Origin of the sequence: Curtobacterium sp. NPDC087082 (assembly GCF_044745045.1) — a bacterium.
Taxonomy (GTDB): Bacteria; Actinomycetota; Actinomycetes; order Actinomycetales; family Microbacteriaceae; genus Curtobacterium.
On record NZ_JBIUZN010000001.1, the window covers coordinates 958,740 to 1,003,065 of the forward strand.

Annotated in this window: 29 protein-coding genes, 1 tRNA gene and 1 other RNA gene (1 of these 31 running past the window's edge); 22 read left to right on the forward strand and 9 right to left on the reverse strand. The window is 72.5% G+C overall.

What is annotated here, in order from left to right; genetic code table 11:
* The 4 genes from ACIPEP_RS04645 to ACIPEP_RS04660 form a co-directional block, all read right to left on the reverse strand.
* Positions 1 to 456 carry the 5' portion of an ABC transporter permease gene (locus ACIPEP_RS04645; RefSeq protein ID WP_070418383.1) on the reverse strand. Its footprint begins 1,083 nt before the window's first position, so only the first 456 of its 1,539 coding nucleotides appear in the window; it begins with the start codon at positions 454 to 456; its stop codon lies beyond the left edge, outside the window.
* A gap of 87 nt (positions 457 to 543) precedes the next feature.
* Positions 544 to 1,272 carry a glycosyltransferase gene (locus ACIPEP_RS04650; RefSeq protein ID WP_402716620.1) on the reverse strand — a complete coding sequence of 243 codons (729 nt, stop codon included), beginning with the start codon at positions 1,270 to 1,272 and terminating at the stop codon, positions 544 to 546.
* Positions 1,269 to 2,627 carry a PIG-L family deacetylase gene (locus ACIPEP_RS04655; protein WP_402716621.1) on the reverse strand — a complete coding sequence of 453 codons (1,359 nt, stop codon included), beginning with the start codon at positions 2,625 to 2,627 and terminating at the stop codon, positions 1,269 to 1,271. The genes ACIPEP_RS04650 and ACIPEP_RS04655 overlap by 4 nt, the downstream gene beginning before the upstream one ends.
* Positions 2,624 to 3,700: an acyl-CoA dehydrogenase gene (locus ACIPEP_RS04660; RefSeq protein WP_402716622.1), complete on the reverse strand. Its 1,077-nt coding sequence runs from the start codon at positions 3,698 to 3,700 to the stop codon at positions 2,624 to 2,626. Before ACIPEP_RS04660 ends, ACIPEP_RS04655 begins: the two co-directional genes overlap by 4 nt.
* Before the next feature lie 105 nt (positions 3,701 to 3,805).
* Here ACIPEP_RS04660 and ACIPEP_RS04665 point away from each other — a divergent pair, with 105 nt between their 5' ends.
* The 5 genes from ACIPEP_RS04665 (at position 3,806) to ACIPEP_RS04685 (ending at position 8,648) form a co-directional block, all read left to right on the forward strand.
* The gene (locus tag ACIPEP_RS04665) at positions 3,806 to 4,546 is read left to right on the forward strand and encodes a response regulator transcription factor (RefSeq protein WP_031274250.1); all 741 of its coding nucleotides are present in this window, start codon (positions 3,806 to 3,808) and stop codon (positions 4,544 to 4,546) included.
* Between the two features lie 10 nt (positions 4,547 to 4,556).
* Positions 4,557 to 6,233 (forward strand): sensor histidine kinase, encoded by a 1,677-nt coding sequence (locus ACIPEP_RS04670; RefSeq protein ID WP_402716623.1) that lies wholly within the window; start codon positions 4,557 to 4,559, stop codon positions 6,231 to 6,233.
* A gap of 269 nt (positions 6,234 to 6,502) precedes the next feature.
* The gene (gene rplJ / locus ACIPEP_RS04675; RefSeq protein ID WP_070418388.1) at positions 6,503 to 7,018 is read left to right on the forward strand and encodes a 50S ribosomal protein L10; all 516 of its coding nucleotides are present in this window, start codon (positions 6,503 to 6,505) and stop codon (positions 7,016 to 7,018) included.
* A gap of 51 nt (positions 7,019 to 7,069) precedes the next feature.
* Entirely contained in the window at positions 7,070 to 7,453 is a 384-nt protein-coding gene (gene rplL, locus ACIPEP_RS04680) for a 50S ribosomal protein L7/L12 (RefSeq protein WP_022907351.1), read from the forward strand.
* Between the two features lie 277 nt (positions 7,454 to 7,730).
* On the forward strand, positions 7,731 to 8,648 hold the full coding sequence (locus tag ACIPEP_RS04685) for a hypothetical protein (RefSeq protein WP_402716624.1): 918 nt from the start codon (positions 7,731 to 7,733) through the stop codon (positions 8,646 to 8,648).
* Positions 8,649 to 8,823: 175 nt separating this feature from the next.
* On the opposite strand, the gene ACIPEP_RS04690 is transcribed toward ACIPEP_RS04685, so the two are convergent.
* Complete coding sequence (locus ACIPEP_RS04690) at positions 8,824 to 10,293, reverse strand: amino acid permease (RefSeq protein ID WP_402716625.1); 1,470 nt, start codon at positions 10,291 to 10,293, stop codon at positions 8,824 to 8,826.
* Positions 10,294 to 10,385: 92 nt separating this feature from the next.
* Between ACIPEP_RS04690 and ACIPEP_RS04695 the strand changes: the two genes are divergently transcribed.
* The 7 genes from ACIPEP_RS04695 (at position 10,386) to ACIPEP_RS04725 (ending at position 20,752) form a co-directional block, all read left to right on the forward strand.
* A complete protein-coding gene (locus ACIPEP_RS04695; protein WP_336698548.1) occupies positions 10,386 to 12,281 on the forward strand; it encodes an ABC transporter ATP-binding protein in 1,896 nt (631 codons plus the stop codon).
* A 229-nt stretch (positions 12,282 to 12,510) separates the two neighbouring features.
* Complete coding sequence (locus ACIPEP_RS04700) at positions 12,511 to 14,736, forward strand: adenylate/guanylate cyclase domain-containing protein (RefSeq protein WP_402716626.1); 2,226 nt, start codon at positions 12,511 to 12,513, stop codon at positions 14,734 to 14,736.
* Positions 14,733 to 16,166 carry a mechanosensitive ion channel domain-containing protein gene (locus ACIPEP_RS04705; RefSeq protein WP_402716627.1) on the forward strand — a complete coding sequence of 478 codons (1,434 nt, stop codon included), beginning with the start codon at positions 14,733 to 14,735 and terminating at the stop codon, positions 16,164 to 16,166. The genes ACIPEP_RS04700 and ACIPEP_RS04705 overlap by 4 nt, the downstream gene beginning before the upstream one ends.
* Positions 16,167 to 16,176: 10 nt before the next feature.
* Entirely contained in the window at positions 16,177 to 17,541 is a 1,365-nt protein-coding gene (locus ACIPEP_RS04710; RefSeq protein ID WP_070418392.1) for a cystathionine beta-synthase, read from the forward strand.
* 47 nt (positions 17,542 to 17,588) lie between these two features.
* On the forward strand, positions 17,589 to 18,734 hold the full coding sequence (locus ACIPEP_RS04715) for a cystathionine gamma-synthase (RefSeq protein WP_402716628.1): 1,146 nt from the start codon (positions 17,589 to 17,591) through the stop codon (positions 18,732 to 18,734).
* 73 nt (positions 18,735 to 18,807) lie between these two features.
* A complete protein-coding gene (locus ACIPEP_RS04720) occupies positions 18,808 to 20,196 on the forward strand; it encodes an MFS transporter (protein WP_402716629.1) in 1,389 nt (462 codons plus the stop codon).
* A gap of 10 nt (positions 20,197 to 20,206) precedes the next feature.
* Positions 20,207 to 20,752, forward strand: a complete 546-nt coding sequence (locus ACIPEP_RS04725; RefSeq protein WP_402716630.1) for a substrate-binding domain-containing protein — start codon at positions 20,207 to 20,209, stop codon at positions 20,750 to 20,752.
* Positions 20,753 to 20,771: 19 nt separating this feature from the next.
* Here the strand turns inward: ACIPEP_RS04725 and ACIPEP_RS04730 are convergent, their stop codons facing one another.
* The gene (locus tag ACIPEP_RS04730; RefSeq protein WP_070418395.1) at positions 20,772 to 21,353 is read right to left on the reverse strand and encodes a TetR/AcrR family transcriptional regulator; all 582 of its coding nucleotides are present in this window, start codon (positions 21,351 to 21,353) and stop codon (positions 20,772 to 20,774) included.
* Positions 21,354 to 21,624: 271 nt separating this feature from the next.
* Here ACIPEP_RS04730 and ACIPEP_RS04735 point away from each other — a divergent pair, with 271 nt between their 5' ends.
* A complete protein-coding gene (locus ACIPEP_RS04735) occupies positions 21,625 to 22,881 on the forward strand; it encodes a multidrug effflux MFS transporter (RefSeq protein ID WP_071295965.1) in 1,257 nt (418 codons plus the stop codon).
* 62 nt (positions 22,882 to 22,943) lie between these two features.
* Positions 22,944 to 24,914 carry a helicase HerA-like domain-containing protein gene (locus ACIPEP_RS04740; RefSeq protein ID WP_402716631.1) on the forward strand — a complete coding sequence of 657 codons (1,971 nt, stop codon included), beginning with the start codon at positions 22,944 to 22,946 and terminating at the stop codon, positions 24,912 to 24,914.
* A 3-nt stretch (positions 24,915 to 24,917) separates the two neighbouring features.
* Here the strand turns inward: ACIPEP_RS04740 and ACIPEP_RS04745 are convergent, their stop codons facing one another.
* Together ACIPEP_RS04745 and ACIPEP_RS04750 are read right to left on the reverse strand one after the other, a co-directional pair.
* Entirely contained in the window at positions 24,918 to 25,559 is a 642-nt protein-coding gene (locus ACIPEP_RS04745; protein WP_070418396.1) for a hypothetical protein, read from the reverse strand.
* Between the two features lie 313 nt (positions 25,560 to 25,872).
* Positions 25,873 to 25,960, reverse strand: a tRNA-Ser gene (locus ACIPEP_RS04750).
* 120 nt (positions 25,961 to 26,080) lie between these two features.
* On the opposite strand from ACIPEP_RS04750, the gene pta reads away from it, so the two are divergent.
* On the forward strand, positions 26,081 to 28,189 hold the full coding sequence (gene pta, locus ACIPEP_RS04755) for a phosphate acetyltransferase (RefSeq protein ID WP_402716632.1): 2,109 nt from the start codon (positions 26,081 to 26,083) through the stop codon (positions 28,187 to 28,189).
* A gap of 52 nt (positions 28,190 to 28,241) precedes the next feature.
* Positions 28,242 to 29,438, forward strand: coding sequence for an acetate/propionate family kinase (locus ACIPEP_RS04760; protein WP_070418398.1), 1,197 nt, complete (start codon positions 28,242 to 28,244; stop codon positions 29,436 to 29,438).
* A gap of 94 nt (positions 29,439 to 29,532) precedes the next feature.
* Here the strand turns inward: ACIPEP_RS04760 and ACIPEP_RS04765 are convergent, their stop codons facing one another.
* Positions 29,533 to 30,207, reverse strand: a complete 675-nt coding sequence (locus ACIPEP_RS04765; RefSeq protein ID WP_071302619.1) for an SDR family oxidoreductase — start codon at positions 30,205 to 30,207, stop codon at positions 29,533 to 29,535.
* A 37-nt stretch (positions 30,208 to 30,244) separates the two neighbouring features.
* Here ACIPEP_RS04765 and ffs point away from each other — a divergent pair.
* The 6 genes from ffs (at position 30,245) to ACIPEP_RS04795 (ending at position 44,218) form a co-directional block, all read left to right on the forward strand.
* Positions 30,245 to 30,341: signal recognition particle sRNA small type (ffs, locus tag ACIPEP_RS04770), an RNA gene on the forward strand.
* 163 nt (positions 30,342 to 30,504) lie between these two features.
* Positions 30,505 to 38,070, forward strand: a complete 7,566-nt coding sequence (locus ACIPEP_RS04775) for a choice-of-anchor G family protein (RefSeq protein WP_402716633.1) — start codon at positions 30,505 to 30,507, stop codon at positions 38,068 to 38,070.
* A gap of 142 nt (positions 38,071 to 38,212) precedes the next feature.
* Positions 38,213 to 41,152 carry a DNA polymerase III subunit gamma and tau gene (locus ACIPEP_RS04780; RefSeq protein ID WP_402716634.1) on the forward strand — a complete coding sequence of 980 codons (2,940 nt, stop codon included), beginning with the start codon at positions 38,213 to 38,215 and terminating at the stop codon, positions 41,150 to 41,152.
* Positions 41,152 to 41,751 carry a recombination mediator RecR gene (gene recR / locus ACIPEP_RS04785; protein WP_070418402.1) on the forward strand — a complete coding sequence of 200 codons (600 nt, stop codon included), beginning with the start codon at positions 41,152 to 41,154 and terminating at the stop codon, positions 41,749 to 41,751. Before ACIPEP_RS04780 ends, recR begins: the two co-directional genes overlap by 1 nt.
* Before the next feature lie 131 nt (positions 41,752 to 41,882).
* A complete protein-coding gene (locus ACIPEP_RS04790) occupies positions 41,883 to 43,148 on the forward strand; it encodes an aspartate kinase (RefSeq protein WP_070418403.1) in 1,266 nt (421 codons plus the stop codon).
* A gap of 17 nt (positions 43,149 to 43,165) precedes the next feature.
* Complete coding sequence (locus ACIPEP_RS04795; RefSeq protein WP_402716635.1) at positions 43,166 to 44,218, forward strand: aspartate-semialdehyde dehydrogenase; 1,053 nt, start codon at positions 43,166 to 43,168, stop codon at positions 44,216 to 44,218.
* The last annotated feature ends 108 nt before the right edge of the window (positions 44,219 to 44,326 follow it).

The following is a 44,326-nucleotide window of genomic DNA, read 5'->3' on the forward strand; positions in this document are numbered from 1 at the left end:
GTCGCTCGAGCTGCTGCTGCTGTCGGACTGCTGCTGCACCTGGCCCGAGAACGTGCTGTTCTCGAGGGTCAGGACACCGGTCGCGGCCTTCACTCCGCTCGTGCTCGTGACGGTCTGTACGTCCGACGCGCTGAGCGTGCTGGACCCGCGGGAGACGGCGAGCCGGGACTGCGACAGGTCGGTCGAACCACTGCCGCTGCCGGAGCTGCCCTGGCTGCCGAAGTCGAAGCTCGGACGTCCGGTGGCGGAGCCGGTCGGGGTCTCGGTCTTCGTCACGGTGATGTCGGTACCGACGCCGTAGACGGACTGCAGCACGCTCGCCTGCGCGGCCTTCACGCCGCCCGCGATCGAGGACACGATGACCACGAGGGCGATGGCGAGCGCCATGCCGATCGCGATGATGACGGTCTGCTTCTTGCGGTTCGTGAGTTCGCGCCTGAGGTAGGTCAGGAACATGGTTCTCCTCGGTGTTGGGGTCGAGGAGACCGTAGGGAGGCAGTCGATGAGCGGCGCTGCGGGATCCCAAGAACTTCCGATGAAGCCTCAGCTGGCGTCGCCGTACGTCCGGCGGAGGTGCTCGGCGTAGCCGCCCGGTGTCCGACCGTCGAACCGGCCGCTCGTCACCACGGGGAGGTCCGTCGTCGCGCGCACGTCGAACCCGAGGGCTCGTGCACGCTCGACGAGCCGGACGTCCTCGTGCTCGGGCACCGGGTCGAAGCCGCCGATCGCCAGGCACACGTCCCCCCGCAGCCCGAGGTTCGCACCGTGCACGTGGCCGAGCGTCGACCCCGGCGGGTGCGCGTGCGTCCACCGGGCGAGGACCACGGGGTCGAGGTCGTCCGGGTCCGGGACCACGGCCCCCACCAGGACGTGCGCGCCGTCGGCGTGGGCCTCGACCTGCTGCACGAGCCAGCCCGGGTCGACGCGGGAGTCGGCGTCCGTGTGGGCCGTCCACCGCGCGGACGGCTCCGGTCCCGTCGCGAGGGCACGGGTGGTCCCGACGGCCCGTGCTCGTCCGACGCCGAGGTGCGCGGTCTCGACGACCTCGAGGGGGACCTCGGTCCAGAGCGGGTCCGCGGCCGCCGCCGACCGGAGGACGAACGCCGTCCGGTCCGTGCACCCGTCCAGGACGACCACGACCGACACCTCGACGGTGGGGTGCGCTCGCCGCAGGACCCGGACCGCGACGGCGAGGGCCTCGACGCAGCCGCCGATGCCGTCCTCCTCGTCGTGCGCCGGCACGACGACGTCGACGCGTGCGGGGAGCGTCACGGGGTCAGCCCTTCCGTCGTCGCGACGGAGACCACCGACGGACCGGGGAAGACGCTCAGGACGAAGTCCTCCTCGACGTGCCGGACGAGCGCGGGCCGCGGCCACCGCTCGGCGATCCGGGCGTCCACGGCGTCACCCGAGGTCACGGCGTCGTCGTCGGGGTGCCGCCAGTGACAGGCGACGAGGACACCGTCGTCGTCGAGGGAACCGAGCACCCGGTCGATCGTGGCGTCGAGGTCCGCCGGCGACAGGTAGTACCCGACCTCGGACACCACGACGAGGTCCCATCGACCGCCCGGCCACTCCGACGGCAGCTCGGCCTGGACGAACCGGGCGGCCGGCGCACGCAGCCGGGCACGTTCCAGCGGTGCTGCGGCGATGTCGGTCCCGAGCACGGCGTCGGCGCGCTCGGTCAACGCGGCCGTCAGCACCCCCGTCGCGCAGCCGAGCTCGAGCGCGGACCGGTACCGCTCGCGGGGGAGCGCCGCCAGGGTCACGGCACGCTTCCGCCGTTCGTACCAGGAGCCCTCGAAGTCCCAGCCCTCCGGCTTCCGCTCGTAGTGGGCGTCGAAGGACTCCCGGGAGCGGGACGACTGCACCGCGGACACGGCGAAGAACCACTCGGTCGGCCGCAGGTGGTGCGCGGCGTGCCGGGCGTCGACGATCGCCTCGTCGCCCGGGGCCGGCGAGAGCGGCCGCGTCTGCGAGGGGTAGGCGTCGAGTGCGGCGCGCTTCCGGTCCAGGACCGCCGACGACAGCGCCAGCGACCGGGCCCGGTCCCAGGGCGCCGCGGGGTCGGACGGGTCGTCCCAGTGCCACGCCCAGATCGGGTACTCGAGCAGCTCCGCTCCCGGAGTGCCCGCGACGACGTCCGCGGCGACCTCGCCCGCGATGCGGTGGTCCCGGTGCCCGTCCCCACGCCACGGCGCGACGACGAGCACGGGACCGTCGACCGGCCCGACCCGCTCGGTGAGCGCCGCCCGGAGCACGTCCGGGTGCTCACGGAGCCCACCGTCCGGGACGTCCAGGACCGTCGCGCTCGCCGCGGGGGCGAGTGCCGCCAGCGCCGCCCGGAACTCGGCGTCCCGGATCGCCCGGAGCCGCTCGGGGGAGGTGCTCGGCGAGTCCGGGTGCGAGCCCTCGCCGCGGGTCACGAGCAGCACGTGCACGGGGACACCGGCGTCCGCGGCGGACGCGATCAGCCCGCCGGCGCCGAGGGTCTCGTCGTCGGGGTGCGGCGCGACGACCACGACCGCGGCGACCCCGTCGAGCCGCACCGGAAGCGAGGGCACCGACCGCAGGAAGGGCGTCCAGTCGGCGGGGTCGGTGCCCGGCTCGCGGTGGTCGAAGCTCACCACGCGACACCGCCGCGCTCGACGACGATGCGGCCGGTGCGGGCGAGGTCCCGATCGCCGTGGTCCTGCAGCACGTAGAGCTCGAGGTCGGCGACGCGCGCGGCGACCGCCGGGTCCGAGGTCAGGGGAGCGGGGCCGATCGTCCGCACGACCCGCTCCCGGACGGCGTCGACGGCCCGACGGACCCGGGAGCGCACGACCTGGGCGAGCAGCGACCAGTCGTCGTCGGAGGTCGGGGCGGACGCGGCGCCGGAGTCGGTGCCCGGGCCGTCGATCCGGGCCGCGGCGTCGGCGAGGGCGTCCTCGGCGTCGGCGAGGTCGGCGACCGTCGCGCCGAGGGCGGCCTGCAGCAGCTCGGACTCGGGCCGGGACACCACCAGGGAGCGGAGGACCCGGGCGAGTCCGACCGCGCCACCCCACCAGCACGCCGCGACACCGATCCCGCCCCAGGCGAACCCCGGACGCGTGAGGTACCAGCCGGGAGCGCCGACGGGCGTCGCGTGCACCCCGGCGAAGTCGACCGGGCCGCTCGGCACGTCCGGCATGCCACGGGCGACCCAGGCCTCGTCGTGCACCGTCACACCGTCCTGCCGGAGGTCCACCGCGAACAGCTGCCGGTGGTCCCCGACGTGGGCGGTGACGAGCGCGTTCGAGAGGCTCGACGCGAGGGAGCACCACGGCTTCGTGCCGTCGAGCGCGAACGAGCCGCCCGACCCGCCCGACGTCGCCGTGAGCCGCAGCCCCGGGCCCTCGGCGGCGAACACGCCCCACGTCGACCCCTCCGGAGCGTCCACCCCGGCCTGCGCGAGGATGCCGAGTGCGTCGAGGTGCGGCTCGACCGTGCGTGCGAGCGCGACGTCCGCGGCCGCCACGGCAGCGAGCGCGGCGAAGGACCCGCCGGCCGTCCCCGCGGACAGCAGCGGGGCGGTGGAGGCGACCGACCGCGCGAACGCGAGCCGGTCCGCCGGGGTCGCGCCGCGCCTCCCGGGACCGCCTGCGATCCGGGCGGACTCCTCGATGCGCGCGGTGTCGACGGATCGGGCGGAGGCCGGCCAGGCCGAGGATCGGAGCATGGCGCTCACGGTACGGAGCGGACGCCGAGTGCCTGCTCGGGAATCCACAGAGCGCCGAGGGGCGCTCCACAGACCGCTCATAGGAAACTCTCGATACTCGAAGACGTGACCATCTCCCAGCCTGCAGCAGCCCCGCGCCTCACGCGTGCCGACGGAACCCCGTTGCGCATCCTCGTCGTCGACGACGAGGCCAGCCTCACCGACCTCCTGTCCATGGCGCTCCGCTACGAGGGCTGGGACGTCAAGAGCGCGAACGGCGGCCAGGACGCACTGAGCACGGCGCGCGAGTGGAAGCCGGACGCGATGGTGCTCGACGTGATGATGCCGGACCTCGACGGGCTGCAGGTGCTCAGCCGGCTGCGGCAGAACAACGACGACACCCCGGTGCTGTTCCTCACCGCCAAGGACTCCGTGGAGGACCGCGTCACCGGTCTCACCGCGGGCGGCGACGACTACGTCACGAAGCCCTTCTCCCTCGAAGAGGTCGTGGCGAGGCTCCGCGGGCTCATCCGTCGCTCGCAGATCTCGATCTCCGAGGCCGGCGACTCGCGCATCGTCGTGGGCGACCTGGTGCTCGACGAGGAGTCGTACGAGGTGTCCCGCGCCGGTCGGCCGATCGAGCTGACCGCGACCGAGTTCGAGCTCCTCCGCTTCCTGATGCGCAACCCGCGCCGCGTGCTGTCGAAGGCGCAGATCCTCGACCGCGTCTGGTCCTACGACTTCGGGGGCAAGTCCTCCGTCGTCGAGATCTACATCTCCTACCTGCGCAAGAAGATCGACGCTGGCGAGACCCCGATGATCCACACCGTGCGCGGCGTCGGGTACGTCATCAAGCCCACGTCCTGAGGTCGGTGCAGTGACCCTCCGTCGTCGGCTCGTCCTGAGCATCGTCGCGCTCGTCGTCGCCGTCAGTGCGGTCATCGGTGCCGGGAGCATCATCGCGCTCGCGTCCATCCAGACGGGCACGATCGACAGCCAGCTCTCGAAGGCGACCGACCGTGCGAGCACGAAGTTCGGCGAGGGACAGCAGAACCCGAACGGGCAGCGCCCGAACGACGACGCCCTGCAACCCCTCGGCCAGGCGGCCGGCACCCTCACCGCGTACTACTTCTCCGGTGGCGGCGCGGGCGGGATCGTCCTGACCGACAACAGCTCGCGGCTGCAGCTCACGACGACGCAGCTCGACCGTCTGGGCAACGTCAAGGTCGGCGTCGACCCGGCCACGATGGACCTCGGCGGATCGCTCGGCCGCTACCGCGTGGCCGCCGTGCAGGTCGACAACCCGGTGCTCGGCAACGCCGTCCTCGTGGTCGGACTCCCGATGTCGCCCGTGTACGAGAGCGTCCGGTCGCTGCTGCTCGTCGTGATCATCGTCGTCGCGGCAGCGCTCGTCGCCGCGTCCGTCGTCGCCGCGGTCGTCGTCCGCCGGTCCTTGCGGCCGCTCGAACGGGTCGCCGAGACCGCCTCGACCGTCGCCCGCATGCCACTCGAGCGCAGCGACGCCCTGCAGGACGTCCGCGTGCCCGACACCGACCCCCGCACCGAGGTCGGCCGCGTCGGCAGCGCCTTCAACCGGATGCTCGGCCACATCGCCGGCGCCATGCAGGCCCGCGAACGCTCGGAGCAGAAGGTCCGCCAGTTCGTCGCCGACGCGTCGCACGAACTCCGGACGCCCCTGGCATCGGTGCGCGGGTACGCCGAGCTCACCCGTCGGATGGGTGCGGACCTGCCGAAGGACGTCGTGTACGCGATGAGCCGGATCGAGTCCGAGTCGAAGCGCATGACGAGCATGGTCGAGGACCTGCTGCTGCTCGCTCGACTCGACGAGGGCCGCGAGATCCAGTTCGACGACGTGGACCTCACCGGGCTCGTGCTCGACGCGGTGAACGACGCGCACGCGGCATCGCCGGACCACCCGATCGAGGTGGACGTCCCGTCGACCCCGGTGACGGTGGTGGGCGACGCCGCGCGTCTGCACCAGGTGATCGTCAACCTCGTCACCAACGCCCGGACCCACACCCCGGACGGCACCCGCATCACCGTGGGGCTCGCGCCGTCGGCCTCGGGGACCGGCGTGGACCTGACCGTGCGGGACACCGGGCAGGGCATCGACCCGGAGTTCCTGCCGAAGCTGTTCGAGCGGTTCGCCCGCGCCGACAGCTCCCGCTCGCGCACCGCGGGGTCGACGGGGCTCGGGCTCGCCATCGTGGACGCGGTCGTGCAGGCGCACGGCGGGTCCGTGGACGTGACGAGCGAGCCGGGGGACACCGTGTTCACGGTGCACCTGCCGTCGGAGCGGCCGGCGACCGAGGCGGCGTCGGCCGCGGCATCGTCCGTGGCCGCGGCTGGCGGTGCGTCGGCAGCGGCCGCTGGGCCTGCTGCGTCGTCCGCGTCCGCGTCCGCTTCCTCGTCCGCTTCCTCGTCCTCGTCCGCTTCCTCTTCCTCGTCCGCTTCCTCTTCCTCGTCCGCTTCCTCGTCCGGGGATGCGACCGACGACTGGTCGGCGACCCCGGTCCCGTCCGCCACCGACTGACGGACGGGAGGCGCGGTGCGGGCCGGCACCGCGCCTCCCGTCCGACGGTTGGTCGCGACTGTCGTGCCGTGCTACAGTTCTCGAAGCCAAAGACCGCCGGTTGTCGTGCTGCTCGCAGCGCGAACGAAGGTCCTCACTCATGAGGCAGCCCGCGCAGGTGTTCCGAACCTCTCCTTCCGTTCGCGGGGGAGCAGCTCCGAGCCTCTGCGCCGGAGCTTTTTTCATGTGGTGGAGTCCTGGGGCTGCCGGCAAGAACCCCAAGGAGAACCATGGCGAACAAGGAAGCTGCGGTCGCCGAGCTCACGGAGTCCTTCCGTAGCTCGAACGCCGTTCTGCTCACCGAGTACCGCGGTCTCACGGTCGCGCAGCTCAAGGAGCTCCGCAACTCGATCCGTGAGCACGCCACGTACGCCGTGGTGAAGAACACGCTGACCAAGATCGCGGCGAACAACGCCGGCATCTCGTCGTTCGACGACGAGCTCGCCGGTCCGTCCGCTCTCGCCTTCGTCCACGGTGACACCGTCGCCGTCGCGAAGTCGCTGCGTGCATTCGCCAAGGCGAACCCCGAGCTCGTGGTGAAGGGTGGTTACTTCGACGGTAACCCGCTCTCCGCGACCGAGGTGGACAAGCTCGCCGACCTCGAGTCCCGTGAAGTCCTGCTCGGCAAGCTCGCCGGCGCCTTCAAGGCCTCGCTGTTCGGTGCTGCGTACCTGTTCCAGGCCCCCCTCTCGCAGGCCGTCCGCACCGTGGACGCCCTTCGCGAGAAGCAGGAGTCCGCGGCCTGATCAGGCTCGCGTTCCACAACCACACGATCTAGCTAGTAGTAGGAGAAAATCATGGCGAAGCTTTCGCAGGACGAGCTCATCGAGGCCTTCAAGGAGCTCACGCTCATCGAGCTCTCGGACTTCGTGAAGAAGTTCGAAGAGGTCTTCGAGGTCACCGCGGCCGCCCCGGTCGCCGCTGCCGCTCCGGCCGCCGCCGGCGCCCCGGCCGAGGCTGCTGAGGAGAAGTCGGAGTTCGACGTCGTCCTCAAGTCCGCTGGTGACAAGAAGATCCAGGTCATCAAGGAGGTCCGTGGCCTGACGTCGCTCGGCCTCGGTGAGGCCAAGGCGCTCGTCGAGACCGCCGACGCCAAGATCCTCGAGGGTGTCAACAAGGAGACGGCCGACAAGGCGAAGGAGGCCCTCGAGGCCGCCGGCGCCACGATCGAGCTCGCGTAGTCTCGACCGTTCGGTCACGAAGGCCGCTGCCCCTCGGGGCGGCGGCCTTCGTCGCGTGCGGGGGGGGGGGGGGGGGGGCTGCGGGGCGTTTCCGCGAAAGCGACACTCTGCCGTCGGATGCACGCGCCGATGTGTCGCTTTGGCGGCACCCTCGTCGCGACTCAGCTGTGAAGTGTCGCTTTGGGCGCACGAGCGGGGCAGGCCAGGAGGCACGGCACCTGTCCACAGATCGGCGCAGGACCGCCTCCACGCGCGTCCAAGACGACAAGGTGCCGTCATGCACCCTGCGAACGCGATCGAACTGTTCCGTACGACCCGGCTCGACCGAGCGGCCGGTCGACACCTCCAACGTCGGCGCGCCGCGGACGAGCTGGTGCGGGTCCGCCACGGCGTGTACGTCGAACGGGCTGCATGGGATGCGCTCGACGGTCGGTCACGGCACCTCGTCCGCATGCGCTCGGCCATTCCGTTGCTCCGCCCGGGCGCCGTGTTCGCCTTCGAGTCAGCGGCCGCCGTGCACGGTCTGCCGAGGATCGACCCGTGGACCACCCGCGTCCGAGCGGTGGTGCCGTCGTTCGACCACGACGTGCACCGCGTCGACCTGACGCTGCACGCCGGCACCACGCTGCGGTCCGGACGTCTGTTCTGGGGTGTCCCGTACGCCTCGCTCGCGGCGACCACGATCGAGATCGCCCGTCGCGGCTCACTCTCCGCCGCCGTCGTGGCCATCGACCACGCGCTCCGTCGGGGGGAGCAGCTCGTCGAGCTGCAACGCCTCGCGTCGGAGGCCGGACCGTGGGGATCCTCGCGGCTCGAGCACGCCTTCGCGATCGCCGACGTGCGCCACGAGTCGGTCGGGGAGTCCTACTTCGCGGCCCGCGCCGCAGAGCTCGGATGTCCCGACCTCGAACCGCAGCACGAGTTCGTCCACCTAGACGGAACGGTGGATCGGGTCGACTTCTGGCTTCCGCGGCAGGGCATCGTGATCGAGTTCGACGGGCGCCAGAAGTACGAGGACCCGCGCATGCTCGGCGGTCGGGACCCGCACGATGTCCTCTGGGCCGAGAAGCGCCGCGAAGATCGCATCCGGTCCCGACGCGAGGTGCACGGCGTCGTCCGCGCGGACTGGTCACACCTGGTCGACCCTGAGCGCTTGCGGGCGCTGTTCCGCACGCACGGCGTTCCGTGTCGATGACCGCGACGCCTGTGATCACCCGCCGAAGCGACACGCTGCCGCCGAGGCTCGACGTCTGTGCGGCGAGAGCGACACGTTCGCGCCGAAGCCCGGCGGGAACCTGTCGCTTTCGCGGACGAGCGGCGCAGCGGGCGGGCGGTCGACGGGCCGGCGGCCGGCGGGCGCGGCGCGCGCGTCAGCGCAGCGTGCTGTGGCGGCGGCCGTAGGCCAGGTAGAGCGCGGCGCCGGCGACCATCCAGATGCCGAAGGCGATCCAGGTGCCGATGCCGAGGAACACCGCGAGCAGCACGCAGCAGAGCGCGCCGATGATCGGCACGACGGGGAACAGCGGCACGCGGTACGACCGCTCGAGCGACGGCTGGGCCCGACGGAGCACGATGACCGACACGTTCACGAGGGCGAACGCCACGAGCGTGCCGATGCTCGTCGCGTCCGCGAGTTCCCCGAGCGGCACCAGTGCGGCGACGATCGTCACGACGACCCCGATGATGAGGGTGTTCCAGACGGGGGTGCCGGTGCGGTGCGACACCCGGCCGAACACCTTCGGCACGAGTCCGTCGCGGGCCATCGTGAGCAGGATGCGGGTCTGTCCGTAGAGCACGGTGAGCACCACGCTCGCGATCGCGATGACGGCGCCGATCGAGAACACCAGGGCGACCCACGGCTGCCCGGTGACGTCGACGACGATGCGCACGAGCGAGGCCTCGGTCGACGAGAACGACGTCCACGAGCGGGCGCCGACGGCCGCGATCGCGACGAGGATGTACAGCGCCGTGATGAGCGCGATCGACCCGATGATCGCGCGGGGGAGGTCCCGCCGCGGGTTCTTCGCCTCTTCCCCGGCGGTCGACGCGGCGTCGAACCCGATGTACGAGAAGAACAGCCGGGACGCGGCCGCGGTGACCCCGGCGGCACCCATCGGTGCGAGCGGCTCGAAGTTCTGCGCCTGGAACGCCGAGAACGCCACGATGACGAAGAACACGAGCAGGGCGATCTTCACGATGACCATGACCGTGTTCACCCAGGCGCTCTCGCGCGCACCCGGGAGCAGGACCGCCGTGGCGAGCAGCACCAGGACGGCGGCCGGCAGGTTGACCACGCCGTCCTCGCCCGGAGGCGCCGACAGTGCGGTCGGCAGGTGCAGCCCGAACACCCGCAGGGTCTCGTCGACGTACTCGCTCGCGCCGACCGCGACGGCGGCCACGGAGACGGCGTACTCGAGCACGAGGCACCAGCCGCACACCCAGGCGATGCCCTCGCCCATGGTGGCGTAGGTGTACGAGTAGCTCGACCCGGACGTCGGCACGGCACCCGCCATCTCGGCGTACGACAGCGCCGAGAGGAGCGCGGCGACACCGGCGACGACGAAGGAGATCCAGACCGCGGGACCGGCGAGCGGCACAGCGGTCCCGAGGACGACGAGGATGCCGGTGCCGAGCGTGGCGCCGACACTGATCATCGTGAGGTGCCAGACCCCGAGCGACCGCCGGAGCGGCTCGCCGTCCACCCCCGCCGAGGCCTCGGCCTGCAGCTGCTCGATCGGCTTCCGTCGGGCGAGCTGTGCGCGGAGGGACGTGGGGCGGGTGGGCGCGGACGTCAATGGGACCTCGAGTGGTGCGGGGAAGGGGACGGGAAATGGTCGCATGCCCCCTGAACGGGGTCAAATGAGCCACGGCGGCCCGATGTCCCACCCCGGGGCTAGGTTTGCAGCATGGATCGGGGTGACGCATCGTGAGCATGCACGGCGGGATGCGCGGCGGTGGCGGTGGCGGTGGCGGTGGCGGTCGCGGTGGCGGCCGGATCTCCAGCGGCGACTTCGAGGCGCAGAAGGCCGCCAACGCCGAGGCGCCCAAGATCCCGAACCTCCTCAAGCGCATCGCCGGGCTGTTCGTGCCGCACCGGAACGCGATCATCCTGACCGTCGTGCTGGTGCTGATCGGCGCCGCGATCTCCGTCGTCCCGCCGCTCCTCACCCAGCGGGCGTTCGACGAGGGGCTCTTCCCGAAGGGCGGCGGCGGGCCGGACCTGCCCGTGCTGTACGTCCTCGTCGGTGCCATGGTGGTGCTCTGGATCGCGAGCGCGGGGATCGGCGTCTGGCAGACCTACCTCACCGCGACGGTCGGCAACAAGGTCATGGGTGCGATGCGCATGCGGCTGTTCGGACACCTCCAGCGCATGGAGCTCGCGTTCTTCACCCGCACCAAGACCGGTGTCATCCAGTCCCGCCTGCAGAACGACGTCGGTGGCGTCGCGAGCGTGCTCAACAACACGATCTCGTCGATCCTCGGCAACACGGTGACGGTGATCGCCGCGGTCGTCGCTATGCTGCTCCTCAGCTGGCAGATGACCCTCGTCGCGGTCGTCCTGCTGCCCCTCCTCGTGATCGCGCAGCGACGGGTCGGCCAGGTCCGCGCCAAGATCGCCGCGCAGACACAGGAGTCGCTGTCGGACATGACCGCGATCACGCAGGAGGCCCTGAGCGTCTCCGGCATCCTGCTCGCGAAGAGCTTCAACCAGCAGCGTGCGGAGACGCAGCGGTACGGCAACGAGAACCGCAACCAGATCCGCCTGCAGGTCCGTCAGCAGATGTCCGGTCAGTGGTTCTTCGCGATCGTGTCGATCTTCCTGTCGATCATCCCGGCGATCATCTACGTCGTCGCCGCGTACCTCATCATCGGCGACGTGCCGATCACGGCCGGCACGATCGTGGCCTTCACCACCGTGCAGTCCCGGCTGCTGTTCCCGACCGTCGGTCTGCTCCGGGTCGTCCTCGACCTGCAGACCTCCGGCGCGCTGTTCGCCCGCATCTTCGAGTACCTCGACCTGAAGCCCGCCATCACGGACCCGCCCACGGCGAAGCCCGTCGACGAGTCCCGGGTGGGGCACGTCGCCTTCGACGACGTGACGTTCACCTACCCGGACGGCGAGGCGGACAAGCCGACCCTCCGCGGGGTGTCGTTCGAGCTCCAGCCCGGTCAGTTCGCCGCGTTCGTGGGGCCGTCGGGTGCGGGGAAGACGACCGTGTCGTACCTCGTGCCGCGGCTGTACGAGGCGACCGCGGGCTCGGTCCGGTTCGCCGGGCAGGACGTCCGCGAGCTGGCGCACGAGGACCTCATGCGCCACGTCGGCATCGTCAGCCAGGAGACCTACCTCTTCCACGCCACCATCGGCGACAACCTGCGGTACGCCAAGCCGGACGCGACCGACGACGAGATCGAGCAGGCCGCGCGCGCGGCGAACATCCACGAGACGATCGCCTCGTTCCCGGACGGCTACGAGACGGTCGTCGGGGAGCGCGGCTACCGGCTGTCCGGCGGCGAGAAGCAGCGGATCGCGATCGCGCGGGTGCTGCTCAAGGACCCGCCGGTGCTCGTGCTCGACGAGGCGACGAGCGCCCTCGACTCGATCTCCGAGCGTGTCGTGCAGACGGCCCTCGACAACGCCGCGGCCGGCCGGACGACGATCTCGATCGCGCACCGGCTCTCGACGATCCGCGACGCCGACGTCATCTTCGTGCTCGACCACGGGCGGATCGTCGAGCAGGGTACGCACGAGGAGCTCCTCGAACGGGACGGCACCTACGCGATGCTGCACCACCAGCAGAACGCCCCCGCCGACGCCGTCGGCAGCTGACACACCAGGCGAGCGCGCACAGGCGAGCGCGCACCCGCCGAGCGCGCACCCGCCGAGCGCACCGCAGGCGAGACGGGAGGCGCGGTGCGGGCCCGCACCGCGCCTCCCGTCCGTCGCCGGGTCGCGACCACGGCAGTTTCCGGCCGACCCAGCGGACACGAACGATGCTCGTGTGGTAGCTGTGAAGGAACCACACGCAAGCGCACCGTGCCCCTGAGCGGAGTCCGAAGTGACAGCTGTCCCACCGACGTCCGACCCCATCCCGCCGACGGGCACGATCGCCCCCGATGCACCACGCGTCGTCGAGGACGCGCCCCGCAAGAAGGGGAAGTTCCGCGCGTTCCTCACGAGCGGCTCCCTCGACATCCAGTCCAAGCTCCTCGTGATGCTCCTCGCGGTGAGCATCGTGGCGGCGCTGGTCGTGGGTGTCGTCGGCTACCTGAACGGCCGGAGCTCGCTCGAGGCCGCGGCGTTCAACCAGGTGACCTCGTTGCGCGAGGCGAGGATCACCGAACTGCAGCGCTCGTTCGGCCAGTTCACCCAGACGGTCGTCGCGCAGACCCGCAACGAGAGCGTCATCGGCGCGACGAAGGCGTTCGAGTCGGGGTGGGACGACCTGCAGTCGCGGCCGGTGTCCGACGACGACCACACGAAGGTCGAGGACTGGTACCGGGACTCCTTCGTCCCGCAGCTCGACGACCGCAACGGCGGCACCGCCAACCCGGACCAGTTCGCGCCGACCGAGGACCCGCAGGCCTACCTGCAGGCGCGGTACACGGCGCCGTTCACCGACTACGACAAGGCCATCGACCAGGACGACGCCGGTGACGGCAGTGCGTGGTCGGCGGCGCACGCCGAGTACCAGCCGTACTTCAAGCAGGCGGTCGAGGCCGCCGGGTACGAGGACCTCCTGCTCATGAACACCGACGGGGACGTCGTGTACTCGGCGTACTCCGGCGCGGACCTCGGCACGGACCTCGAGAGCGGGCCCTACCGCGACTCGAACCTCGCGACCGGGTACCAGCAGGCACTGCAGCTGACGAGCTCGGACGACTTCGTGGTGACGGACTTCGCGCGGTACGTGCCGAGCCTCAACGTCCCGACGCTCTGGGTGATGTCGCCGGTGGGGGAGGACGGCAAGATCATCGGGGTGATGGCCGTCCAGGTGCCGGTCGACCTCATCACGCAGGTCATGACGGGCAACGAGCAGTGGAAGGACGACGGCCTCGGGGACACCGGGGAGTCGTACCTCGTCGGTGCCGACCACCTCATGCGGTCGTACCCGCGCCAGCTCATCGAGCACCCGAAGCAGTACCAGCGCGACGTCGTCGCTGCCGGGACGGCGCCGTCGACGGCGGCCCGCCAGGTCGCGGTGAAGGGCTCCGTGCTCCTGCAGGAGGTGAACACGACGCCGGTGACACGGGCGCTGCAGGGGAAGTCCGGGACGGTGATCTCGACCGACTACCGCGGGAAGGAAGTGCTCGCGGCGTACGCGCCGCTCGAGGTCGACGGGCTCCGGTGGGTCGTCGTCGCGCAGATGGACACGGCCGAGGCGTTCGCACCGGTGAACGACTTCGCCCGGAACATCGGTCTCGCGCTCGTCGGCATCATCGTCCTCGTCAGCCTGCTGTCCCTGCTGCTGGCCCAGGTGTTCGTCCGGCCGATCCGGCGGTTGCAGACGGCGGTGAACCGGGTGTCGTCCGGCGACCTCGGCGTCGAGGTGCAGACGAAGGCCGGCGACGAGATCGGCGACCTCGGACTCGCGTTCAACGACATGAGCCGCAGCCTGCAGGTGAAGCAGGACCTGCTCGACGAGCAGCGGCGGCAGAACGACACCCTGCTGCTGACGCTCATGCCGGAGGAGGTCGCCCGTCGCTACAAGCAGGGCGACGAGACGATCGCGGCCGACCACCAGGACGTCGCCGTCGTCTACGCGGACATCATCGGCTTCGACGAGTTCGCCGCCGGCCTCACGGCCGAGGAGTCCCTGTCCCTCGTCAACGACGTCTGGCGCTCCCTCGACGAGGCGGCCACCCGCCACGGCGTCGAGCGGGTGCGCACGACCCGGAGCGGGTACCTCGCCAGCTGCGGCCTGAGCGTGCCGCGCGTGGACAACGTCCGCCGCGTCGTCGACTGGGCGGAGGAGGCGCAGGGCGTGCTCGAGCGCTTCAACGCGCAGCACGGGTCGAAGATCGGGCTGCGCGCCGGCATCGACACCGGTCAGGTCACGAGCGGGCTCGTCGGCCGCTCGAGCATCGTCTACGACATGTGGGGCGACGCCGTCAGCCTGGCGTACCGGGTGCAGGGGATCGCCCCGGCGCCGGGGGTGTACGCGACGCAGCGCGTGGTCGACAAGCTCGGCGACCGCGGGGGCGTGCAGGATGCCGGCGAGGTGCAGACGCAGGCCGGCCCGCAGCGGGTCTGGAAGCTCGAGCGCACCGGAGCGGCGTCGTGACCGCGTTCTGGGAGCAGCCGTGGTTCTGGCCGGCGATCAGCGTCATCGTCGGCTTGCCGCTGCTGCTGCTCGTCCTGACCGAGCTGCAGTCGAACCTCGAGCGGCGCGGCAACTCGCTGCACAAGGTGGTCGGATTGCTGCGGAACGCCGTGGTGCCGATCATCGCGATCCTCGTCCTGTCCGTCCAGGTCACCGACGCGGTCGACCCGGGCAGGCCCGTGGTGAACCAGATCATCGGCACCGTGCTCGGGTTCCTCGTGATCGTGTTCGTCCTGAACGGGCTGAACATCGTCCTGTTCACGAACGCCCGGAAGGGCACCTGGCGCGAGAAGATCCCGTCGATCTTCGTGGACATCGCCCGCATCGTGCTCATCGCGCTCGGGCTGGCGCTGGTGTTCAAGATCGTCTGGGGTGCGGACGTCGGCGGGATCTTCACCGCGCTCGGTGTCGGCTCGCTCGTCATCGGCCTCGCGCTGCAGTCCGCCGTCGGCCCGGTGATCGCCGGGCTGTTCCTGCTGTTCGAGCAGCCGTTCCGGCTGGGGGACTGGCTCGACGCCGGTGGCGTGCGCGGCCGGGTGGTCGAGGTGAACTGGCGGTCGGTGCACATCGACACGGGCGCCGGGATCCTCATCATGCCGAACTCCTCGTTGGCGGGGGCGTCGTTCACGAACCTCAGCCGGACAGGAGGCACGTTCCCGGTCGCCACGGACGTCACGTTCACGACGGACGACCCTCCGGCAGCGGTGGTCGCCCTGCTGCAGCGGGTCGCGTCCGGCCTGCCCCAGCGGTACCCCGGCACGCAGCCGGTGGCGGTGCCGACCGGCGGATCGTCGTACACCGTGTCCTTCGAGGTGCGCGGACCGTCGCAGGAGGGCGACGCGCTCGCCCAGTTCCGGATGTGGCTCTGGTACGCGGCCCGGCGCGCAGGGCTCGGCCTCGACGGCGACACGACCGACGACTTCGTCACCGACGAGCGTCGGGACGCCGCCCTGGCGTCGATCGCGCCCACGCTGTACCTGACGGGCGACGACGGGGCCGCGCTGGCACCGCTCGTCCGGCTCGAGCGGTACGCCGCCGGCGAGACGATCGTCACGGCCGGCACGGTGCCGGACGCGGTCCGGTTCGTCCTGTCCGGCAGCGTCGACCTGCGCGTCCCGTTCGAGGACGTCGAGTTGCCGGCGACCCGCGTCGAGACCGGCGACTACCTCGGGCAGACGGCGTTGACCCGGGAGGCGCTGCTCACCACCGCCGTCGCGCTCACCGAGGTCGCGGTGCTGGTCGTGCCCGCCACCGCGCTCGACCAGATCGTGCGCGGCACGCCGGCGCTCGCCCGGGACATGGGGGAGGTCATCGACCGCCGCCGGCAGGAGGTCTCCGCGGCGGTGTCCGCCCACGTCGCATCCCAGCGGAAGACGGTGTCCGCCGCCTAGACTCGACCGCGTGCGTTACGCGAACTCCGTGGTCGACCTCGTCGGCGACACCCCGCTCGTCAAGCTCAACCGGGTGACCGAGGGGGTGCGCGCGACCGTCCTCGTGAAGGTCGAGTACCTCAACCCCGGTGGGTCGTCGAAGGACCGGATCGCCACCAGGATCATCGACGCGGCCGAGGCCTCCGGCGACCTGGGCCCCGGTGGCACGATCGTCGAGCCGACCTCCGGCAACACCGGTGTCGGCCTCGCGCTCGTCGCCCAGCAGCGCGGCTACCGCTGCGTGTTCGTCCTGCCCGACAAGGTCGGCGAGGACAAGCGGAACGTGCTCACCGCGTACGGCGCCGAGATCGTCGTCACGCCGACGGCCGTCCCGCCCGAGCACCCGGAGTCGTACTACTCGGTGTCCGACCGGCTGGTGCGCGAGATCCCCGGCGCCTACAAGCCGAACCAGTACGCGAACCCGAACGGCCCGCGCAGCCACTACGAGACCACCGGTCCGGAGATCTGGCGCGACACCGAGCAGCGCATCACGCACTTCGTCGCGGGTGTCGGCACCGGCGGCACCATCTCCGGTACCGGACGCTTCCTGAAGGAGGCCTCGGACGGCCGTGTCCGCATCGTCGGCGCCGACCCCGAGGGCTCCGTCTACTCGGGCGGCACCGGTCGCCCCTACCTGGTCGAGGGCGTCGGCGAGGACTTCTGGCCGACCGCGTACGACCCCGGGGTCCCCGACGAGATCATCGCCGTGTCGGACGCCGACTCGTTCGCGATGACCCGTCGGCTCGCCCGTGAAGAGGGCCTGCTCGTCGGTGGCTCGAGCGGCATGGCGGTCGTCGCCGCGCTCCGCGCCGCCCGCGACCTCACCGAGGACGACGTGGTCGTGGTGCTCCTGCCGGACGGCGGCCGCGGCTACCTCGGCAAGATCTTCAACGACCGGTGGATGCGCTCCTACGGCTTCGCCGAGACCGACGACGAGCGCACCGTGGGGTCGCTCATCGCGGGCAAGGACGGCCGGCTGCCCGACCTCGTCCACGCCCACCCGGCGGACACCGTGCGCGAGGTCGTCGACATCATGACGAAGTACGGCGTCTCGCAGATGCCCGTGCTCAGCGCCGAACCGCCCGTCGTCATCGGCGAGGTCGTCGGCGCGGTGGCGGAGAAGGACCTGCTCGAGCAGGTCTTCACCGGCGCCGCGAAGATGACGGACGCGCTGTCCGGGTTCGTGGGTGACCCGCTCCCGCTCATCGGCGTCGGCGAGTCGGTCTCGTCGGCGCGACGTGCGCTCGAGTCGGCGGACGCCCTGCTCGTCGTCGAGGACGGCAAGCCCGTCACCGTGCTGACCCGCCACGACCTGCTCGCCTACCTGTCCGAGTGACCCGCGTCCCGCGTGACGCCCCCGACCCAACGAGGAACGAAGCCCGCATGACCGAGTTCAGCACCCGCGCCGTCCACGCCGGCCAGGAGCCCGACGGCCCCACCGGCGCCGTCATCCCCCCGATCCACCTCACGTCGACGTACGTGCAGGACGGTGTCGGCGGCATGCGGAACGGCTACGAGTACTCCCGCGCCGGCAACCCGACGCGCGACTCGCTGCAGACCCTCCTGGCGGACCTCGACGGTGGCGTCGCGGCGTACTCGTTCGCGTCCGGGCTCGCCGCCGAGGATTCTCTGCTGCGCGCCACGCTCGTCCCCGGTGCCCGCGTGGTGATGGGCAACGACGTGTACGGCGGGACCCACCGCCTGGTCAGCCGGTTGCACGTGCCGTGGGGCGTCGAGCTCGTGGTCGTCGACATGAGCGACACCGACCGCGTCCGTGCCGCGCTCGAGGGTGCTCCGGCGCAGACCGTCCTCTGGGTCGAGACCCCGACGAACCCGCTCATGAAGATCGCCGACATCGCCGCGCTCGCCGAGATCGGCCACGCGGCCGGTGCCGTGGTCGTCGTCGACAACACCTTCGCGTCGCCGTACCTGCAGCAGCCGCTGTCGCTCGGCGCCGACGTCGTCGTGTACTCGACGACGAAGTACCTCGGCGGCCACTCCGACGTCGTCGGCGGCGCCGTGGTGCTCGCCGACGAGGAGCTCGCCGCGAAGGTGCAGTTCCTGCAGTTCGGCGCCGGGGCGATCTCGTCGCCGTTCGACGCGTTCCTCACCACGCGCGGCATCAAGACCCTCGCGGTCCGGATGGAGCGGCACTCGCGGAACGCCCAGGCGGTGGCCGAGGCACTCGTCGGTGCGCCGGGTGTCGAGCGCGTGTACTACCCGGGGCTCGTGGAGCACCCCGGCCACGACGTCGCGGCACGCCAGATGCGCGGCTTCGGGGGCATGCTCTCGGTCGCGCTGCGCGGTGGGCCCGAGGCGGCGCGCCGTTTCGCGGAGTCGACCGAGGTGTTCGCGCTCGCCGAGTCGCTCGGCGGGGTCGAGTCGCTCATCGGGTACCCGTCCGAGATGACGCACGCGTCGGTGAAGGGCACGGAGCTGGCGGTGCCGGAGAACGTCGTGCGCCTGTCCGTCGGCATCGAGGACGCCGGCGACCTCGTGGCGGACCTGCAGCAGGCGCTCGCGCGCTGACCCGCTCGACGGCGGTGGCGGGCCCGACCTCGGCGGCCCGCCCGGCGTCGGTGGGCGGCCCTACGATGATCGGGTGAGCACCGCGGCGACGAGGACCAGTCTGTTCAGCGGACCGTACGCCCTCGCCACCGTCGGCATGGTCGCGATCGTCGCGGTCGCGGCGTTCCAGAACCTGGCGATGACGACCGTCATGCCGGAGATCAGCCGCGACCTCGACGGCGAGACCCTCTACGCGCTGGCCTTCGCCGCACCCCTGGCTGCCGGCGTGCCGGGCATGGTCCTCGCGGGCAACTGGACCGACCGCGCGGGTGGACGCATCGTGGCGTGGGTGTCGGCCGGCCTCTTCGCCGTCGGCACCGCCGTCGTCATGCTGGCCCCGACGATGGAGGTCTTCCTCGTCGGCCGGCTCGTCGAGGGCTTCGGTGCCGGTGCGATCGACGTCGTGCTCTACGTCCTCGTCGCCCGGATCTTCCCCGCCGACCTGCACGGCCCGGTGTTCGCCGGGTTCGCCGCCGCGTGGGTGGTGCCGGCGCTCGTCGGTCCGGCGCTCGCGGGCATCGTCACCGACGTCGGGAACTGGCACTGGGTGTTCGCCGGTGCACTCGTCATCGCGATCGGCGCGTTCTCGCTGCTCGTCCCGACCCTCGGCCGGCTGCACCCACCCGCACCCGAGCTCCGTCCGGCGTGGCAGCGGTCCCGGATCGGCTGGTCGGTCGCCGCCGCGGTGGCGATCCTGCTGCTCAACGTCGCCCCGGACCTCGGCGCGTGGGCGCGGGTCGCCGCCGTGCTCATCGGCCTCGTCGGAACGTGGTTCGCACTCCGCCCGCTGCTGCCCGCCGGCACCTTCCGCGCCGCCCCCGGGCTGCCGTCGGTGATCCTGCTGCGGGGGCTCGTCGCCGCCTCGTTCTTCGGCAGCGAGGCGTACGTGCCGTTCCTGCTGCAGGCGAAGGACGGCCTGTCCTCCTCGGCGGCGGGGCTCGCGCTGACGGTCGCGGCACTCAGCTGGGCCGGGTCGAGCTGGCTGCACGGACGGCTGGGCGAGGAACGGCTCACCGCGACCCGGACCTTCGCGATCGGTCTCGCGCTCGTGCTCGTCAGCCTGCTCACGGCGCTGACGGTCGCCACGTTCGGCCTGCCGTGGTGGCTGCTCGTGGTCGGGTGGTTCGTCGGCGGCGCGGGCATGGGGGCGATCTACCCGCGGACCTCGATGCTGACACTGCGCTTCTCCGGCGAGGGCGACGACGGGTTCGCGAGCTCGGCCCTGACCATCGCCGACGCCTCGGGCAGCGTGATCGGGCTCGCCGTCACCGGGCTGCTGTTCATCGGGACGGGCGGTGCCGACGCCGCCATGTCGTTCCCGCTCGTGTTCGGCGGCATGACCCTGATCGCGGTGCTCGCCGTCGCCGCGGTCCGTCGCCTCGGCCCCGTCCCGGCACCGTCCGTCGTCGCGGTGGGCGGGTAGCGTGGCCGTCGTGCTCCTCCGCGTCCTCACCGCCACCGTCGTCATCGGTGCGGCCCTCGCCCTGGCCGGCTGCCAGGGCACGACGTCGGCCGCGCCCACGCCGGTGCAGAGCACGGACCTGACCAGCTCCGACGGCGGGTTCGACCGGCACGCGGTCATCGGCGTGGTCCTCGAACCCGGGCAGGACACGCTCGGCGCAGACCTGCGGTCCGGACTGACCGACGCCGGTTTCGACCCGGACGTCCGCGTCGCACCGGCCGACGGGTCCGCCGCCGCGCAGCGCACCGCGGTGGACCAGCTCGTCCGCACGGGCGCGAAGGCGTTGCTCGTGCGGGCGGTCGACGCCTCGGCGCTGACCGGGGTCATCCAGACGGCGCACGACGCCGGTGTCGTCGTGGTGTCGCTGGGGGACCCGCTGCCGACGAGCGGCACGGGTGGCGACGGGGTCTCCGCGGACTACCGGGTACCGGCCGGCGACGACCAGGCCGACCTCGTCAGCGGGGCCGTCGACGTGGTCGAGTCGCTCCAGCGCGGCGAGAAGCCCACGACCGACTGACGTCCGTCGAGCGGGGCGGTCAGCGCCACCACGACGGGAACGACAGCACGATCGTGTCGACCAGTGCCTTCCGCGACCGTCGCGGTCCGGCGAGCCAGGCCTCGATCGCGCCGACGAAGCCCTGCGCCACGAACCCCGCGGCGACGTCGTCGAGGAGTTCCGGCCGGTGCTCGCGCTCGAGCGTCCGGATGTGCTGCTCGCTCGACACCGTGAAGTGCTCCACGAGGAGACGGTGCAGCGACGCGTCGTTCGGGTCCGGCAGCGCCTTGCCGTAGATCTCGCGGTGCGCGACGACGTGCTCGACGACGGCGTTGATCCCGCGTCGGGTGATCGTCGCGAACTCGTCGACCCCGGCACCCCGGGCGAACGCTGCGCGTCGGACCTCGGCGTCGTCCTCGCGGATGCGGTCGAGCTCCGGCGTGAGGACGTCGGCGAGCAACGACCCGGGGGAGACCGCGTGCGAGTAGAACGTGGCGCGGTTGATGCCGGCCGCCCGGGTGACGTCGGCGACCGTGATCTCGGACACCGGCCGGTCGGCGGCCAGTCGCAGGATGGCCTCGCGCAGGGCAGCGGTCGTGTGCAGGATGCGGGCATCCACCATGACGCCACCCCCTTCTGATCCGGTTCCGTCCCGCCGGTGTTCCGGCGGAACGGGCGGGACGACGTCCGCCGGCGGTCGACCGGCGGCGAGCAGTCCGACGGTACCGCATGTGCCGCGTCCGAGCGGGGCGGGAGCCGTGGCAACACGCGGGAGAACGCCCCGGACTGCTGCGGTGGCGCTCGGGGGACCCGTAGGATGGTTCCGCGGACGAATCGATTCGATCGACGCCGCGATCACCTCCCCACCCCTCACCGTCGAAGGACTCCTGCTCGTGACCGCGCCCGCCACCACCGGTTCGCTCCGTGTCGTCCTGCACCCGGGAGACGCGCTCTCCCGCCGGCAGCGACTCGTCTACGTCTTCGTCCTGGGCGCCCTCACCGCGCTCGGACCGTTCACGATCGACCTCTACCTGCCGGCGTTCCCGTCGCTCAAGGACGAGTTCGGCATCACCGACGGGGCGGTGCAGCTCACCCTCACCGCGACGACGCTCGGCTTCGCGGCCGGACAGCTGCTGGTCGGCCCGTGGAGCGACAAGGTCGGTCGCCGGCTCCCGCTCATCATCGCGACGAGCCTGCACGTCGCAGCGTCACTCGGAGCCGCACTGGCGCCGAACGTCGAGGTGCTGGCGCTCTTCCGCGTCCTGCAGGGCATGGGTGCAGCGGCCGGTGGCGTCGTGGCGATGGCGACCGTGCGCGACCTGTTCGGCGGCAAGCCGCTCGTGCGGATGCTGTCCCGCCTCGCGATGGTGAACGGCCTGGCGCCCATCCTCGCCCCGCTCATCGGCTCGCAGATGCTCCGGTTCGTGAGCTGGCACGGGATCTTCGTCTTCCTCGCCTGCTACGGCGCCGCTGTCGTGCTCGCCGCGGTCCTGCTCATCGTCGAGACGCTCCCGCCGGCACGTCGGCACGAGGCCGGGCACTCCACCATCGGGCAGCGGTACCGGGCGCTCTTCTCCGACCGCGTCTTCGTGGGGGTCGCGCTCATCGGGGCGATGGTCTTCAGCGGGCTCTTCTCGTACCTCAGCGCGTCACCGTTCCTGTTCCAGGGCCTGTACGGGCTCGACGCGCAGCAGTACGGCCTGCTGTTCGCGGTGAACTCGGTCGGCGTCGTCGTCGGCGTCCAGGTCTCCGCGCGGTTGGCGCAGCGCGTCGGACCGCAGTGGATCCTCGCGTGCTCGACCGCGACCCTGTTCCTCGCCGCCGTCGCGATCATGGTGCTCGACCAGCTCGGCGCCGGGCTCGTCGGGGTGCTCGTGCCGCTCTGGTTCTTCATCGCCGCGTGCGGCTTCTCGTTCCCGCTCGTCCAGGTGATCGGACTCGCCGCCCACGGCAAGGAGGCCGGCACCGCCGCCTCGCTCCTCGGCGCGCTGAACTTCGGCGTGGCGGGGATCATCTCGCCCGTGGTCGGGTGGATCGGCATCACCACGGCGACCCCGATGGCGGCGGTGATGGCGTGCACGTCGGCCGTCGCGATCGTGCTGCTCTGGGCGGTCGTCCGACCGAGGACGGTCCCGGCGCTCACGCACTGACCGTCGCACGGTGCCACGGCACGCGCCGGACAGGAGCGTCCGGCCGTTCGTATGCTGTGGACATGAGCGACGTGGTGGCGCAGGCACGGGCAGCGGCCGAGGCAGCGAAGCAGGCGGCCGACGAGGCCCGGCGCCTCGCGGACGAGGCGGTGCAGCGGGCGGAGGAACTCGCCGCCGCGGTGGCGCAGGGCCAGGAGGCGCGGCTCGAGCCCGATGCGGAGCCGGCGGTCGTCGACTCCCCGGCCCCGGCGGTGGACGCGACCGCCCCGGCGGGCGAGCCGACGTCGACGACCGGCACCGTGCCTCCCGAGCCGACCACCACCGAGGGGCCGCTCGGCGCGGACGCCGTCGCGGCGATCCGCGCCGGCTACGAGGTCGAGGGCAGCGCGCTGCAGCTCGGTGCCCTCGTGAACGGCGCCGCGGTGCCCGACGTGCAGGTCCGGATCCCGCTTGGCATGCTCAACCGCCACGGTCTCGTCGCGGGCGCGACCGGCACGGGCAAGACGCGCACGCTGCAGGTCCTCGCCGAGCAGATCGCCGCGAACGGGGTGCCCGTCTTCGCCGCCGACATCAAGGGCGACCTGTCCGGGCTGGCGGTCGCGGGCACGCCGAACGACAAGCTCCTCGCGCGCACCGCCGGGATCGGTCAGGAGTGGCGAGCGGTCGCGAGCGAGGCGGAGCTCTACTCCCTCGGCGGGCAGGGGACCGGCGTGCCGATCCGTGCGACCGTGTCCGGGTTCGGACCGCTCCTGCTGTCGAAGGTGCTCGGGCTGAACGACACGCAGGAGTCCTCCCTCGGGCTCGTGTTCCACTACGCCGAGCGGGCCGGGCTGCCGCTCGTCGACCTGTCCGACCTGCGGAGCGTGCTGACCTTCCTCGTGAGCGACCAGGGCAAGGCGGAGCTCGCCGAGCTCGGCGGGCTGTCGAAGCAGACCGCCGGGGTGATCCTCCGCGAGCTGATCACCTTCGCCGACAAGGGCGCCGACCAGTTCTTCGGCGAGACGGAGATCGACACGACCGTGTTCCTCCGCACCGCCGCCGACGGCCGGGGGATCGTCAGTCTGCTCGAGGTGCCGGGCGTGCAGGACCAGCCCGAGGTCTTCTCGACGTTCCTGATGTGGCTCCTCGCCGACCTCTTCAACGAGCTCCCCGAGGTGGGCGACCAGGACAAGCCGAAGCTCGTGTTCTTCTTCGACGAGGCGCACCTGCTCTTCAGCGGGGCGTCGGCGGACTTCCTCGAGCAGATCGTCCGCACGGTCCGGCTCATCCGGTCGAAGGGCGTCGGGATCTTCTTCGTCACGCAGACCCCGAAGGACGTCCCGAACGACGTGCTCGCCCAGCTCGGCTCGCGGATCCAGCACCAGCTGCGGGCGCACACCCCCGACGACGCGAAGGCGCTGCGGGCGACGGTGTCGACCTACCCGACGAGCGACTACGACCTCGGGGAGGTGCTGACCTCGCTCGCCACCGGTGAGGCGATCGTCACCGTGATGAACGAGAAGGGCGCGCCGACGCCGGTGGCCTGGACGCGCCTGCGAGCCCCCGAGGGCTCGATGGACCCGATGCCCGCGGCCGAGATGACGGCGCGGGTGCAGGCATCGCCGCTCCTGCCCACCTACGGCACGCGGCTCGATCCCGACTCGGCGTACGAGATGCTCGCCCGCCGGATGGAGGCCGCCGCTGCGGACGCGGCTGCCGCGGACGCCGAGAAGGCCGCGGCGACCGCTGCCGCCGAGGCGGAGAAGGAGGCGGCCCGCGCCGCTGCCGCCGCGGCGAAGGAGGCCGCGGCGAAGGAGAAGACCGAGGCGCGCGAACGGGCCGCGGCGCAGAAGGAGTACGAGCGGGCGCAGCGGGAGTTCGAGCGAGCCGAACGGGCGGCCGATGCGCGGCGGTCGGGGCGCACGTCGTCCCGGACGACGACGTCACGGAAGGCGGACGACCCGCTGTCGGACCTGCTCGGGTCCGGGCTGGGCAGGACGATCGCCAAGGAGGTCGTGCAGGGGATCTTCTCGACCCTGCGCCGGCGTCGCTGAGGGTCAGCCGAGGAGGCCGGTGGTCTCGACCACGAGCAGCCCGGCGACCGCGAGGACCGCCACCGCACCGACGGCGACGTACGCCCCGCGCTGCTCGTACCAGGACCGGCTCGCCGGGTAGCGCCGCACGAACTCGCGGATCGACATCGGCCGGGTCTCGTCGGTGACCTGCACGCCGAGGGCGTCCACGATGCTGTCGATGCCGGCGTCGCTCCAGGTGTCGGCGCGGAGGCGGAACAGGTGGGCGCCGGCGGCGTCGAGCGCGATGAGCTCGCGCGTCGTGCGCTCGACCGCGCTGCCGTACGTGGTGGCGAGGACCAGGCTGTGGACGCGGTCGCGGTCCACCCGACGGTTCTGCGTGAGGACGCCGCGCACCGTGATCGCCACCGGGTCGATGCCGATGAACGCGGTGCCCAGGCGCACGAAGACGACGGCGACGGCGGCCGCGAGCAGGATGACCGCACCCGTGACGACCGGCCAGAGGCGCATCGGGAGGGAGACCCAGACGAGGGCGACGGCGAGGGGGACGGCCGAGAACACGACGCTCAGGATCGTCGAGCGCACGAGCGAGCGACGCGGCCGGAGGACCACGTCGTACACGGTCGCGCTCGGCCGAGCTGCTGCCGGCGCCGTCAGGTCCCCCACGTGGACTCCTCGTCCCTCGGGTGCCCGGGCAGCGTTCGACGCTCGCCCGGGGAGCGCGCCCCTGCCGCTCCGTGCACCGTGTCCGACCCGTCCCGGGGCCGTCCTTTGGGTCAGTCTAGGCGACCGACGGGTATCGGGGACAGCCCGTTCCACCCCTCGGCATCGTTTCCCGGCCAGTCCATGGCGAACGGGGTTCGGCGGGGTCCGCCGGGTGGGGGACCGTCCTGTCCGGAGTGCGCCGGAGTGCTCCGGAGTGCTCCGGACGACGAACGCCCGGGAACCAATCGGTTCCCGGGCGTTCCGTGCTCTGCTCTGGCGGAGAATGGGGGATTCGAACCCCCGAGGGCTTGCACCCAACACGCTTTCCAAGCGTGCGCCATAGGCCACTAGGCGAATTCTCCTGGCGCCGTCTTCCGACGACGACACCCAATGGTACAGGTTCTCCGGAGTGCTCACGACCGCGTGTCGGAAGTGCCGGGGCTCCCAGATGTCGTGCCGTGTGCGCCGACTACCCTGGACGCGTGTCGACCCGCATCTACATCACGTCAGCAGAAGGACACACGGGCAAGAGCACCGTCGCCCTCGGTGTCCTCGAGACCCTCGCACGCTCGGTCGGACGGGTCGGGGTGTTCCGACCGGTCGCCCGCTCCGTCGACGAGCCGGACTACGTGCTCGAGCTCCTGCTGCAGCACACCGCGGTCGGCATCTCCTACGACGACGCGGTCGGCGTCACCTACGACGACGTGCACGCCGACCCGGACGCGGCGCTCGCGACGATCGTCACCCGCTTCGCCCAGGTCGAGCGGCAGTGCGACGCGGTCGTGGTGCTCGGGTCGGACTACACCGACGTCGGCAGCCCCACGGAGCTGTCGTTCAACGCCAAGGTCGCGGTCAACCTGGGCGCTCCGGTGCTGCTCGTGCTCGGTGGCCGCGACGCCGCCGAACGCGGTGCCCGCACCCCCGAGGACATGGCCCAGGTCGCCGACGTCACGACGAGCGAGCTCCGTGCCGCGCACGCCCAGCTGTTCGGCATCGTCGTGAACCGCGCCGACCCCGATGCCCTGCCGTCGGTCGTGTCGAGCGTCCGGCAGGCCGTCAGCGACGACCACCCCGACCTGCCCGTGTGGGCCATCCCCGAGGACCGCGTCCTCGTCGCCCCGACCGTCCGCGCCCTGCTCGAGGCCACCGGGGCGACCCTGGTGCGCGGCGACGAAGCGCTGCTCGACCGCGAGGCGCTCGGCACCGTCGTCGCCGGCATGAGCATGGAGAACGTCCTGCCGCGCCTGATCGAAGGCGGGATCGTCGTCGTCCCGGGGGACCGCAGCGACGTCCTCATCGCGACACTCCTCGCGAACCAGTCCGAGACCTTCCCGAGCCTCGCCGGGGTGATCCTCAACGGCGGGTTCGAGACGGCACCGCAGATCTCCCGCCTGCTCGAGGGGCTGTCGAGCTCGCTGCCGATCGCGCAGAACGACCTCGGCACCTACGACACCGCGCTCCGCATCACCCAGACCCGCGGACGGCTCGCGGCGGACTCGCCCCGCAAGGCCGACCTCGCGCTCGCGCTGTTCGAGCAGCACGTCGACGCCGACGCCCTGCGCGACCGCCTGCAGCTCACGCCCTCCGGGGTCGTGACGCCGCTCATGTTCGAGCACGGACTGCTCGACCGGGCCCGCGGGTACGGCAAGCGCATCGTCCTGCCCGAGGGCGAGGACGACCGCATCCTCCGCGCCGCGTCAACGCTCCTGCAGCGCCAGGTGTGCGAGCTCACGATCCTCGGCGACCCCGCCGCGATCCGGACCCGGGCGACCGAGCTCGGCCTCGACCTCGACGCCGCGCAGCTCGTCTCCCCGTTCGACCCCGAGCTCCGTGAGCGTTTCGCCGAGGAGTACACCCGCCTCCGGGCGCACAAGGGCATGTCGATCGAGCTCGCCCGCGACACCGTGACCGACGTGTCCTACTTCGGCACGATGATGGTGCAGCTCAGGCTCGCCGACGGCATGGTCTCCGGCGCGAAGCACACGACGGCGCACACCATCCGGCCGTCGTTCGAGATCATCAAGACCCGGCCGGACACCTCGATCGTGTCGAGCGTCTTCCTGATGGCCCTCGCCGACCGGGTCCTCGTCTACGGCGACTGCGCGGTCATCCCCGACCCGACGAGCGAGCAGCTCGCGGACATCGCGATCTCGTCCGCCGAGACCGCGACGCAGTTCGGCATCGACCCGCGCGTGGCGATGCTCAGCTACTCGACGGGCGACAGCGGCTCGGGAGCGGACGTCGACAAGGTCCGCGCCGGCACCGCCTTCGTGCGCGAGCGCCGCCCGGACCTGCTCGTCGAGGGGCCGATCCAGTACGACGCCGCCGCCGACCCGACGGTCGCGTCGACGAAGATGCCGGACTCGCCCGTCGCGGGTCGCGCCACGGTGTTCATCTTCCCCGACCTCAACACGGGCAACAACACGTACAAGGCCGTGCAGCGCTCGGCCGGTGCCGTGGCGATCGGCCCGGTCCTGCAGGGCCTGCGCAAGCCGATCAACGACCTCTCCCGCGGCGCGCTCGTCGGCGACATCGTCAACACCGTCGCGATCACCGCGATCCAGGCCGGCACCGCGACCGACGCGGGCTGACCCGCGCGACCCGCACCGCGCCTCCCGTCCGACCGAGAAAGTGACCCATCCCGTGACCGCAGCCCTCGTCGTGAACTCCGGATCGAGTTCGTTCAAGTACCAGCTCATCGAGCTCGAGGGGGAGCGGACGCTCGCCTCCGGGCTCGTCGAACGCATCGGCGAGTCGACGGGGGCGTGGAAGCACACCAACGCGCTCACGGGGGAGTCCTCGTCGAACGACTCGACCCCGGTGGCCGACCACGCGGCCGGCTTCCAGGCCATGATCGACGCCTTCGCGAAGGTCGGGCCGTCCTTCGACGAGCACCCGCCCGCCGTGGTCGGCCACCGCGTCGTGCACGGCGGCACCACCTTCGACCGGGCCACCGTGGTGACGGACGAGGTCGAGCAGCAGATCGAGGCGCTGAACAGCCTCGCGCCGCTGCACAACCCGGCGAACCTCGAGGGCATCCGCGCCGCGAAGCAGGTCTTCTCGGACGTGCCGCAGGTCGCCGTGTTCGACACCGCGTTCCACCAGACGATGCCGCCGCACGCCTACACGTACGCGATCCCGGCCGACCTCGCCGCGAAGTACGCGATCCGCCGCTACGGCATGCACGGGACGAGCCACAAGTACGTGTCCGAGCAGGCGGCAGAATTCCTCGGCCGTCCGCTCGCCGAGCTCAAGACGATCGTGCTGCACCTCGGCAACGGGGCATCCGCCGCGGCGATCGACGGTGGACGCTCGATCGAGACCTCGATGGGGCTCACCCCGCTCGAGGGTCTCGTGATGGGCACCCGCTCCGGAGACCTCGACCCCGCGGTCCTCATCCACCTCCACCGCGAGGCCGGGCTCTCCTTCGACGAGCTCGACACCATGCTCAACAAGGAGTCCGGGCTGCTCGGCCTGACCGGCAACGGGGACATGCGCGACGTGCAGGACGCGGCGCTGCACGGCGACGAGGTGGCCGAGGCAGCGCTCGCCGTGTACCGGCACCGGATCCGTCGGTACGTCGGCGCCTACACGGCGCAGCTCGGCGGGCTGGACGCGGTGGTCTTCACCGCGGGGGTCGGCGAGAACAACGCGCTGCTGCGCCGGCGCGTGCTCGCCGGGCTCGAGCACCTGGGCATCGAGATCGACGCGGACCGCAACGAGTTGGCATCTCGGGAGGCGCGGCGCATCTCCACGGACACGTCGCGCGTCGCGGTGCTCGTGATCCCGACGAACGAGGAACTGGAGATCGCCCGGCAGTCGGCTGCGGTCGCGCTCTGAGGCGCCGCGATCGAACCACGAATCCGACGTCGAACCAGCGTCGTCGCCCGGTTCGATGTCGGATCCGTGGTTCGACACCGCTGCCGTCTGGGCGTCAACCGAGCGACGCGACCGCCGCGGGGATCGGCGTGTCGCCGCTCGTGACCTCGAACTGCACGCCGACCGCGGTGTCGTCGAGGAGCGCGTGAAGCACCACCGCCGCGACGTCCGACCGTGGGATCGTGCCGCGGGGGACCGTGGCGCCGACGTCGACCGTGCCCTGGGGCGGCGTGTCGAGCAGACCCCCGGGTCGGACGATCGTCCAGCGGAGGCTCCGCGCCCGCAGGTTCGCGTCCGCCTCGGCCTTCGCGCGGAGGTACACCTGGAAGACATCGGCCTCCGACCGGGCGGGCACGACCGCACGCTCCGGGTCGTACGAGTCCGCCGCCATCGCCGAGATCATCACGTAGCGGCGGATGCCGGCGCGCTCGGCCGCGTCCGCAAGGAGGATCGCCCCGTCCCGGTCGACCGAGAGCTTCCGCTCGGCGCCGCTCCCCGGACCGGCCCCGGCGGCGAACACCACCGCGTCGACCCCGCGCAGCCGGAGCCCGAGTTCGTCGTCGTCGAGCTGCTCGAGGTCCGCGACGATCGCCCGTCCGCCCTGCTGCTCCACGTCGGTGACGTGCGCGGGGTTGCGGACGATGGCGACGGCGTCGTGGCCGGCGTCGGTGATCTGGCGGGCGAGGAGGAGGGCGATCTGGCCGTGGCCTCCGGCGATGGCGATCTTCATGTGTCCGATCTTGCCCGTCGCGTCCGGTAGACTTCTCGGCGGCTCCTCACGTGACGCCATCCAGGCCAACTCCCCCAGGGCGGAAACGCAGCAAGGGTAACCGGGCTCTGGCGGGTGCGTGAGGAGTCTTTTCGTGCGCCCGGCGTCTCTTTCGTAACGGGTTGCGGACAGCAACCTGATCGTGTGCAAAGATCGCCCTCAGGAACCCCCAACCAGGGCTCCTGACCCTCCACCGCCTCACCAGCGGGGGAGTTCCGGATCAGGTGGCGAGCGCGCTCGCCAGGAAAAGAGACACGCATGCGCAGGCACGTGTCGCTGCGGGGTACCCGTGTACCCACGACGGCGGGCGACTGGACACGACGGATCTTCGGTGCTGGCGGCCGAGCTCGACGACGAGCATCGGACGATCGGCGTCTCCTCCTGCGCGGCGGCGTCATCGCCACGGTGACGGCGCTCCTCGCCGCCACCGTGGCGATCCAACCCGCTGCGGCTGCACAGACCGACGTCTCCGAGGCCGAGGGGCTCCTGCTCAGCGGCTCGGGCATCGTGGACGTCGACGGCATCGCCCAGCTCGGCGGCGCCTACTCCGCACGCGGTGCGACGACCGGCGGCGGGACGACGAACCAGCCGCTCAACGTCGAGGCCCTGAACACCGTGGGGGTGGACCTCGGCAACGACATCGACCTGCTCGGGGCGAACGGCATCCTCACCCTCGGGGTGGCCGGCCAGTACGCGACGACCTCGGCGAACGGTGCGACGGCGTCCTCCGGCCTCCTGACGAACGACGGCGGCATCGGCGTCGGGACCGGGATCGGCACCGGGGCGTCGACGCTCGACCTCAACCCGCTCTTCAGCCGGGTCGGTGCCGACACGACGGTGCTCTCGAACGCGCAGCTGCGTGTCGGGGCGCTCGCCTCGACCCTGTCCGCGACGCGCGGCGCGACGGTCAGCACCACGAGCGACTACCGGATCGCCGGAGCCGACCTCACGCTGACGAGCCCCGCCGTCCAGGGGCTGACGACCTCGCTCCGTGACGAGCTCCGCACGGTGTCGGGTTCGGTGAACGGCGTCTTCGGCACCGGGGGAGCGCTGCAGGGCACCACCGCAGCGGTGTCCGGCCAGATCCAGACGCTCCTCCGCCAGGCGCTGCTCGGCACGGTGAACGTGAGCGGCACCACCATCACCGCGAACGTGGACCTCAACCTCGACGGCACCCTCACCCAGGTCCTCCAGCAGCCGCTCACGGACGGCGCCGTGACGATCGTCCCGGCGACCGGCACGATCACGGTGGACCTCGACAAGCTCACGGCCCTCAACGGCCAGCCCGCGAACACCCCGGTGCTGACGACGGTCGCGGTGGACTCGATCAACCAGAGCATCGCCACGATCCTCGGCACCCAGCTGCCCACCACGCTGCAGACGGCGGTGGTCAACACGATCAACTCCACGGCGGTGCGCGTGAACATCGCCACCAACGCCACCGTCCTCGGGCAGTCGGCCGCCGCGATCGGTCTGCAGGTCGACACGACCCTCGGCGCGCTGGCCGGCACCGCGACGGCGAACCCGACCGTCACCGCATCGGGGAGCCTCGTCGGCCTGCCGCTGCCCCTCGGCACCGTGCTCGCGCCGGTCGTCTCCGGCATCGTCGTCCCGACCCTGCAGACCGCGCTCCGGCCGATCATCGGCGGGACCGCCCTCACGCAGCTCGGCACCACCCTGACCACCACGACCACGGCCGTGGCGACGCTGCTGTCGCCGGTCGTCCTGCTCCTCCGCCAGGTCGTCGACCTCACCGTCAACGCGCAGGACACCACGACCGGGTTCCGCGACGGCCGCGGGTACGACCCCGGCTCGCGGAGCGTGCACGCCCTGCGGCTGTCGATCCTGCCGGGGGCGAACGTCGCCACCGTCGACCTCGCCACGTCGACCGTGCGGGCCTCGGCCTTCGTCGCGCCGACGATCACGGCACCGACCGCGAACCAGGTGTTCAGCGTGCCGACGGCGTCCTCCACCCGCAGCGTCACCGTCAGTGGCGCCGGCGAACCCGGAGCCACGATCGCCGTGACCCTCGGCGGCGGCCGGACGGGCACCGCGACCGTGGCGGCCAACGGGACGTGGACCACCTCGGTGGCGAACGTGCCGACCGGCTCGTACACCGCGACCGCGACCCAGACCGTCGGGGGAGCAGCGGCGGGCTCGGCCACGCAGCAGTTCTCGGTCGTCGCGCAGCAGGCCCTGACCATCTCGACGCCGACCGCGGGGCAGACCTTCACGACCACCGGCACCACCGCGCCGGTGACCCTGACCGGCACCGCGACCGCGAACGCCCGCATCGACGTCGACCTCGGCGGCGGCCTCACCGCGACCGGCACGGCGAACGCGAGCGGCGCGTGGAGCATCACGGTGCCGGACGTCCCGATCGGCGAACCGACAGCGAGCGTGACGCAGACCGTCGGGGACACCACCTCGGCGCCCGTGACGCGGGCCTTCCGGGTCGTGGCCGCAGCCGGCCTCACGGTCGACAGCCCGACGGCCGGCCAGGACTTCCCGCTCGCCGGGACCACCCGGGACGTGCCGTTCTCCGGTTCGGCGCAGCCCGGCGCTCGGGTCGACGTCGACCTCGGTGGCGGCCGCACGGCCACGACCACGGCGAACGCCGGCGGTACCTGGTCGACGACGGTGACGGGTGTCCCCGCGGGGTCGTACTCCGCCCAGGTGACGCAGACCGTCGGGTCCTCGACGAGTGCCCCCGTGACACGTGCCTTCACGGTCACGGCCGCCCCGGCGCTGACGATCGACGCACCCGAGGACGGCAGCACGATCACCGTCGCGGACCCGACCTCGACCACGCCCGTCACGGTGTCCGGCACCGCCGCACCGAACGCGCAGGTCACGGTCGGCATCGGCGGGTCCTTCACCGCGACGGTGACCGCGACCGGCGGCGGCGACTGGGAGGCGACCTTCCAGGGCGTCCCGGTCGGCGACCGCACCGCGACCGCTCGGCAGACCGTGGGCGGGACGACCTCCGGCCCCGTGACGAGCGACTTCACCGTCGCCGCCGGTGACCCGATCGCGATCACCGCCCCGGCACCCGGTGCCACCGTCACCGTGCTCGACGCGGACACGACGACCGACCTCGACGTGACCGGCACCGCCGAGCCCGGGGCCGACGTCGCGATCTCGCTCGGCGGCGGGCTGACCGCCACCGCGACCGCGAACGGCGACGGGGACTGGACCGCCACGGTCCAGGACGTCCCGGTCGGCCGGTACACGATCCAGGCGACGCAGACCGTGGGCGGGACCACCTCGCCGGCCGTCCGCCAGGTCGTGACGGTCGTCGCCGGCGCGGCGCTCGCCGTGACCTCGCCGACCCAGGACAGCACGACCGACGTCGCGACCGACGACTCGACGATCGACGTCGTCGTCTCGGGCACCGCGCAGCCGGGCGCCGGCATCAGCGTCGTCCTCGACGGGACGGGCGACCCGGTCACCACGACCGCCGACGACGACGGTGCGTGGTCGGTGACGCTGCCGGACGTCGGCACGGGCGACCACACCGCGAGCGTCACGCAGACGGTCGGCGGGCAGACGTCCGCAGCCGTCGACCGGGACTTCGCGATCGCCGTCGGCGACGACCTGGTGATCGAGTCGCCCACGGACGCGCAGGAGGTCCCCGCGGGAGCGGGCGGCCAGATCGGCGTCGTCGTGCGCGGTACCGCCGAGCCGGGTGCGAGCGTGCGCGTCACGGTCGACGACGGCGACCCGGTCGACGTGGTCGCCGACGGCTCCGGCAACTGGGCGACCGACCCGACGCAGCTCGGCATCGGCGACCACACCGTCACCGCCGTGCAGACCGTGAACGGCACGACCGGACCCACGGTGACGCGCGACTTCACCGTCGTGCCGGGGACCGCCGTCGCGATCGACTCGCCGGCCGTCGGTTCGCGCTTCGTCGTCGTCGACGGCGACGCGACCGCGACCGTCCCGATCTCCGGCACCTCGGAGCCGGACGCGGACATCACCGTCTCGCTCGGCCCGGACACGCAGTTCACCACCACGGCCGACGGCGACGGCGTGTGGAGCGTCGACGCCACCGGTCTCGCACCCACCGGCACGTACACGGTGAACGCGAGCCAGAGCGTCGAGGGCGTGGTCACCACCGCGATCCCGACCACGTTCCAGGTCGTCACGGCCGCGCAGCTCGCGATCACCGCCCCGGGCACGGCGCCGATCACGGTCGCGGGCGACGACGTCCGACGTGACGTGACGGTCTCCGGCACCGGCCAGCCCGGCGCCGCGGTGACCGCGAGCACGACCGGTGAGGACGACCAGCGGACGACGGTCGCCCCGGACGGCACCTGGTCGGTGACCTTCCCGGACCTCGCCGTCGGCGAGCACCCGGTGTCGGTGACGCAGACGCTGCCCGGCACGGTCTCGTCCCCGGCGGTCTCCGACCCGGCGACGCGCACCGTCACGATCGAGGCCGCGGACGCGGTCACGGTGACGACCCCGGCCGCCGACGCCGTGCTGCTCGTCCCGGACGCCGACGCGACGCGTGACGTCACGGTCACCGGGACGGCCGAGCCGAACGCTCCGGTCACGGTGCGACTCGGCGACGACGAGGCGACCACCACCGCGGACGGCGACGGCGACTGGACGGTCACGTTCGGCGGGGTCGGTGTCGGTGACCCGGCGCTCACCGCGACCCAGACGGTCGGCGGGACCAGCGCCTCCAGTCCCGCACAGACCGTCACCGTCCGTGCCGGGACCGCGCTCTCCCTGACCGCTCCGACGAACGGCGCCGTCCTGACGGTCGCCGACTCGGCCGGCACGGCCGACGTGCGGGCCGCGGGACGGGCACAGGGCGGGGCCACCGTCACGGTGACGCTGTCGAACGGCGACTCCGACGAGGTGACCGCCGCTGCCGACGGCGCCTGGGAGACGACGTTCGCGGACGTCCCGGTCGGCGACTACACGGTCCGCGCGACGCAGGTCGTCGGCGGGCAGACGTCGGCACCCGTCACCGCGGCGGTGTCGGTCCGCGCCGGTGCGCCGCTCACGGTGACGACCCCGGCCGGGGCCACCTCCGTGACGGTGGCCGACGACGACGCCACGACCGACGTGCGGTTCGCCGGCACCGGCCAGCCCGGGGCGACCGTCACGGTCGACCTCGGTGACGGCGGGATCGCGACGGCACGGGTCGACGACGACGGGGACTGGGCCACGACGGTCGAGGACGTGCCCACCGGTTCGTGGACGGCGGAGGTCACCCAGGCCGTGAACGGGACGACGAGCGCGGCGGTCGCACGACCGGTGTCCGTCGTCGCCGCGGCCGACCTGACCGTCCGCCAGCCCGGCGAGGACCCGATCACCGTCGCGGACGGCGACGCCACCACCACGGTGACGATCGCCGGTGACGCCCAGCCGGGCGCCACCGTCACGGTCACCGTCGACGACCGCGACCCCGTCGAGGTCACCGCCGGTGACGACGGCGCGTGGAGCGTCGACGTGCCGGACCTCGGCGTCGGCACGCACGACGTCAGCGTCACGCAGACGGTCGACGGGTCCACGTCCACCACCCCGGTCGAGTCGGCCTTCGAGATCGAGGCCGGAGCCCCGGTCGAGATCGCCGAACCGACGGCAGGCCAGGAGTACACCGTCGCCGGCGAGGGCGCGACCACCACGGTCGACGTCAGCGGGACGGCGGAGCCCGGTGCGACCGTCGTGGTCGACCTCGGCGGCGGACGCAGCGAGTCCACCACCGCGGACACCGACGGCAACTGGAGCGTCTCGGTGCCCGACGTGCCCGCGGGCACCCCGACGGTCAGCGTCACGCAGCGGATCGGTGACACCGTCTCCGCCCCGGTCACCGTCGGCATCCGGGTGCTCGTCGCGGACCCGATCACGATCGCCACCCCGGCGAACGGATCGACCGTGCGCGTCGCGCAGCAGGACTCGATCGCGACCGTGACCGCGAACGGCGCCGCCGAGCCGCTGGCGACCGTCCGGGTGGCGGTCGACGGGGGCGACCCCCGGACCGTGACGGCGACCGCCGCCGGCACCTGGTCCGTCGACCTCGAGGGCCTCGGCACCGGCGAGCACACCGTCCGTGCCACCCAGACGGTCGAGGGATCGACCTCGGCGCCGGTCTCGACGACCTTCACGGTCGCCGCGGGTGCAGCGCTGACGGTCGACACGCCGGCCGACGGCGACACCGTGACCGTGCCGGCCGGCACCACGACCGCGAGCGTCCCGGTCAGCGGCCAGGGACAGCCCGGTGGCACCGTGCGGATCGTGACCGACGACGGCGACCCCGTCCAGGTCCCGGTCGGCCCGGACGGCCGCTGGTCGACCGAGCTCACCGGTCTCGACGCCGGCGACCACACGATCGTCGTCACGCAGGTCGTGAGCGGCACGACGTCGTCGCCGATCGAGCGCGACCTGACGGTGGAGGTCGCCGCGGTGGACGCGATCGTCGTCACCTCCCCGGAGAACGGCACCGCCTACCGCCTGCTCGGCGGCACCACGGACGTCCGGGTCACCGGTGTCTCCGCCCCGAACGCGGCCGTCTCGGTCCGCGTCGACGGCGGGACCCCGGTCACGACGACGGCGGACGACGACGGCGAGTGGGCCGTCACCGTGCCGGACGTCGGCACCGGCCCGCACACGATCGCCGCCGCGCAGACGGTCGGTGGGACGACGACGAACGCCCCGCAGGTCGGGTTCTCCGTCGCCGCGGCCGCACCGGTCCGGGTCACCAGCCCGACCGACGGCCAGGTCGTCCCGACCACCGGTGCCACGACGTCGATCCCGGTCAGCGGTACCGCCGAGCCGGGCGCCACGGTCTCCGTCGACATCGACGGCCGGACCGCGACGACGACCGCGGGTGGCGACGGTTCGTGGACCGTCACCGTCACCCGGGTCCCGCCGGGCACCCACACCGTGTCGGTCACCGAGACCGTCGGCGGCGTGACCTCCGACCCGGTGACGAGCACCGTGCGGGTCGTGGTCGCCCAGCCGACCGACGTGACCATCACGAGCCCGGTCCCCGGCCAGCTCATCCCCGCGACGGGCACCGGCGACACCGGCAGCTTCACGGTGACCGGGCACGCCACACCGGGAGCGCTCGTCACGGTGCGCCTGTCGAACGGGCAGGTCCGCACCACGACCGCGGACGCCGACGGCGACTGGAGCGTCACGTTCGACCGCGTCCCCGAGGGGGAGTGGACCATCGAGGCGTCGCAGTCCGTGAACGGCACGACGACGGTCTCGCAGCCGGTCCCGATCGTGGTCGACGCGGTGGAGCCGCTCGCGGTCACCTCGCCGACGCCGGGCGCCCACCAGACGGCCTCGGCCGCCGGGACCGTCGACTGGCGGGTCACCGGGACCGCCGAGCCGGGAGCGACCGTCACGGTCGTCGCCGACGACGGCACGCCCGTCACGACGACGGCGGCCGAGGACGGTACCTGGTCGGTCGTCCTGCGACTGGCGGTCGGGCAGCACACCATCCGCGTGACGCAGACGGTGGCGGGTGCGACGTCGGCCGTGCAGTCGGTCGCGGTCGTGGTCGACGCCGCGGTGCCGGGTGGCCCCGGCACGCCGGGGACGCCCGGAACGCCCGGAACGCCGGGGACACCCGGGACGCCCGGGACGCCCGGGACGCCGGGCGCGCCCGGGACCGGCGACAACGGGTCCGGGAGCGGGAGCGGGAGCGGGACCGGTTCCGGGTCCGGCGGGCTCGCGTTCACCGGTGCCGACGTGGCCCCGCTCGCCGCGGCAGCGGGTGGCCTGGTGGTGCTCGGCTTCCTCCTGCTGGGTCTGTCGCGGCTCGCCCGCGGCGTCCGCCGCCGCGGACGCGTCTGAGTCCGTCGCACGTACGAACCGCGCCTCCCGTCCCGTCGTCTGCACGGACGGGAGGCGCGGTTCGTCACGCGCCCGCCGCCCACTTCCCACAGGCGGTCCGGTCCGACCATCGGGTGTCGGTCGTCCCGGCTACCCTTGGGGCGTGGTCACCGCCCTGTATCGCCGTTACCGGCCCGAGAACTTCGCCGAGCTGATCGGACAGTCGCAGGTCACCGATCCCCTCCGGACGGCCCTGCGCACGAACCGGGTCAACCACGCCTACCTGTTCAGCGGGCCGCGCGGTTGCGGCAAGACGACGTCCGCGCGCATCCTCGCGCGCTGCCTGAACTGCGCCGAGGGCCCCACCGACACCCCGTGCGGCGTCTGCCCGAGCTGCGTCGAACTGGCACGCGGCGGCGGGGGATCGCTCGACGTGATCGAGATCGACGCCGCCAGCCACAACGGTGTCGACGACGCCCGTGACCTGCGCGACCGCGCCGTGTTCGCCCCGGCACGCGACCGCTACAAGATCTTCATCCTCGACGAGGCGCACATGGTGACGCCGCAGGGCTTCAACGCGCTGCTCAAGCTGGTCGAGGAACCGCCGGAGCACGTCAAGTTCATCTTCGCGACGACCGAGCCCGAGAAGGTCATCGGCACGATCCGCTCGCGCACCCACCACTACCCGTTCCGCCTCGTCCCGCCGGCCGCGATGCTCGAGTACGTCGAGCAGCTCTGCCAGCAGGAATCGGTCTCGGTCGCGCCCGGCGTGCTGCCCCTGGTCGTCCGCGCCGGCGGTGGTTCCGTCCGTGACACCCTGTCGCTGCTCGACCAGCTCATGGCCGGCAGCGAGGACGGGGCGATCGCGTACGAGCGGGCCGTCGCGCTCCTCGGCTACACCGACGCCGCACTGCTCGACGACGTGGTCGACGCGCTCGCCGTGGCCGACCCGGCATCGGCGTTCGCCGCCATCGACCGGGTCGTGCAGACCGGGCAGGACCCTCGTCGCTTCGTCGAGGACCTCCTCGAGCGCCTCCGTGACCTCATCGTCGTGGCCGCGACCAACGAGAGCGCCGCGGCCGTCCTCCGGGGCGTCTCGCCGGAAGAGCTCGACACGATGACCCGGCAGGCCGGTGTCTTCGGTGCGACCGGGCTCTCGCGTGCGGCGGACATCGCGAACCGGGCGCTGACCGACATGACCGGGGCGACCTCGCCGCGGCTGCACCTCGAACTCATGACGGCGCGGATGCTCGTGCCCGAGGCCGACGACACCCAGCGCGGTGCCCTCGCCCGGGTCGAGCGACTCGAGCGACGCATCGGTGTCGGGGACGCCGGCGGGCACCAGGCCGGGCCGGAGTCGCTCCCGGCCGCGGGGTCGACCACCGCGCCCGCGCCGAGCACGCAGTCGGCCGCACCCGCTCCTCGGGCGGCCCAGGCCCCCGCGGCTCCCGCCCAGAGCCAGGCCCAGACGCCGGTGCCGGCTCCTGCTCCGGCCGCCGCCGCACCGCCCGCCACCCCGGCCCCGACGTCGACCGACCCCGGTGCCACCGCTCGGGATGCCGCTGCCTCGTGGGCCGCCGCGGTGCCGAGCGCACCCGAGGCGCCGTCGAGCGGACCCGGGGCCACGCCGGCACCCGGAGCCACGCCGACGCCCGCCGCGGACACTGCGAACGCGTCCTCGACCGGCCAGGGCGCGGCTGCGGGCGACGAGCCGGCCGTGCGTCCCATCGGCGCGGTCGGGTTCCAGCAGCTCCGCGACTCCTGGCCGCAGATCGTCGAGCACGTCCAGCGGCAGAAGCGTTCGGCGTGGTCCGTGGTCGTCACGGCGCAGGTCACGGCGCTGCGCGACGACGTCCTCACCCTCACGTTCCCGAGCCAGCAGGACGTCGCCTCGTTCAAGGAGATGTCCGACCCGAACGCCAGCGTCAGCGAGCTCCTGCGGGCCGCGATCGTCGACGTGCTCGGGCTCCGTGTGAAGTTCGTCGCCCGTGGTCCCGGTGGGCCGGGGCAGCAGCGACCGCCGCAGCAGCCCGGGGCCCAGCCGCCGCAGGGGGCCGCGCAGCCGGCGCCGGGTGCCGCGCCTGCCCCTGACGCTGCCGGTGCTGCCGGTGCTGCCGGTGCTGCGGGTGCTGCACGGCCCGGTGCCGACCGGTCCGCCGAGACGGCTCCGGCCGCTCCCGCGCGTCCGGAGCCGACGACGTCCGAGCCGCACGGGTCCGCCGAGCAGCAGGCGGCGCGGGACTCCGCCGACCGGTCAGCTGCCCAGGAGTCCGGCGGGGGCGCATCCGCCACCGGAACACCCTCGGCGCCCGAGTCCGCCGCGCGCGAGACGGCAGCGTCGGAGCACGCGGCACCGGCACCGGCACCGGCACCGGCACGGCCGGACGCGGCGCCCGCGCAGGGAGACCAGCGCCCGACGCAGTCCCGCCCTGCACCCACCCCCGCCTCGGAGCCCGGCCCCGCCCCGGAGCCCGCCCCCGCCCCGGAGCACACCGGCGCCCCGGTCACCGAGTGGGCCGTCGCCACGATCCCCGCCGCGGATCCCACCGCCGGGGCCGAGCGCTCGTGGTCGGCCCCGTTCGGCACCACCGACACCGGTGAGCCCGTCGCTCCCGTCCCGACCACGTCCGACCCGACGGTGGACGCGGCCCTCGCGGCACAGCTGCGCCCCGCGTCCTCGCTGGGCGCCCCCGCACCGCAGGCGACCCCGTCGACGCAGGCCGCGCCTCCCGGCAGTCCGGACACCGACGCCGACCGTGGCCCGGGCGCCGAGCCGTCCACCGGTCCGACCACCGCACCGTCCGGCGGTCCGGCCGCCGCACCGGGCGGCAGCCCGGACGTCCCCGTCGACGACTACCCGCTCGACGACGACCCGTACGGCGACGGCGACCCCTACCCTGACGCGCAGCAGACCGCCGCACCGCAGCAGCCCGCCGCCCCCGCGCCGAGCCAGCAGCGCCCGGCACCGGCCCAGCGCCCCGCCGCACCCGCACCGCAGGTCCGCCGGACCCCCGTCGCGGGCCGCTACGGCGAGGCCGTCGTCCGTGAGATCCTGAACGCCCAGTTCATCGAGGAGACCTCCCTCCACGAGGAAGGCGCCTGATGTACGACGGCATCGTGCAGGACCTCATCGACGAGTTCGGTCGCCTCCCCGGCATCGGACCGAAGTCGGCGCAGCGCATCGCGTTCCACATCCTCCAGACCGAGTCGTTCGACCCCACCCGGTTGTCCGAGCTCCTGGCGGACGTCAAGGAGCGGGTCCGCTTCTGCGAGATCTGCGGCAACGTCACCGAGAACGTGCAGTGCAGCATCTGCCGTGACCCGCGCCGGTCGCCGGCGGTCATCTGCGTCGTCGAAGAGGCGAAGGACGTCGCCGCGATCGAACGGACGCGCGAGTTCCGCGGGCTGTACCACGTGCTCGGCGGCGCGATCAGCCCGATCGACGGCATCGGCCCGGACGACCTGCGCATCCAGCAGCTCATGACGCGACTGGCGGACGGCACGGTGGACGAGGTCATCATCGCCACCGACCCCAACCTCGAGGGCGAGGCCACGGCGACGTACCTCAGCCGGCTGCTCGTCCCGATGGGCATCCGCACGACCCGCCTGGCGTCCGGGCTGCCCGTCGGCGGTGACCTCGAGTACGCCGACGAGGTCACGCTCGGCCGCGCGTTCGAGGGCCGTCGGGTCGTCGGCGGCTGACCTGCCGGAGCCGAGCGGCGCGCAGGATCCTTGCGTCTGCACCGGCTCTGACGCAACATCCTCGAAACACCGACTACCATCATGAGACCGCGTGACAGTCGCGGAACCGTCGTCCCCGGGAGTACCAACCAGTGGCCTTGATCGTGCAGAAGTTCGGTGGATCGTCCGTCGCGGACGCCGAGAGCATCAAGCGCGTGGCGAAGCGGATCGTCCAGACGAAGAAGGCCGGCAACGACGTCGTCGTGGCCGTCTCGGCGATGGGCGACACCACCGACGAGCTCGTCGACCTCGCGCACTCCGTGACGCCGATCCCCGCCGGACGTGAACTCGACATGCTCCTCACCGCGGGGGAGCGCATCTCGATGGCGCTCCTGGCGATGGCGATCAAGAGCCTCGGGGTCGAGGCGTCGTCGTACACAGGCAGCCAGGCCGGCATGCTCACCGACGCCCAGCACGGCAAGGCCCGCATCGTCGACGTCACCCCGAAGCGCGTGCGCGAGGCACTCGACGCCGGGCACGTCGCGATCGTCGCCGGCTTCCAGGGCTTCAACCGCACGACCGGCGAGATCACCACGCTCGGTCGCGGCGGTTCGGACACGACGGCCGTCGCCCTCGCCGCGGCGCTCGACGCCGACATCTGCGAGATCTACACCGACGTGGACGGCATCTTCACCGCCGACCCGCGCGTGGTGCCGAAGGCCAAGAAGGTCGACCGCATCACCAGCGAGGAGATGCTCGAACTCGCAGCATCCGGTGCGAAGGTCCTCTACATCCGTGCCGTCGAGTACGCCCGTCGGCACGGCGTCACCCTGCACGTCCGCTCCTCCTTCAGCAACGCCGAGGGAACCATCGTCTACAACCCTGCAGAGGGGGAAACCGTGGAAGAACCGATCATCACCGGCATCGCCGGAGACCTCTCCGAGGGCAAGATCACCGTCGTCGGCGTGCCCGACACCCCGGGCAAGGCGGCGGAGATCTTCACGATCGTCGCCCGCGCCGGTGCGAACATCGACATGATCGTGCAGAACGTGTCCGAGGCCGTCACCGGGCGGACCGACATCTCGTTCACGCTGCCGAAGGACCAGGGCCAGGGCGTCCTGACCGCGCTCGAGGTCGCGAAGGCCGACATCGGCTACGAGGGCATCCAGTACGACGACCAGATCGGCAAGCTCGCCCTGGTCGGCGCCGGCATGCGCACGAACGCGGGCGTCTCCGCGGCGCTCTTCCGCGCCCTGCACGAGGCGTCGATCAACATCGAGATGATCTCCACGTCGGAGATCCGCATCTCGGTCGTCACCCGTGCCGACACCCTCAACGAGGCCATGCGCGTGGTGCACAACGCGTTCGGCCTCGACGCCGACTCCGAGGCCGTCGTCTACGCCGGCACCGGCCGCTGACCCGTCAGGAGCACCGCATGAGCACCCTCACCGTCGCCGTCGTCGGCGCCACCGGCCAGGTCGGCGCCGTGATGCGCCGCCTGCTCGAGGAGCGCGCGTTCCCGGCCGAGCACGTCCGGTTCTTCGCGAGCGCCCGGTCCGCCGGCACCACGCTGCCGTTCCGCGGCGAGCAGATCGTCGTCGAGGACTCCGAGACCGCCGACCCGTCGGGCATCGACATCGCGCTGTTCTCGGCCGGCGCCACCGCCTCGCGGGCACTCGCGCCGAAGTTCGCCGCCGCGGGCGCCCTCGTCGTCGACAACTCCAGCGCCTGGCGCATGGACCCGGACGTCCCGCTCGTCGTGAGCGAGGTGAATCCGCACGCCATCGACGATGCGCCGAAGGGCATCATCGCGAACCCGAACTGCACGACGATGGCGATCATGCCGGTCCTCAAGGTGCTCGACACCGAGGCCGGCCTCCGTCGCCTCGTCGCCACCACCTACCAGGCGGTCTCGGGTTCCGGGCTCGCCGGCGTCGAGGAGTTGCTCGGCCAGGCGCGGGCAGCGCTCGAGCAGGACACCGCGGCGCTCACGCACGACGGCTCCGCCGTGACCTTCCCAGAGCCGGTCAAGTACGTCCGCCCGATCGCGTTCGACGTCATCCCGCTCGCGGGCAGCATCGTCGACGACGGGCTGGGCGAGACCGACGAGGAGAAGAAGCTCCGCAACGAGAGCCGCAAGATCCTCGAGCTCCCCGACCTGCTCGTCGCCGGGACCTGCGTCCGCGTGCCCGTCTTCACGGGCCACTCCATCTCGGTCAACGCCGAGTTCGAGCGCCCGCTGTCGCCCGAGCGTGCGACCGAGATCCTCGCCGATGCGCCCGGGGTCGAGCTCGCCGACGTCCCGACGCCGCTGCAGGCCGCCGGGCAGGACCCGTCCTTCGTCGGCCGCATCCGTGCGGACCAGTCCGCACCCGAGGGACACGGCCTCGCGCTCTTCGTCAGCAACGACAACCTCCGCAAGGGCGCCGCGCTGAACGCGGTGCAGATCGCCGAGGCGATCGTCGCGCGCCGGACGGTCGCTGCGTAACCCTGTGCGATCCAGGAGGCGGGGGGGGCGCGGGGCCCCCCCCCCCCGGCGGGGGCCCCCCCCCCCGGGGCCCCCGCCCCCCCGCCCGAGGGGGGGGGGGGGGGGCAG

Bases quoted from the DNA above. Each gene is read 5' to 3' on its own strand.
- ACIPEP_RS04685 (WP_402716624.1), top strand. From the start codon at position 7,731: ATGCACCCTGCGAACGCGATCGAACTGTTCCGTACGACCCGGCTCGAC.
- ACIPEP_RS04695 (WP_336698548.1), top strand. From the start codon at position 10,386: ATGCACGGCGGGATGCGCGGCGGTGGCGGTGGCGGTGGCGGTGGCGGT.
- ACIPEP_RS04730 (WP_070418395.1), bottom strand. From the start codon at position 21,353: ATGGTGGATGCCCGCATCCTGCACACGACCGCTGCCCTGCGCGAGGCC.
- ACIPEP_RS04775 (WP_402716633.1), top strand. From the start codon at position 30,505: ATGCGCAGGCACGTGTCGCTGCGGGGTACCCGTGTACCCACGACGGCG.
- rplL (WP_022907351.1), top strand. From the start codon at position 7,070: ATGGCGAAGCTTTCGCAGGACGAGCTCATCGAGGCCTTCAAGGAGCTC.
- ACIPEP_RS04715 (WP_402716628.1), top strand. From the start codon at position 17,589: ATGACCGAGTTCAGCACCCGCGCCGTCCACGCCGGCCAGGAGCCCGAC.
- recR (WP_070418402.1), top strand. From the start codon at position 41,152: ATGTACGACGGCATCGTGCAGGACCTCATCGACGAGTTCGGTCGCCTC.
- ACIPEP_RS04765 (WP_071302619.1), bottom strand. From the start codon at position 30,207: ATGAAGATCGCCATCGCCGGAGGCCACGGCCAGATCGCCCTCCTCCTC.
- ACIPEP_RS04740 (WP_402716631.1), top strand. From the start codon at position 22,944: ATGAGCGACGTGGTGGCGCAGGCACGGGCAGCGGCCGAGGCAGCGAAG.
- ACIPEP_RS04795 (WP_402716635.1), top strand. From the start codon at position 43,166: ATGAGCACCCTCACCGTCGCCGTCGTCGGCGCCACCGGCCAGGTCGGC.
- rplJ (WP_070418388.1), top strand. From the start codon at position 6,503: ATGGCGAACAAGGAAGCTGCGGTCGCCGAGCTCACGGAGTCCTTCCGT.
- ACIPEP_RS04660 (WP_402716622.1), bottom strand. From the start codon at position 3,700: ATGCTCCGATCCTCGGCCTGGCCGGCCTCCGCCCGATCCGTCGACACC.
- ACIPEP_RS04690 (WP_402716625.1), bottom strand. From the start codon at position 10,293: ATGCGACCATTTCCCGTCCCCTTCCCCGCACCACTCGAGGTCCCATTG.